Source organism: Selenomonas sp. KH1T6, assembly GCF_900108415.1.
Lineage (GTDB): Bacteria > Bacillota > Negativicutes > Selenomonadales > Selenomonadaceae > Selenomonas_B > Selenomonas_B ruminantium_A.
Genome location: NZ_FNWN01000008.1, coordinates 1 through 57671, shown reverse-complemented (window position 1 = coordinate 57671; position 57671 = coordinate 1). Strand labels below are relative to the sequence as shown.

The window sequence follows — 57671 nt, the reverse complement described above, 5'->3', positions numbered from 1 at the left end:
CTGACTCCATAGCGTAAATTTTAGCATAATTGCCATGGCACCAATTGACAAATCCTTCAATGGTATCGCCACGATAGGCACCGCAATCTACGTACACTCCATTTTGGGGTACTTGAAACAAATCGTTTATAAAATATTCAGGTTCATCCTTATAAACATCGATATTCCAAGCAATGTCGCCGCTAATTTTCAAATTTAAATAAGCAAGCATCGTTTTCTTGGAAACTTCATCTGCAAGACAGTCATAGGTTTCTTGAAATTTTTCTTGATTATTCCTTACAAATTCATAATCTATAGGCGCTATTTTTCCCACTATAGCTGGAAAAACAAATTTTTTCAAGCTTCGATCACTAAGAAATGATCTAACCACCGATTCTGCACCTATTGCAAGTACGACAGCAATCTTGTCCGAATACTTCCTCAACAGAGAAAAATCCCAAACTTGTGCACCATCAAATAATCTTGACGAACCATAGTATTCATGGTCAACAGCATATGCCGTTGGTTCGATGCCGTGTTGCCTTAACAATTTGGCTATCTGTATACCCATTGCACTTGCACCATAAATCACCACCGGCAAATTTGTAGCTTTTATGTCATCGTAAATATTGTCCTGAGCATTTCTCACATTCTTTATATTATCCAAAAACACTATACCCGCCTCTTTCCACATACTTCTCACGATAGTGTTGCTAATATTTTACCACGTATCGCACTTGCATCCATACCGCAAGTTGCTAACATATAGGTGTAGTCACCAGCCTTAGGAAATTCATCCATAATGCCGATTTTCAGCAAAGGCGCGTGTTTAGGCAAGGCTGCCAATTCTGCCGCCACAATATCGCCCAAGCCGCCGATACGGAAATGCTCCTCCAGTGTCACGACCAATTTACTGGACTGAAAGCCGTCCTGTAAGGACTCTAAAAATAGTGGCTTGAGTGTCGCCACATCATAGACAGCACAGGACAAGCCATCTGACTTCAAGGCTCGAGCTGTACGAAGCCCTTCAGATAATATAGCTCCTGTACCCAAAAGCAGAATATCTTCACCATCACGTAACATATATGGCCTGCCTATCTCCAAAGAAAATTCCTTGCGATAAACAGCAGGAGAACCATCAATGCCCGTCAGACGCAAAAAAGCTGGCCCGTCATATTTTAGCATATATTCCAGGCACTTACCCTCCTCCATACAGTCTGCTGGGGATAAAAGAAGCATCCCCGGTATCGTCCTAACCAGGGATAGATCCTCCAGACAGTAGTGAGTATTGCCCTGCACCCCCAGGGAAAAACCGCTGGCCAGGGACACTGCCTTGACATTCAGGTGCATATAGCCAACCAAAGTACGCAGCGCTTCATAGGCCCGCATGGTCACGAATGGAGCAAAAGAAACAATAAACACATTGCTCCCTTCCCTGGCCAGGCCGGCAGCTATACCTGCCATATTTTGCTCTGCAATGCCCACATTGAGGAACTTTTCAGGAAAACGCTGGGCAAACCCCTGCAGGCCGGCAGAACTGGCCACATCTGCGGCGATGACCATCAAATCATCGTGCTCCTCAGCCATTTCTTCCATCCACAGACCGAAGGCCTTGCGCATGCCAAAGCGATTTTTCTGCAGCATGGCTTTCGGAGAAAAATCTGCACTCATCTTGCACTCGCCTCCAATTCCTGCTTCAACGCCTGATATTGCTCTTCGTTTAGCCTGGCATGGTGCCAGCCTGACCTTCCGGCGACAGAGGGCAGCCCCTGCCCTTTGATAGTTTTCGCCAGTAGCACCAGGGGCTTATCGTTGGCGCATGCAGTCAGTTTTTCGGCCAGCTGCTCCAAATCATGCCCATCCGCAGTCTCTGTCTGCCAACCAAAGCCTGACCATACCCTTGCGAAATCATGAACCGGCATAATGTCCGCAGTAAAGCCATCCAGTGACTGTCCGTTGATATCCACTATGGCTGTCAAGTTATCCAGCTTGAGCCTGGCTGCCGCCATCACTGCCTCCCAGACAGAGCCTTCATTGCATTCCCCGTCACCAAGCAGCACATACACATGATAATCAAGACCATGGCGTTTTGCATATAAGGCAGAGCCTATGCCAATCGACAGGCCATAGCCCAGACTACCGCTGGAACTCTCTATGCCTTTGCCGGGATTGCACACTTCATGAGTAGGCAAATCCGAGCCTGACTGCTCAAAAGTCAGCAACTCATCCTTCGGCATAAAGCCGGCTTCAGCCAAAACAGCATAATGGGCCAAAGCAACATGTCCTTTGCTTAGGAAAAAGCGGTCACGTCCGGCTGCCTCAGCCTGCTCCGGACTGATGTGCATTATCTTGCCGTATAGTACAGCCAGAATATCCGCACAGGACAAGGCTCCCCCCAGATGCCCGCCGTTGGCCCCTGCCCGATAAGTCATCTCAAGCACATCACGGCGGATGGACAGCGCCAGTTCCTGCAAGCGTTGCAATTCTTCTTTCCCCATAAACTCACACCCTTCCGCCATCTATCACCAGCACTTGTTTGGTAATATAGCTGGCATAGTCACTGGCCAGGAAAGCCACGGCTTTTGCGACCTCATCAGGCTGTCCGGCCCTTCCCAGCACGGTCTGGGAAAGCTCCTGCATTCGTATTTCCTCTGCCATGGCCTGGCCCATCTCCGTCTCGATCACTCCGGGTGCCACCGCATTTACTCGGATACCGCTTGCCCCCAGTTCCAGCGCCAACTTCTTGGTAGCCGCTATAATGGCCCCCTTGCTGGCCGCATACTCAAGCTGCCCGGGCTGCCCACGCAGAGCGGCCACAGAGGCCAGATTTACGATGGAGCCATGCTTCTGCCTCACCATCAGTCTGGAAATAAGCTGGGTCAGTTGCATGGCCGCAAAGAAATTCGCCTCCATCACCTTCCGCATCTCAGAGAGTGGCGTCATCTGGAACAGATAGTTCTCACCAATGATACCTGCATTATTGACCAAGACATCTACCGAGACCTTATTCCCGCGAATTTGGCGCACTGCATCCTGTACGGCCTTTTCATCCGTAAGCTCTGCATAAACAGGCTGAATCCAGACACCATACTTATGCTCTAGTTCTTCCACAAAAGCCATAAAATCTGGTCTCTCCGTCCTTACTAAAGCCCAAACATTGGCGCCTTCGCTTGCAAATATCTCCAAGATAGCCTTGCCAATGCCCCTGTTGCAACCTGTAATAACAGCGTTCTTGCCTTCAAGCAGCATGGTAAGCCCTCCCTCATTTTATGAATTTGCTGTCCCTCATTCTGAACGATTCCCCATGACCAGGATAGATCAGCTTGTCCTTATGGATTGATTGCAAATATGGCAGCGCTTTTTGCCTATAGTCCCTGCGGCTGCCATAGGGACAGCGCGTGATTACAGGTGTATCCCGCAGAAGTGAATCTCCTGTAAAAACCATATCCCCCATTTCTATGCAGGCACTCCCCGGTGAATGCCCCGGCGTTTCCACCATGTTTACAGTCATACCATGAAAATTAAAGCTGTATGACCCTTGAAACACAATCTCTGCCGGTATCATTGCATAGCGTTCGTTGATTGGTTCCCACTCTGCTACTCCATGCAACTCCATCAGGGCATCGTAATATGCTGATAAATTATGTCTGGAATCACCTGCAGCCACCGAGCAGGCCTCTGAGGCTATGACTTTGCAGCCATACTGCTGACGCAGTTCCTCCACCGCACCAATGTGATCATAATGTTCATGAGTGAGCAGAATATAGGCACATCTTTTTCCATGTTCTGTCTGCCAGTCTGCAATTCTCGGATATCCGTAAGGGTCAATAGCCAGATAATCAAGCCAATCTTCCCGCCAGATAAGATACGTCACTTCATCGATAGGCGCATTATGCAGCGCAGTCACTTGCAAGTCCATTCTCTCTCCTACATTCTGCCGTCAGGATGGTTCTACTTCTCCCTCAGCGTAAAATTCGTCTGTTTCTAGCATCGGCAGCACATCAGCTGGGTTGACCTCGATAGTTGCCACACCCCAGGAGAGTCCTACGCCGAAGCCGCATAAAAATAATCTTTGCGGCTCTACTGAGTCAACACCGCCCAGCTGGTCGATGATTGTAACCGGTACAGTGCCGCAGTTTGTATTGCCGTAGTGAGTGAGACTGAGCGGTACCTTGTCCAAGGGCAGCTTGGCAAGCTTGGCTATGCGCTCCACAATCATCTTATTGGCCTGATGCAGATAGAATCCCGCATAATCCTCCGATGTCTCACCCCGCTCCTGCAAGAATTTCTTGATCAGTCTCGGTGCCACCGTGGTGGAAAAGGAAAATACCCCCATGCCGTCCATATACGAATCATAAAGGGAGCGATCCACACCATCGCTCCAGCGCGTCACCTCACGCGGAGCATCTGCACAGCGTGCTCCCCCCAAGGTATATAGCAGCTTGAAATCAGTACCGTCTGCATAAAGTTCTGTTCTGATGCCAGCTCCCTGGTCTGATTTTTCCAGCAAAGTAGCCGTGCCTGCGTCGCCAAACATCATCAGATAGCCATGATCCGGCTTTTCACGCCCAGTAAAATCGTTGTTCTTCGGCACATCGCCTACAACGAGCAAAACATATCTCTGCTGCGAAGCTTGCAACAGGCTGCAGGCAATATGCAGACCGTACACATACCCTGTACAGCCAAGATTTACATCAAAGGCTATGCAAGATTGGGGCAGCCTCAACCTTTTATGGAGTATAAAAGCTGTTGAAGGTGCCACATAGTCCGGGAACTCCGTCACGTTGACGATAGCACCTATTTCCTCTCGCTTGATTCCCTTCTCCGTAAGCAGCCGCTCTGCCGCCGCAAAGCCCAGGTCGCTGGCAGTCTGACGGCGCGGCGACCGCCGCACCTCCAGGATACCAGTCACCGTCTTTACCCGCTGTACAACCTTTGCACCTACCTGTGAGAGGAAGTCATCCGTATGCACGATATGACTTGGTACCGCCCCAGCAATGCCAGACACCTTGATATTAGCAAAATACGTTTCTGCCATATCAAACACTCAACCCTCTACCATGCGTTTAAGAATATCCTCTATCGTTTCAAAAGATTTGACTTCATCACTAGTAAGCTTGACACCAAACTCATCCTGCATCAATACGATCAGAGAAAGTTTAGACATAGAATCATATTCTTCAATATCGTCGAGGTTGGTTTCCGGTTTCAGCGTACCTTCATCTAATTCAAGCATATCCTCAAGCAGAGCCAGTTTTTCCTGTTCGTTCATAATAATAAACTCCTTTTCATCAATCTTCTATATCGTCCCTAAAGTATTCGTCTGTCTTCACAAGAGGAAGAATTTGTGCAGGTGACAAGCGCAAATCACAGACTGCCCACGACAGTCCTACACCAAACCCACAGGTAAGCAGACGCTTTATATCTGCGCTATCATCATCACCGTACTGCTTCACAAAAGTTGCCGGAATTGAAGCAGAACTTGTATTACCAAAAACATCAATTGATACAGCCAGTTGCTCCTTTGAAAATCCAGAACGTTTTGCAATCTGCTTCATAATAAAAAGATTAGCTTGGTGAAGTACCAACGAGTCATAATCATCAGGATGTGTGCCCTGCATGGCCATGTATTCCTTGATCATAGCAGGAGCTTCTTCTGTAGAAAAATTAAAAACTGTAACATCATCCATAATACTTAGCCGTTCAGTATCAGGATGCCGCCATCTTTTGTATGGATCAATAATAGCTTTATAACCTGCACCATCTGTACATGATGAAAAGCACAACTCACTATCTGAATTTGTGTTTTCCAACAAGGTAGCTGTCCCCATATCACCAAACAGGTACTTGCTGGAATGGCTTACTCTATCATCATAATGATGGTATGATCTTGCAAAGGTATCACCGCACAGCATCAGTGCCTTCTTTATATTGGAACTTGCCATTAAGCCAGCTATAATATTTAGCCCATAAACGAATCCTGAGCAGCCTAAGTTTACATCAAAGGCGATGCAGTTATTCAGCCCTTTGCCCCCTCCTAATCGATACTGCAAGACACAGGCAGTAGCAGGTGTAGTATAATCAGGGCACTGACTTACAAAAATAAGTGCACCTATTTCGCTTATGTCAGTTTGATATTCATTTAAAAGCTTTTTGCCTGCTTCATAACAAAGATCCGCGGTTGTTTGTTGTAACTTAGCCACATATCTGCCTTTTACTCCTGTCATTTTTTCAAATTTAGCCAAATTAAAATCATCAGGTTGTTCTGTTTCAACTAAATCTTTTAAGGATTGCCATTTCTTAGGAACGGCTGCTGCTATTCCTAAAATTTCAATTCCCTTATATTTGTTTATTATCATTCTATCTCCTTAATGACACGTGTAGCCACCATCAACTGAAAAGTGAGCGCCAGTTATAAATCTAGCACTTTCAGCTAAAAGAAAGGCCACCATATTAGCTATATCTTCCGTCTCGCCTATTCCCAAAAATTGCTTTTCCAGCAGTTGTTCCTGAAAACCACTCCCCATTTCCTGAATCCCCATCTGGTACATGGACGTATTGATTGAGCCGGGACGGATAGTATTGATGCGTATGGATTTATCTGCAAACTCCTGTGCCATCACCCGCACAGCAGCATCCATAGCTGCTTTGGATGCACTATACACACTCTGGCTCTTGCCTCCTGCTACAGAAGCACATGACGAAAGGCCAACTATAGACATTCCCGGGTTAAATCGTCCACGTTTTACCAAACTGCGCACCAATTCGTAAAATGCAAAGAAATTTATCCCCATCATTCTGGAGACAAAGTCAGGTTTAGCCATCTTAACAGGTCTAGCATCAGCAATACCACAACAATATACCAGTCCATCTAAGGGTCCTTCCTGACATGCTATATGCTTTATCAGTGGTTCAATAGCCTCTACCTGTGATAAATCTGCAGCATAAAAGCTATGTCCTGTTCCAACTAAAGAGTTAGTAACCTCTTTTAGCATCTCTTGGCGACGTGCTATCAGTATACACCTTGTCCCCATTTTTGCCAATACTTCTGCGGTCTTTCGGCCTATGCCGCTCGAAGCGCCTGCAATAATTACAGACTTATCTGCCAAATCGATTATATTAGTAGACATGATTTTCACCTCTACAAGTCTATTTTATGAGCCGGATTTCCCAATACATGTGTACCGGCTTTGACCTTTCCATAAACAGCACTTAATGGTGCCACAATAGCATTTTCTCCAATTTTAGAATTTTTTGCCAAAAATGAGCAACTACTTATTTGCGCTCCTTGCCCAACGACACATCCGCCGCTAATCTGTCCACGGGGATACACTGTTGAACATTTACATAGCAAGCAGTCGTGTCCTATGGTAACATCTGAGTTTAAGAACACTCCGTCCTCAAGGGTTGTATTGACTGAAATCATGCATCGGAATGTGACGATACACCCCTTTCCTATATGTACAGTATCATCAATGTAAACATCAGGCGCAATGAGAGTAGCAAAGGTTACACCCAAGCCATTTAATCTGTCAAAAACCTTTAATCTTTCCCTTGCATCGCCAACACACAGCACACATGATACACTGTGCCGATGATCAATAAGCCATTGTGTAGTTCCTATTACTTTTACTCCATTAATTACTTGTCCAGGCAAATAATACTCATCATCGACTACAAACCCTAAAAGGTTGAAAGTGGGATGTTTCTCGTTTATAGAATTAACAAGAAGAATCATCTCCTTCCCCATCCCTCCCGTACCAAACAGAACAACATCTTTCAATGATTCGTTCTCCATATTCAACCTCACTTTCCACATCTTAGTATTATGTCGCAAATTCTATCCACATCTGCCTGTTTTAAATCTGCATATAGAGGCAATGTCAACACTCGTTTTGCGACATGCAATGCTACTGGTGTATTCCCCGCATAAATACGATGACGATAACATTCAAAGTCGTTCGTAAGAGGGTAAAAGTATTTACGCGCATATATATTATCCTTGGCCAGTGCAGAAACAACTTCATTACGCGTAGCACCAAACTCATGTTCCTCAAATACTACAGGGAAATAAGCATAATTTGATATGACATCTTCTGGGATAGGATTCAATCGCAGCCCTGGCACATTATCTAGTCGTTTACGATAATGTGCCACTACCTTGCCACGTTTGGATATTTCATCATCGATATGACGTAAATTACAAAGCCCCATGGCTGCTGCAAATTCATTCATCTTTGCATTCGCACCAACCCCATCAACTACTTCTTCACTGCGAATGCCAAAGTTCTTCAGCCGATAAAGTTCCAAGCCAAAGTCTTTCAGTCTATCAGAGTAGCATGAGGCTCCCCCCTCAATGGTATGGAACACTTTGGTAGCATGGAAGCTAAAACAGCTGACATCACCAAAGTTTGCAACGCTTTGTCCTTTGTACTTCTCGCCAAAGGCATGAGCAGCATCATATATGACCTTTAAGCCATATTTATCAGCTATTCTTTGTATCTCCTCGACATTGCAAATATTGCCATAAACATGCACCGGCATGATAGCCGTGGTTTTATCTGTAATCAAATTTTCTAATTTATTTGTATCAATGGTAAAGTCGTCTGGACGGATATCGCAAAATACCGGTGTCAAGTTATTTCTGACTATTGCATGGGTTGTAGAAGCAAATGTAAAAGGAGTAGTGATAACCTCACCTGTAAGTTTCAGTGCTTGGAGCGACAATTCTAATGCCATGTGTCCATTAACTAATAGATGTAAATGTTCCACCTCAAGGTATTGCTGAAGCGCATGTATGAGGCACTCATGCTTTGACCCCATATTGGTCAGCCAGTGGCTGTCCCAGATATCACGAATTTCATCTATATACTCCTCCAGTGGAGGCAGTGATGAACGTGTTACTAATATCTTTTTCTCCATTCTTCGCCCCCCTTTTTCCTTAAGCATAAATATAGGCAACTCAATTTGCTGTAGCCTGCATCTATGCAACGCTCTATCGTAAAACAAAGTCCTCTATAAATGTCACCTTCAGACAATTTTATCACTCTTTTCTCTACACAATGATGCATGTAGTCGGAAATCAAACATCATGGAGCACCAACTTAGAACGTATTGCCTCTAGCAATAATACATCTACGGCTATGATTTCTTTAAATCCATATTTTTCCGCATTTTTCCTCATATCCCTTTGATGCTTATATGCTACAGAAAGAACTATTACATCACCAGATGCTGGAGAAACCTCGCTAATGGCATATATAGGGCAGCCAACACCTGTATGCATTCTTTTATCACTTTCTACAAAAATAACTTTATCAACAATCCCAGGTGTCAAGGATAAATATGAGAGCATCTCCCTGCCAATTTTTCCAGCGCCATACAGTATGATTCTGGTAGCATTAGCAATGCTAGCTTCAAAACCTCTCAGATACATATTTTTATCTATCTTTGCTTCTAAAATTCCTGCACTTTTAGCCCAAAAATGAGGAAATCCCTTCAATTGATCAAAAAGCAAGCGTTCATCATCAGAAAGTTTTTCTACTACTGCTTTCGCTGCAGCAAGCCATCTTTCTGCAAGAAATAACAGGCAATTTTCCACTTCTTCACTCAAGTTAGGGGTTTTATATGAAAGCTCTAAAATTGCACCATAATTCCACAGTCTGCTATAGGCATGCCTATAGTTATTAGTTTCTCCAGTTGTCGTAGAGCCTACCCTGTACCGCCTAACATAGACTCCGACATTCACATGTCGCATGCGATGACACGCTAGGTAGCATGCCAGGATATAAGGGCCATCTTCATAATACATACCATCCTGAAAGCGTATGCCAGTTCTCTTAAGCCATTTCTTGTCATAAAGCGCCAACACAACATTATTCAGGAACTCTCCATTACGACTCATTTCTACGAAATACTTTCGCCCATCAACAAGGCCGAGTTTACTATAGTCGTGTCGCATCTTATATACATCATTCGGAATTCCTTCAGGATGTATGTCAAAAATGACACTTTCTACCTCATATGTTAGCATTTCTAGATGCTCTTTCTCCAAATATGGTATCAATCTGCTTAAGGAATCTTTTGCTAACGTATCATCGCTATCCAAATAGCAAACATATTTCCCCTTTGCATTATCCAGACCAGTATTTCTTGCACGAGCCAGACCTCCATTGGAAGTCTGGCTCACTACTAATATACGGTCATCCAATTCTGCATATTTTTTCAACACTGCTAGGGAATTATCAGTAGAGCAATCCTCTACACATACAGCCTCCCAATCCTGAAAGTTCTGTTGCAATAGGCTATCTAAGCAAGCCGATAAGTAAGGTTCTACATTATAAACTGGTATAATGATTGATATAAATGGCCATCTACATTTTTCTTTATATCTTTCAGCCATAGTCATAACACCTCATCATTGATTATTCATCAGGATGTTCAAGCTGAGCCACTCGTTCTAAGTAATCTGATAGATCATATAAGCCAAGATTCCACAAGTGATCCTCAAACATAAGCTGTCGCTGTCTAATTGTATTCCTGCATCTATCCCCTGCATATGCAATAACACGTGAATACATAGCTATCTCTGCTTCATACCATATTTTCTTTCTCTGTTTGTCATCATCTTTCTTGTGCATTGCAGTCCATGAACCTGGTCGCATATATCTATACACAGCCATAACTTCCGGAAAATAATGTACTATTCCCTTCAAAGCCATCAAAATAACTAAAGGATAGTCACCCACTATTGCTTTACTCCTAAAATCTGGTAGTTCCAACAAGTATTTTGTACGGCAACATAAGGTAGCCGTTGCAAAGAAATCACCACCTCCACCTATAACCTCATCAGCCGTAAAATCTCTCTCTATCTCTGATTGCCTATCATCATATACTATAGCTTCATCGACCATTATATTTGCTGCAGAAGCTGTCATAGAACACTCGGGATGACTGCGCATATAGTCAATCTGCCTTTGCAATTTATCCTGGCAGCACCAGTAATCATCACCTTCACAAATAGCCGTGAATTCTCCACGAAGTTTAGGATAAACAAAAGTGCGAAAGCTCTGCTTGGATTTGCCAAGATTTTCTTTCTGTAAAATAGGCTGCACTTGTTTGGGGTACATGCGTTTATATTCGCTGATTATAGCCGCTGAATCGTCTGTAGACGCGTCGTCGTGGATAACTATTTCATAATCAAAATCCGTTTTTTGACACAATATACCATCAAATGCCTGTCTCAAATAAGGAGCATGATTATAAGAAAGACAAATGATGGATACTAAAGGCTCACCCATAAATCAAACACCTGCCACTTCGCCAAGACAAGATGAATAATAAAGAGACACTCCGTTACCTAAGGAGAGGCCACGATTAAAGTCATGTGATACAACATCCTGCACCATAAGCTTATGCGGAGTACAACAAATCAAAATCTGTGGCTTTATCTTAAATACGAGCGGTAGACACATCTCTGTTAATTTCTTTCCATGCAGGACTATCACATCACATTTTTCGTTACAGTCGATTATCTCACTTGCGGTTAACCCATCGAGACCTTTCATATTAACGATTTCATCCTTAGGTCTAAACACTTGTGCCTGATTTTGGCAAGCAGGATAATCATAAACAGCCAGCCTTCCCTTAGAGCCATTTCCATAAAGGACATATGTGACACTACCACCGACTATATGTTCAAGTCCAGCTTCGAAATAGCGCATATTATGCATATCTAGCTTAAAGTAATAGCAATATAGCAATAAGGCTAAATCCTCATGGAAGTTTCCATGTGAAATCAACTGCGGCAACAGCGGATTTCGATTGCCAAGCGATTTATTTTTTTCCTGACTGCTTAAAATCTGTATCTTCTCAGCTGGGATACCCATTTGTGTTAATTCCCTAACCACACGAATCCCAGATGCCAATGTTACAATTATTGAATCACATACTCGGCAATAATCTTTCAATTCCGACAGCGAGATTCCTTGCCGAAATCTCGCTGTCTTGCTTAAATCAGCATCACAATACCCAACAACATCATAAAGCTCATGTATTTCCGCATAACGTTTGGCAAAATTTCTTCCCAGACCGTAAATAATAACTTTATGCCGCACTGCCCTGCCCCCAATAATAATCAGTGAATATCCATAATATCTTGTATATCAAGCAACTCACCTGTGTAGCCATATTTCTTTAAAAAGCAAAGGACATCATCCATACTAATGACAGTAGTTACTATGACAGGTCTATCGCGCAATGCCACATCCAATTCGTCTGGGCGGACTATTCTTGCGCCATCATATTCCTGTACCTCGGAATAACGATCCAGCACATAACAGCGTTTCCCATGTTTATGTAAAACTTGTACCACTTTCTTGCCAATATCGCCTAAGCCATATACCAGTACTTCATGCTCAGCAAGATTACGTGCGTAATTATCAAGTTTATCCGAAAGTAACAAGGCACCCAAAACCTTTGTTTTCCTCTTCAAGTATCGAACTTCTTTTTTGAAAGGATATTCTCCTACTTCGCTATCCCTTCCTCCGCTTCCATCCGAAACCTTTGGGTGCTTAAATATCGGATCGCTCATCACAGTCTTCCACTCTTGATGATACGGATGCTCCGGCCCCCGTACATCCGTGAACCATTCCGTGACTGCATCCTTGCTATGCCATGGCTCATACGGACGAAGTGTCACCAAGTCTGCACCAAATTCTTCTAAACATCTACGTGTAAAAGTCGGCATTTCACGGAAATTACGCTCCTGTACAACCGTACGAAGTTCCAAAAAATTTATAATACCTTTTTCACGCAATCCTTTAATGAACTTCAGATTATCAACTATTTTTTCAATAGGAAGCTTGCTACCTGAAAGAATCTGATACGTTTTCTCATTAAAACTCATGATTGTAACACATGCAACGACGCGATACTGTCCAATGTTTTCTATTTGTGACCAATGCTCTGCGTCAAATAATGATCCATTTGTTTCAAGTATTACCTCGCATTCCTCTGGCTTTGCTAAAGGTCTCCAATCCGCCAAAAGTTTTAATGTATGTTTACTTACAAAAAGTTCACCACATCCGTTTGCCCCTATTCTTTTGAGATGCGGCATAATACTGCGAAGTCGTTTTTCTATCTTTTCTGCATTAGCTTCAGCCTTTATCCAGTCACACCTTTCCATACATCCATGTAAAGTGCAACTGGGGCAAGAATAGTTACAAATACGTTCAAACCCCAGTTGCAACTCCTCTGGATACTCCGGCAACTGTTCCATTTCTAACAGATGTTCATTTATAATGCCCCTAGCTAACCACGGACAAGCATCGACCTTACATCCAGAATAATCTTGTTTTGCCAACATATCTCGTATGTGGTTAAGCCGTTTACCGTGCCAAATGTCTTCCAAACTCTCTTCCAGTAAATTCCCAACATAACTATCACGCAACCATCCACATATCCTTACATCACCCTCGTAATTATAAAGCTGAAGATAGTTGACAGCCCTTGAACAAATTTTCATATCAATGAACCTCCCCCAATATACTATGTATGTAAATTAGAAAACTCAAAGCCGACTATTTGCCTGCCTCGAGACTTGGCACATTATTCAATGTGCCCCCACCATTTGTAGCAAAAGCTGTTGCGAATGAGTATCACCCATCTCAGTTTGATGTTTCACATGTACAATAGTACTTGAAAGAAGGTGAACATCATGCTGAGAGTGCCTGAAATCGGCTCCCACGCTGCTTTTAAGCAGCTCCTCTCCCAACGCATTCACAACAGCCGCCTCAAGCGCTTCGACAAGAAGAAACTCAAGCCTTTTTTCATTAAAACAGAGTTAGTATCAATGAGACCATAAAGCATATGAGTTTTTACCGTCTGGTCTCTATCTATTAGTATTTCTGCACTTTCACTAGGTTTTATTCTTTCAATCCCATCCACATGTGAAAAATTCACTCTTCCCCAAATGAAGTCTGAACCTGTCTTATTAATAAAATCTATCCTTTTTTGCAGACAATTTTCATACAGCATGCTATCAGAATCTAAAAAACAAATATAATCTCCTTTAGCTTCTTTTAATCCCACATTACGTGCGTGATTTGCGCCCTGGTTATTATCATACCTTATATATCTGATTCTATGGTCAGCATTCTTTTGTATAATCTCTTTTGTATTATCCTTCGATCCATCATCGACAATAATCAATTCCCATTTGGAATGAGTTTGTTCCAAAACACTGTTGACAGCATTTTGAATAAGATACCCACGATTGTACGTTGGCATTATAATAGAAACAAAAACATTCATATCCCACTCTCTCCTGCTTGTGTTACTTATCGTTTATTGCAAATCATGAGTACATCATCTTTAAGCAAACCGTTGCGTCTAACATCTGCTTCATTTAGCAGTTCACACGGCGTATATACCGAAACCTTGAACCCCAGAGACTCAATTCTTTGTACATAGTCCCTCCCAAACAGGCGAACATGATCCTCTTGCCCATAGTATTCCAAACGCTGTTTCTTTGTCAATGGTTCATTCATTTCAAAAGTATCCATATCGGCACAGATAGGGAAGGACAATATCAATTTACCATCTGGCTTTAGCACTCTTTTTACTTCTGACATTGCCTGTTTCATATTTTCTATATGTTCAAGCACATGATTCATAATAACATAATCAAAAACAGAATCTCTATACTGTATATCCAATATATCTGTTTGATGCATAGCACGCCCTAACTCTATATCTCCCGTATAATAGTCACAGCCAGGATTTGCTGCAATATATTCTGAAAGATGAGGTTCTGGTGCAAAATGAAGTACACGGCACTTGTCCCGGAATATTCCAGTATACTTAGTCAGCACTAAAAACTGCCAACGTTCTCTATCCACACTTCCGCAAACAGGACACTTATAATTATCTCGATAGCCTCCACCTATGATATGGTGCTCTTGAAAAAGCTTTATATCCTTTACATCGGCGCCACCGCCGCCAATGAAGTTTTTCACTTCCTTGCAGCAAAGCACACAATAACATTTCGACTTGCAATTATGTATGTTATTTTCGTCCAAAAATGGACCACATTCAACCACTAAAGCATTTTCCATGAAAACAGCCTTCAACCATAATTTAATCTTTCTGCTTGCTGTTTTATCGCGAATTGCAATAAAAATTCGCTTTTTCCCTTCCATTTTACATAAATTTGCAAAAGAAATAACTGACAGTCCATCAACAAGATTATCACTTGATAATTTTGTCTGACAAAAACAATCAACCTGTACTCCCAAACCAGAAAGAAAGTGTAAAAGACTTTGTCCATATACTCCGGCACCATATATGATATTCTTTTCTTCCATATCTATATCTCCATCAATGATTCTCCGCAATACTCTGTTTAGAAATTTAAGGAAACACTGATTTAATCTTCAATTTGCCCGAAAAAAACCGTATTGTGCAATGTCTTTTAGGATTGGACATTACTGTGGACTGGAACCCATTTTTATGGGCAGTATATCGCCATTGTTCCTTTTAATTGCAGACCTCACCCTACCCACAACAAAATTCTTCTTGCCGTCCTGCTCTAATGCACATCAAAAGATTTGCGGAAGCAAACAAGATGTGGCGTCGATGAAGATTTTTCTTGATTCCACGATAGACGGTTTTCATATAACCGAAATGTTTTTTCACAATAAGGAATGGATGTTCCACTTTGCAGCGTATGGATGACTTGCGACTGTCTTCCAGCCAGTCATAATCGATTCCTTGATATGCATCCGTTATCCTGTGACGGGAAGGACGATTCACGATGCGGTATTCCATGCTGGCAAGATGACTATCCTGTCGAATTTCTTCACGTTTCTCAATGCCAAGATATCCGGAAGCTGCATACAGCACATGGTCATCCGTGCGCAGAAGTTTGTGTTCTTCGCAAATATCATGGACATTTGCTGCTGTGGCCATGATCGTATGGATGTAGTCACTTCCAGCATCCACGCCAGAATGGATTTTCATGCCATGATACCATTGGTTCCCCTTCTTGGTTTGATGCATTTCAGGACCTCTTGTTTTGCTGGCGTTTTTGGTAGAGCTGGAAGCTTGGATGATGGTGGCATCCACGATGCTCCCGCCCTGCATCATGAGGCCAACGGCTTGCAGGCGTTCCCTGATATCATCAAATATTTGTCTGCCAATGTCATGCTCCTCCAGCAGATGCCTGAATTTCAACAACATAGTTACATCAGGAACCTGTTGCTTGCGAAAATCAATTCCAAGGAATTTCTTCATGGAATAGCTGTCATAAATGGCATCCTCAATCCCTTCATCGGACAGATTAAACCATGCCTGCATCAGATACATGCGAAGCATACACTCTATTTCTTTTGGCGGGCGTCCACGCTTTCCCTCCGGATAAAAGGGAGATATCATAGCTACCCATCGTTTCCATGGAATGATTTGATTCATTTGCTGCAGAAAATTTTCACGTTTCGGCACTCGTTTCCTATGACTGTACTTGAGTATTGTGGCGAGACAGGGCCGGTATATGCACTGTTCTTTTGGACTTTGGAAGGTCTCTTTAAATCCTGACTCCAACATATTGCCTATAATACCATTGGGCATCCAGCCACAAATACGAATATTTCCAAGTTCATCGATTACCTGTACAAAGTTTAACGCCCTAGGGCATATTTTCATAATGTATTCCCCTCCGTATTAAGCTTACTGTCTAAAAGTTATAACGGATATCAATCACGTAAATACACGTCTCGAGTGTACACCTTAGCCTTCACATCTTCAAGTTCAGATGCCCACCTATTAGCAATTATCAGATCACACTGCTCTTTAAAGATACTCAGGTCATGTGTAACCACATTGCCCAAATATGTATTATCTTCATATGATGGCTCATAGATCAACATTGACACGCCCTCAGCTCGAAGACGTTTCATCACTCCCAGCACCGCACTCTGACGGAAATTATCGCTATCTGTCTTCATAGTCAGACGATAAATGCCTACTAATTTGGGATGCTTTTTCATGATTTCATAAGCAATGTGATCTTTCCGCGTATGATTAGCTGCAACAATAGCCGAAATAAGATTTTGCGGTACATCCTGATAGTTGGCCAAGAGTTGTTTGGAATCCTTTGGCAGACAGTAACCACCATAGCCAAAGGAAGGGTTGTTGTAAAAATTACCTATCCTTGGGTCCAAAGACACCCCTGCAATTATATCTTTAGCCACAAGACCACGCATCTCAGCATAGGAATCTAGCTCGTTGAAGTAAGCCACTCTAAGCGCAAGATACGTATTGGAAAACAACTTCACCGCCTCAGCCTCCGTGCTGCCCATGATTATAACAGGTGCATCGACCTCAGCCATTTTCAGACAAAGATCTGTGAAACAACTCGCCACCTCTGCATTACCGCCTGCTATAATACGAGAGGGATACAAACAGTCATGGAGAGCATGACCTTCGCGCAGGAACTCTGGTGCAAAGACCAATCGCAGCATAGGAAATCGCTGCTGCATCCTGGCCGTAAACCCCACCGGCAAGGTTGATTTGATTACCACAGCCAATCCAGGCGACAATTTTGCCAACTCTGTAAGAACACTTTCCACCGAAGATGTGTCAAAGAAACGATCCTTATCGCTATAATTTGTAGGTGTTGCAACGACAGCAAGCTCTGCATCGGAAACAGCCTCAGCCAGAGAGAGAAAAGCCTTAAAGTATTGTGCCCTCACAAGTTCATTGCTAATGTCAGCTTCCAAGAGTGGAGATTCGCGACGATTCAGCATCTCAATACGTTCTGCATCTACATCAACACCTCGGACTTCGCAATGTCTGGCTAGCACCAAGGCATTGGCAAGCCCGACGTAACCTAGACCAATTACTGCTATTTTCATGAAGTCAGCCTCCACTCTTGAACTCGCTGTAAAGCGAAAAATCAATTAATTCTATATCCGCATCCACCTCATTAACAACAGCTTCGATTTCACTCTTGAACCGTGCGTTTGTATAAATAATAGCATTTACGCTATTGCATCTGGATTCAAACGATTTGACTGGTGGAACGCTACTGCTATTCCATTTATTAATATCTTGATCATATATTTCAACTAACGGGAATTTATACTCTTCAGCCATTTTTGCAAACCTTCTGCCCAGCTTTCCATATCCCCATAGAGCATATCTTCTACCCACATGTTTTTTTAATAACTGAAAAAAATCTCTATATACATACTTATGTATACTTGTATTTAAAACACCTTTATTATAAAAATCATGCCACACATAATACATGCGTAGTCCAAAAAAATCATCTCTTTTCAAATTATCCATTGAAAGTGCTTTAAAGCCACGTTCTCGCATATACCTTATAGCTATACGTTTTTCTCTCTCTTTAGCCAAAGAAATATTTGTTAATAAATGGTTCATAGCCCAATTGTTAAAACTTTGCCTATACTTATTATATGATCCAGTATCTATTAGATACTGATAGACCCTTTTTAAAGCAGCAAAAATATACAACGGACGCTTCCCGCGTGTAGCAGAAATTTGATGTGTTGTATTTATTCTGTAATGAACAAGTGGGCAATTAACATGAACAATTCGATTAGCGCTTAGTAAACCTACCCTACCAAAAAACACATCGTTAGAATGACGAATATCTTGAAAATGTATACCCTGTTTACGAATATATGATAATCTCCACATCTTTGAAAAAGGATTTTCTGAGAACATTTGAAAAAAATAACCACTTGATTGGTTAGTAAGCACATCACTCTCCATTTTAGACTTTATAAATGGATGCAATAACAATTCGTATTCCTCGTACTTTGCTTCATCTCGCACATAAAAATCACACGTGACAGCATCCACTTCCGGTCTTTCCATCGGTTTCAACATTCGTTCCAGGTATTCTGGTTCAAAATAATCGTCAGCATCTAAAACAGATAGATATTTGCCTTCAGCGAGTTGAATGCCTATATTTCTAGTTCTCGCCGCTCCAATACGATAAGGATTTCTAAGTGCCATCACCCTTGAGTCATTTCTTTGATATTCTTTTAACGTGTTAAAAGAGGAATCCGTTGACATGTCGTCTATCGCAATAATTTGAAAGTCCTTAATTGTTTGGGAGAGCAAGGAATCCAAACATGGACGCAAATAATCACCTGGGTTATACACAGGCATAACGATGGAAACAAGCTTTTTCATAATCTCACTTCTTCATATCCTTCTTATTTGCCTTAACCCACATAATCGAAGGTTTATCAGAATCCGGTCTTTCAATCAATTTCCCGTCAAAAAAATTCTGATACGTATTCTCATTGTCCTTATAAGCAATGCGTACTGAAATATTATCATAAGACTCTCTCAAATGATGCATCATTGTATCATACCGAAATGTTTGCGGCTCACAAACCGTTGCAGGCTCATTCAGATTAAAGCTCGCCAAAAATACTCCCCCATTCTTTAATATTCGCGTAATTTCTGAAAACATCTGTTGAAAATTATGAACATGGTCCATAGAATTAATCGCAGAAGCGATATCTACCGAGGAATCAGGAATTGGAATACAATTTTCTGTGGATTTAACGTACCACATGTCATGTGTACTGATATCCTCGTGAAAAATATCAACATATTTATCCGCAAGAACATCAATGCCTACGCGCATGGCCGCTCTGTCAGCCCACGCCAAGCTGCCTCTCGGTCCACACCCAAAATCGGCGATAATTTTATTCTCTATAAAGCAGTCATCATCTTCTTCCGCTATGCTCAAAAACAAGGATTTATAATGTAAATTATCAAAGGAAGTCTCAGCTATTTTTCTTCCCACCCAATATGTGAGCTCTCCTACGTACTTTTCGTCTAAACTGATTGGCAATCTTTGCACAAAATCATCTAAATCCAATATCTTTTTATCATCGCAATATTTTACAGCCTCTTTTCTGATTTCGCTCTTATATCTAGAACTCGCTCCGACAATCAAATAATCAAATTCCATATTGCCAAGTTTTTCTGGTTCTACAATCGTATAATTTAAAATACGCTTTCCTCGACGCTTATTTACATCTTTATCCACAAGTACGACAGCATACTCATCCCATGAGTATCTGAGAAGCCTGTCAATAGCCAGATTACCAATTCCCCATATCACTATTGTTACCATCATTACCATCCTCTCGATAAACTGTTATGTAAATTAGAAAAATCAAAACCATTTATTTACCTGTCTCTAGCCATGGCACATCACTCAATGTACCCCCACAATTTGTAGCAAAAGCTGATGCGAATGATTATTCCCCATCTCAGTTTGATTGAATATTCCGGGCCCTGATTCCCTGCCAATCCGGCATAAGTGGTTCTTCCGCACAAAACCGTTTATGGTGTGACTGTACTAGTTGACAAATTACGCGGCCCCAGCTACATAGTTATGATATTTACTTTAACTTAAAGCTGTTACGGCTTGTAGCGGAAGAGCCCTCCATAACACTCATGAGTTGTTGCTTAAATACCTCCATAGTGAAATACTTTTCATATATTTTTCTACCAACCTTACCATTGTCAGTTAATGCTTTTAAATGACTCATTGACCATTCTATTTTTTTCGTCAAGTCTTTCGCTGAATCACTTTCAAATAACAAATCTCCCTGTTGATTATCTAACAGTTCTACTTGACCTATACCACTTGCTGGCATAATCACCGGCTTGTAATGCATCATAGACTCAGTAATAACAATAGGCAGCGGATCCTCACGAGATGAACATATCAAAACATCGATTTCTTCATAGAATGATGTCATTTCTTCTCTCCCCAATATTCCTAATAAGCTCACCTGAGGAATTCGCATAAATTCTTCAATAATTTTTCGTTCCCATGGAGAAACATTTTTTTTATCTGTGTTGCCAACCAGCCAAAGTTCATACAACTCGTCAAAATCACTTGACATTCCTCGAAAAGCATCCAGCAGCAAATCACTCCCCTTACGCTCAGATATAGTTCCTACAACAGCAAAAATAATCTTATCATGCTGTCTGCCTTTAGATTTTGACTTAGACTTATCTGGTATTCCATAACGCAAACAACCAATATTCTTTCCGGGCCAAACCATCAAAAAATTTTTTCGTGCAATATTACTTACTGCATAGACTTCAACACCTGTAAAATCAACAGATATAGCCATTGTACGACTAATATCTGCATAAAATTCCTGTGCCTCATGTATCCACCATATTATTCGATGGCAGCGTCCATGTCTGCGTAGCAAATAATAAAAGGTCATGGTGTTTACGATTACCACATCATAAACATCTACATCCTGAATGTCATCCAACTGTTTCAAGCCTAGGTCTACGTCGACCAGCGTTTTAATCCCTGCCCCAACGTACTCTTGCTGTAACGGTCCCGCAGCATCAGACAAAGCTGTTACATCATATCCACACGCAGAAAAAACTGCGGCTGCATAAAAAGCAGCTATAGGTGCCCCTGTGAAACTAAAACCGTTGCTTACTACAAGTATTTTCCTCTTTGCGGATTCCGGTGCTAACGACGACGATGACACCTCATTAGCGTCCAATCTTAGCTCCCATAAATCGCTTACGCTAAAAATCACCTTTTCAGGTACACCGAGAGTATGCAGCTGTTCGAATAAAACATCAAAATATTTATTGGACATGATATATATACGCTGGTACTTCAGTGAACTTACCGCTTCCGCAGCCATAACAGGCTTACCATCCAAATACTGCCCGTGCTTGTGGACATCATTATCCAAAAATGCAACGATGCTATGTCTCTCAAAAGCATTCCTATAGCGACTGTATAATCTGCCTGTGCCAAATACAACGATGTCCATGCGATTTCCCCTTAATCAAATACACCTAGCCTGGACTGCAAATCACCATGCAGCAGTAGTTCCCACGAATCGTAAAATACATATTTCCCGCTTGCCATGCCAATTATTGCCTCCCAAAATTTTCGCCCGCGCATCGAGGGAGCCTTTATAAACGATACAAACATGGACGATGGTACATCCGTCGGAAATGAAGTAAAACATACTTTACGCTTAAAAGGCAATTCATCAAAAGCCCGTGCTGTTTCCGACTTTTCCGTATACATCATGATAAATAAATCGTGCCAGTCAATTCTTTCCTTACGTCTCTCCCAGGCACCTTCCGCCTCATACTGATCCTGATAATGATTCATGTCAAGTTGCACATCACCCAATTTGAATATTGGATACTCATGTCCATGAACAGTATTATAACCACGCCCTGATAGAACAAGCGGTTCATGCAAGTACTGTTGCAAGTTCCTGCACATACGCAAATATTCCCTATCATCTGCTACAAACATATTAATGAACGGTGAATAGAATTGCTCCTTAAAGTAGTGATACGTCACTCCGCCCCAACAGTTATTGGCAATGATACTAATATGCCTCCTGCTTAATTCCAGTTGCCTATGAAAGGTAAAGCCCGGAATCAGCAACTTTTCAAAATTCACAACCGCATGACGCAAACATAAAGCACATGTCTGCTCTCCTTCTAATAGCTCCTGACGAATAGACTGTGTCCCTTTCTCTCCAGCTACAATCAGCACAGCATCAACCTGGTCCCACCGCACTTCTGCCTTTGGAATATATTCCAACCCCAAAATGGAAGTATAATACGGACTATTGCCAGTAATCCCCAATACCTTTATATCATGTTGCCTTTCAAGCTCATGAAGGAGATTAACGGCCAACGATAGTTGACTTCCCCCTCCCCATATTATAATTTTCAGACTGAATTTCAAATCCGGCTCTATTCCAGCCTCCTGCAAATCTCTCCCCACCACATCAGCCATATTCTCTCTCCATCAAGTAAAACTCTAAAATCTCTACTGCGCTTTTTGTATTACCAAAGCGAATCCTGTTGTAATATATCCTTGACAATATAAACACAGCATATCATCCAGTCCCTTACTAAAAGGCGACATTTCAACATATCTATCAGCCGCTTCCCTCCCCCTTTCAAATGTGACCTCCATCTTGTGCCCATGCTCATGCATCCACTTCTGCAGTTCCTCTACATCGCGCCTGCGCCACAATACCGTCCCCCCTTGTTGGACAGTATTCTCATTAGAGGATAAATTAAACTCCGTCGTATGTACACCAATGCCTCCTTTTTTTTAAACCGAAAGCATATTTTTCACAAAATCCAGACTAAGTGCCAAATTTCCCACATGTTCTATCGCACAAGTTGACCAACAAAAATCATAATCATGTTCATCATTAGGAATATGATTCATATCAATGTCACGATAACGAACATGCTTTTTGAATAGTTCAAACGAACAAAGATCATGACGCCACAGTTTGTCTAATCTCCCTCCCGCATGCTGCCCCGATGAGGCCCATTCTAAGGCCCTCTCATCGTCCACAGGCAAATCTGAAGCTAAAACATCTATGCCCAATGAAGCAAAATAAGAGGGAAGCCTTTCCTCTCCTACCGCAAACCCCAGGCCCCTTTTACCGGCCCTTAATTCCCCTGCCTTAGCAATGGCTTCCACAATATAGGTCAATTCCCAAGTTTTGCGAATGTGATGATTGGTATCATACTTATGCAGATCCCTGGCGTACTTCACAAAATCAGGTCTTTCCCAGTCATCCCTTCGACAGCATCTAGATATCACACGCCTATCATCACCATATGGCATGAAATCACCAAAAAAGTTGCTAAAATCACGTCCATGGTCGTAAATAATATTCTCATAATGACAGTATTGAGCCTTGGGAAATTTTCTGTTAATAGCTTTAACAATATCAGGCAATACCTTATTTGACGCACAGATGACAATTAAATCTCCCTCACCAACAAATTCCCCTTCAGGCAACTTATCCGGATGATAAATATTCACCCCCTGCAAAACTTTGCCAGATTTAGATATATCATTGTCAAGAATTCCTAATACATGCTTGCTGTTTTCGATATGAAGAAATCTCAATTTGTTGAGAAAGTTTTCAGCATGTATTTTAGAGCCCCAAATCCAAAATTCACCTTGAAATATGTCCTTATCATATACGATCTTTTCCATATTTTACCTCTCATAAACTATTTCTTCCAAAGATATTATAGGGCAATTAATTTTTGTACACAGTTCCTTATAGATATGGCTAAAATCCGTAACTACTGTCACAACCACAGCATCTACAGGCGGCATATCCTCGTCCAAGCCATACACTGGTAAACTGCCTGTCACAGCACCAGCCTGCCTGTCAATTCCGTATAATATTTTTACACCAGTCCCCTTTAAGGCTGCCTGCAGATGTGCTTCTTTATATCCCATTCCATACACAGCAATTCTATTGTAGTTTCTCTTCAAAAAAAAGCTATCAAGGCTTTTCCCCTCCTCTATATTTCTAAGCCACTGATTAAAGAGTCTACACTCCCTCTTACTCTTAGACGCTCTGTCAGCCTCCCTTTTTGCATATTCCTCCCAGCTCAGTTGACCGCTTCCCCATTCTCCCCCCCCCTCTGTTTTCCAAGCCATTACCTCATTATTAGCCTGATACAACGCTTCCAAATAGTCATAGCCATGCAAAGTATCAGGTTCGAGATACATTCCCTCCCCCCACTCATTCCAAGCGTTAATAAAAATCAATCTATTTCCTTCTGCCAGACTCTGCTGCAACATTGCCTTGTAATATTTAGCGAATTTATCCGGCGAACCTCCCGTATAAATCAGCCCATCCTCACCACGCCGGGGAGTATCGTCATAATCTACAGTCATACAATAATATGTACGTTGGCCAGGCAATTTCTTCTCCGCCAGATATTCCTGCCAAAGCCTATCATAATCAACACGCCAAATTCTGCTACTGCCCTCGGTATAAGCCAGCCTATGCAAAGCACTACGCCCTCCATTTCTTAAGCGTAGATTGGCATCCAGATAAGGAACTGACATTTTCGTTTCAGTCGCTATAACATACAGCCCTGCCAGCCCTGCCTGTTTTATTTTTTCACACCAGCATTCCAGCATTTCATCCAAACAATATATGCTATCAGAACCATACAAAACAAAAACCGGCTTACTGTCAAGTTTTATATATCGACTATCCTTAAAAAAAGGGATTAGATACTCTATATGTTTTTCCCATTCATCTCTCCCTCCAAAAAACTGCTCTACAAGTATGCCATCCCGTTCACGCACCTCATCAGAGTCATCGACCATTTTCTTATCAAAAGCAGGAGACCATGACCAATTGCCACTATTGCTCCATGTCCTTGCCCATGTACCAATTGCCCAACAAAAGCAGAACGGCAACTGAATATCTTTCCAATGCAACAAGCTCTCTGCAGGGCGCTCCAGCAATTTCTTTCCATGACCGAACCAATAATGATAAAAGCATAGCGCATCAACTCCATACCTATGCATGAGCCCTGCCTGCCATTCCAAAGACTTTCTTTCTGTTAAATCGTAATAATTATCGTCCAAAGGTACACGTGGCTGTGCATGTCCTTTGAAAAGTGATTTAGCCGCCTTCACAGCCGTCCACTCGGTAAATCCTTCCCCCCACCACTTGTCATTTTCTTTTGTCCGATGAAACTGTGGCAGATACATCGCCACAGTCTTTACCTTGCCCATGCATATCCCCTCACAAATCATACAAAACATTTCTTGCAAACGATACCGATTAAAATTATTTTTCATTAATAGATGTCAGAAATTTCGTAGCTTTTTCTGCCACTTTTTCCGGATCTATTGATATCATACACTCAGGGTTGTCCATTCTTCGATAGCACTCTGCCATGCTTGTTGATAACCAATAGCAATTATGACATTTACCAGCTCTTATGTTAATATTATCCGGATAACCATAAAATTCCATAGGTGTTGGTCCAAATAGTACAATGCATTTTGTACCAAGTTGTGTAGCCAAGTGTACTAAGCCACCTTCAATATCGATATGTAGCGCAGATTCTGCCAACAACCATTTAACGAAACCTAGTGGTCGACCTAATACATATTTATCACATCCATTAATTTTCGGAACCCATTCTGCTCCTGTTTGTACGATAACATAATTTGATAATCTCTCATGTAGTAAAATAACTAGTTTACGCCAATAACTTAGTGGCCACACTTTTGCCTGAGGTCTGTCTAATCCACGTCCCTGGGGACGACCCCATCCATAATTCAAAGTAATATATTTAGATACTTTTTCAAATTCTTGTATCCACATTTCTTTGTAATTCACAGATAATGGCACTTCCGTATGATAATCATCAACTGAAAATCCTGGATAGCGATTATATGCTGTATAACGCCACAGTCCATCTTTTTCACATCGAGCATAATGAACAAAACTTAATATTCCAGTAAAATCTGCACCATATTGATCTTTGACAAATACTATATTCCTTAAAAGTTCTACCAACAAAGGTCTATCTCTTAGACGTTTAATATTAGTAGATAATAAATCCAAATCGATTCCAAAATCAAATGCTACCGCATAGTTTTCTTTAACAGAAAATAGTTGTACATCATTACCAATCACTCTGCCTAAATTCGATATATTCGATAATAATTCTTCGACAAACTCTTGTTGTGACATTTGAACAAACACGTCAATAATTATATGTTCATCCCATTTTGCCACCTCCTCAATCAGTCTCTTGTAAACCACCATATCACCCAATCCACCATTTAGACGCACAGCTATCGGGATAAATGTAGGCTCTTTATTAAATGCTAGTTTTTTCTCATCAATAAATGTTTCTGTTTCTCTTATTATATTTATTTTTTTTAGCGACAAATGCTTAAATATGATTTTATCAGCATTCACGCCTAAATTATTTAATCTACAAACAATATCTTCACCGTATTCCAAAGATTTTACCGCAACTACTACAAAATCAAATGTCCAATCAGAAATCTCATATGGAGCAATGACAGGAATATCCAATCCTTTATATTTTTCAGGATGCATATCAGCAAAACACACTACTTGCGCATACTCTGTCTCTTTTACCTGCCAAAAATATTCCTGACCAACCTTTCCTGCTCCATAAATTACAATACGACTATCACGTGGCACATATTTGAATGGAAACCAGAATTCCATCTTCACTACACCTCAATACAATTCGACAAGTCACGCCTTATACACATGATTTCTAAATTCATAATGCATACAGGACAGTATCACACCATCCTAAAAAATAATGCCGCAAATAAAACTTAAAATCATCGTGATAACTCAGCAATAAACTCGGGATCTCAAAAATATCCTCTGGTTTATGATAGATTGAAATGGCCAGCTGCGGACGCTCCTTACTAATGATATTCTCAGCCCCCTTAAGTGCTGCCAGCTCCATACCTTCTATATCCATGGAAATAAAAGTAACTCCTTTACCTGCTAATTCTTCATCCAATGTCGTAGTCGGCAACCATACATTCTCTTCTTGAGTATACAACGTACCAGCCATATTACCAGACATATTCATACATATCTTGCCTTTCGAATCACCGGCACATTTGTCAATCAATGTAAAAAGCCCTTCATTTTCATGTCGTGCAAACTTTTTCTTTATAACCGTTATATTTGACTGCACAGGTTCAAAACAATATATGTGTTTATATCTTCCATCTGACCACTTCAGAAACTCTTCAGATGTACGACCATCATAAGATCCAACATCTGCAAAAACTTCATTAATAGAATGACTAAGTTTGGGAAGATCAAAATACTGCCGAGAATGAATTTCCTCCCATATAGCTCCTACATCTACGATATCTTCCTGTAGCACGCCCATGTCTATCAGTTGATTTTTTATTTGCTGATGAAACTTCATTGGCGTTACAAAAAATATAGGATGAATCGAAAAATCAGCTGATTGAGGTGACAATATATTCAGCCCTTGAAAGGTCCCCCCCCATTTACTGCTGTCATTATCCAATACAGCTAGAACATTATCAGGCCACATTTGCAAAAACACACTACTATAGTATCCAGCTCCAAATAGATATCTTGGCCGCTGACTATCAACAAACTTCAGGAGAGTCTCCCCCCCAAGATACTTTTGTACACTTGTCTTTATCATTTTTTTTACATAATAATTATCTTGTGTAATTGAGTACATTATCCTGTACTCAAATATTTTTCTAGATTCTTCATCGCATAAATGTTTATATATCTGCCGACTCTGTTGAATATATGTTGCACAGTCCATTTTTCTTCCTCCAAAACATTCCCCATTACATGGCAATCAAGTCACTTCTTATGTGAATTACTCACATCCGCTTTATATCAGCGTGAAAAACGTAATATTTTTGCAGTATAGTCTCTAATGGCAAAAAAAGTTTTGCCAGTTCTCTATGATTTCCAGAAATATAATATCTATTAACTCCATACGTGAAAGCCAGCTTATACCCTACATCCAACACCAAATGCTCCCACACATCATAGCATGGAATATCTGTATCGGGATAAGTCGATTCAATGCATAACACCCATGGCATACATTTTTGCCAATCCATTCCATTAATAACCTGAAGTTCCCCTCCCTCAACATCGATCTTCATTAAATGTACTTCTTGTCCCTCTGGCACATGCTCATAGCAAATCTGAGCCAACGTCTTAACTTCCACTTCGCGGGTACCCCAAAAGCCTCCCTTTTCTGCAACATCTCTATTCATAGTGGATAGACCGGAGTTTAAGAAAACCTCCATTTTCCCTGGTGTCTCCCCTATGCCAAGACAGAGATTGACATCTCGCGGTCGTTCCCGCTTAGCCATATCTATATACTCAGAAATTGGATCAAGATTAATACCATGAGCCCCCATATCATAATACATTTTTGTTACAGAAAATGCACATGGATCATTACAGCCAACATCAATATAAAACATTTTTGATGCCACATCTTTAAGAACAGGATAAAGAATAATATCTTCAAAATCATTGGGATGAGCATAACTCACCAATCTCTCTCGGTTGTATAAAAGACTCCTATCAAAGACTTCATACTCTTCAATGCCATATGAATGAAGCATTTTCTCTATCTCTCGCTGATGTTTCATACTAACTGCAAGAACAAGTTTGCTACCATCTTCCAGTTGCATCCAATCTTGCAAAGAAATAACAGGGCACCCCAGCACAGTTCTTCCACGCTTTTTTTCATCTCCGTCCACCCAACAAGATACTTGATCACCTTTACTAGACAAAACATGAAATGCAGCACGACCATATTCCCCTGCACCATACAAAGCATATTTTTGCATAAAACATTTACCTCTCTTTATTCAATATATGTATATTAGAAAATACAAAGCCATCCTTGACGAAATCTTGCGCCCCTTTCTACTCAGAAATTCTCATTTAGATTGCTGCAGTTTTTAATTCACATCCAATTCACGTAATTTCAAAGCGTCATCTATCACCTTATCAGCCTTCTCCAAAACAATATCTGGGGTAATACTCAACATACACTCTGGCCTCTCTAACCCCCTTGCACATATCGAAAAATCCGAGAATAAAGGGTGGCAATTTTTACAGTTTGCGGAAACTATATTTACATTCTGTGGATATCCATACAGTTCTACTTGAGTCGGTCCATACAATACTATACACTTAACTCCTAATTGTGTACCTAAATGAACTAACCCTCCCTCTATATCAAGGTGAAATATCGCTCCCTTTAGTATATATTTTACAAGTTCTATATTTTCCCCTAATATTCTATTATCTGCATTTATAATTTCATCTGTGCTAGAATCACCTATCTGTATAACTTTTATATCAGGATACTTATTCTTAAAACGCGTTGCAAATTCTTCAAAATATTCTTTCGGCCACTGTTTTATTGATGATTTTTTATTTCCTTTTCCACTTGATCCGTTTCCAAAATTTAATGTAATATATCTCTTTATATTCATCCTATTATATTCCAACTCATATTCTTTACTTATAGGAATATAAACCTTTTGATCATTTATTTTAAATACACCTGTATAATTATATAATGTATAGCAATTTCTTCCCAAGAATAATGCACGACCAAAATGTATTCGATTCTGTGTTATTGGAAATAAATCTAATCCATACTCTTCATGGCGTTTCTTATGAAGCATCATATTATCTGCAAAACGCTTATTTATTTTGTATATTTTTTCATAATCTATATAATCAATTCTAATCATAAAAGATACTGACATAGCTATCCCATATCTTTTACAATTCTCTTCATACAATGCTCCTCCATCGTCTATAACTATATTCAACCCTAATTCACCTGCATAACATGAAGTTATATAGGTTGCCCCTCCAGGTGTATATATATCTATTTTTGCTTCTGGAGCCATCTTCTCTATTTCGCAAAATAATCTCTTTCGTACAATAGCATCTCCTAAATTTCCTCCAAGTTTTATAGCAATTGATAAAGGTGTTTCTTCGTAAGCAAATCTATACCTCACTTCTCCATTAATTTTTGAAAACTCCAAAAACAAAGATTCGATTTTACTCCTCACTCCTTGAAAAATAACTTTACTTTCTGATACACCTTGAGACTTAAGAAATTTTACCACATCCATTAGGTATACACTTGTTTTCATTGCAATAACAATATAATCGAACTTCGCTTCCTTAATTCTGTATGGGGAATATGTCGGTATTTTCATTTGCGAATACTTTTCATAATTCCTGTCAATAAAAAACAACACATTACAATAATGTGTTATCATCATTTGTTTCAAGTATTCCTGTCCCATATCACCTGCACCATATATAACTATATCTGAACCTTTTGGTATTTTTTCGTACGGAAATAAAAATACATATTTCTCCGACATATCTGCATCAACCTTCTGGCTACTCGCCTTTATATATTACACTAAACAATACGGCTTTGTTAAAACCACAGACCGCGCATTGCATCCAGCTTTTATTCCTATCATTATTGCCAATTAATTACAAAATTTAATTGCCAAGAGTAGGGATTAAAAGCAGCTTCCTTGCACAGGTACCACAATACATTGCACCAGTACCTAAACTTATACTTGTTAAACAAAAACTGTTCCTATAGCTGAAGCCTATCTGAGGAGTAGAGAGCACATAAACGTGAATGATTTTCCTTTAACCAATATAAATAACATTATCGGAATTTTATACCATATGCAGTACGATATTGACATATCTCATCTATCTTCACCTCGCAATCGGCAGTGCGCTTCGACCATTTTTTATAAAAGTAATGTTCTCATAATAATCTTCAAGCCTTACGTACTTTCCATATTTTTTTGCAAAATCTCTCAATTGTGAATGGCAAGCAGCATCCCATGAATAAATTTCCACCTCCCACCCTTTCTTCACCATGCGTAACGCATCTGCCAAGAATCCTTGCCCTTTGTTAATTCCAGCCCCATCTCCGGTGAGCAATGCGAATACACCAGGCTCATCCACATCCGATAGCAGTCTAAGCAAAGCTAACTGCAGTACGTGGTCAGTCGTGTTTACTTCTCCTTCTCCTACAACTCTAGGAAGCAAATCTGGTACTATACCTAGTTTTCGTACAGAATTCCATAAAGCATTATCGCTAGGAGGGACACTTCCAGCGAAGGATATGCTGTCAACAGCTCTACCTTGTGTGACAACATCAAATAGTCCTGAAAAATAGGTTCGATACAGCTCACGTTCAACATTCGGTTCTTTCAAAGGTAGAACCTGATCTAGCCCTGCATAATGTATATTAGAATTGTCCCAAAAGATATACATAATAGCATCCCCTTTGTAACGTACTTCTCATGACTCTTTCTCTACATCTACATTGTCGCTTTTAACATTCAACTGTAAGGATATATAGTTTCTTATTGCCTGTTCAACATCTGGTTCAAAAAAATCATATCCATAGGTTAAGTCTGGATATTCCGCAATTTCATTTCCATACTCATCCAATTCTATGACACGAGAAATCCTTTCTACCCCTAAATTCACCTGTGGTCTTTCAAGTTTCACTAAAACTTTACGCTTACTAATCATTTTACATTTCTCCTCCTATAAGTTCGCATATTAGTACGGAAATAATAATACCTTGCAAGAAATATAAAGACTTTCTTCTAAATATTACTTGATCATCCTTTCCATCAAATTATCAATATGCTCCACCGTATAAAAATTATTTATATCCATTTCCCAATCTGGGAAAGTAAAACCATACTCCTTCTCCAATCTCGAATGTGAATAAAAAAACTCTAAGTTCACTATTCACGTTCCTTAAAACTTGCACATTTTTCAATGTGCTTCCCAGATTTCCTGGAAAAAACTTATTACAAATGAGTATTACCTTTCTCAGCTAGATGTTTCACATGTACAATAGTACTTGTATGAAAGAAGGAAACATAATCCTGAGATTGCCTGAAATCGGCTCCCATGCTGCTTATCATAATCTCCTTTCCCAACTCATTTGCAACAAGCATCTAAAAAGAAGAAGTGCAACCTCGTAGCGAAGCTCTTGAACCTAGACCTTTCACAGGTTGACAAGATCATCCCCCCTTTTCTATTCAGAGGATGGCTGTCCTGCATGGCTGCCTTCCTCAATGCTTCTTTCTTATCTCATTGCCTAAGAAGCCCCGTGTCAAGAGGCACTTAATGGATTACCTTTTGAGTGACAATATTCTTTTGAAAGTAATCTCGGAAACTCAAGCCTTTTGAGACTTTTATAAAACGAACGTGTAAAAAAACCTTTTATTGTTGACAATATTAACACAGTGTGTTAATATAATATTGCTAATATTATTAATATCTATATTTAAGGAGGAATACAGATGTCTAATTTGACTACCATTGATTCTCAAATTCCACACCATAATCTTGCTCAACTGGCCATGGATGTATCCACTAGACTCGAATTGCAAAATCTCAAAACATCAACCGATGAAGCAAAAGGCATTGCAATTTTGTCAGGTGAAAAAGACAATAAAACATACTCCGTTACAATTCAAGCAAATCAATTTGGAGTAACACAAATCGCCACCGAGTACTCAAAGCCAGCTAAAAAAACAGACCTTATGCCCGAAGTAAAAAGGCTATACAAAGATGGATATAAACAAAAAGAAATCGCTACCATTTTAGGAATTTCACAAACAACTGTTTCAAACTTAATCAACAGCTAAACATCTCTTCCCCTTTCCTGCAAGCTCCTCTTCTCCCGCTTTGCGGGAGCTTTTTCTGTCTTAGCAAGCTGTTTAATTTCAAGTACAAAACATTCCTTCATAGAAATGAGAATTATCATATTATTTTAGTAATCCATGTGGCTATTATTTTTTAACTCTTCTCCACTGTATTATAAGCGAATGGAAGGCGTGTATTCAAAAATTATATGATAGTTATTCTTCTCCAATTCAAAATTCTTTGTTAAATTCATCGATGCCATTTTCATCACTTTTCTTTTATAACAAACTTTCCATCTAAATTATTATTTACATTCAGCCAGGTCCCCATCCTTAAATCAAACTCCTCCGGCTCATAATGCACCATTCCCGCATAAGGAGCAAAGCTAAATTCCGCTATCCGCAGCTTGCAATCGTGCTCATAGAAATCCACTCTAACAAAGGGAAAATCCTTTGATAGTGTCCTGCTTATCTCCAGCATCTCTTCCAGATGAGCCGGCCTCTTCACTTCCTCCAGAGTAGGATTTATGGCATACTTGACATTCATTCTCTCCCACTCAGTGGTATAAAAAGTATACGGATAATCCAACAGATTCTTACCGTTATCAAAATGATTGGTCTTGACGCAAATTACTTTTGGCTCTCCATGGAAACAAAGCACATCATAGTCATCTGCACTAGCAGCAAAGTCCGCCAGATATTCCTCCACATATACCTTTGGCTTCACTGCATAATAATAATTGGCAAAGGAGTTGGTATGCAGTGCCAGCCTGTCAAACCAGCTTTCCTTGATTTCTGCTTCCAATGCTTTCAAATCAACCTTGCTCTTATCTGGCACCAGCTTGATATTCCAGCCATCACTGGAGCAGTTTGACTTGATAACACACCTGTCCGGTATTTTGCTGAGGTCAACCTCCTCTGGAGACTCCCAAACCATATAGAGCTCTGCCGTGAGGTCATCTCGTCCCAGCTTTTCCTTAATATAATCCTTAAAGGTAACCTTATCTGCACACCTTGACATCTGCGGGTCACGATAAAAGAGCTTTATCCACTGGATTTTCTCCGAGAAAGTACGAGGATTCTCCAGATTAAGTTCATACCCCATCTTTTTCTTGAACGCCTGCTTCAGAAAGTCCACTCTCTTTTCCAACGGCCACTTGGAAATATCTTCACGTATTTTATTCATTTCCTTTTTATCCTCCACGCTGAGATTATCTCACGCAGTGACAAATCTCATATCGCATATAATACCGTCTCAGTATCAAACAAAGAATAGTGCCTTAAATAATATTTATAATCCTGTCTAAGATCCATTAAATAGCTTGGGATTGTATAAATATCCTCTGCAGAGTGATACAGAGAAATTGCAAGTTTTGGCTTTTGCTCTCTTATAATTTGCTTCGCCCCCATTAACGCTTTCAACTCTGCTCCTTCTACATCCATCTTAATAAAAGTAACTCGTTTACCTGCCAGTTCGCTATCCAAAGATGCAGTTTCAACTTGCATCTTCTCTCCTACACTGCGAATATGGTTTCCAATCTCTTGGAAAGATGTATAATCACGATTTTTATCCTGCTCGGCTACTATATTCGAATTTCCATTTTTGCACACCGAAAATTCTATAGTTCCCTCTACATCATAAACAGCTTTGGGAATAACAGTATACTTCCCCTGCATGGTTTGTAGTCTTTTTTTGCATATTTCAGCATTATATTTGTCTGGCTCAAAACAATAAATATGCTCGTAATTACCGCCACACCATTTCGCAAACTCGATTGCAGTATCACCATTCAAAGCTCCACAGTCTGCAAAACTTTCTCTACTTTCACACTGCAAATATGGCAAATCAAAATATTGTCTATTTGCTATATCTTGTAACATCTTTCCAATATTAATTATATTTTCCTTCGTTATGCCTACCCCTAGCAACTGTTCCATTATCTCTTTTTCATGATATTTAACACACAAAAAAACTCTTGCATTTTTAGGCAATTCCACAGGACTTATTACATCTAATCCAAACAGTCCATTTGGATATTTCAAATGATTATTATCCACAAAGCCACACCATTCGTTATCAAAATACTTATATGTTAAAAATCCATAAGTTCCACAGCCAAAAATATAATCTGCTTTCCCCTTAGGTAAGCCGTAAAGATATTCACCCTCTGATAATTCTTCTACAATCTTTTTAATCCATTTTTTATCATCACTTATGGAATACATAATACGAGAAGTATATATTCTCTTTGACATGTCATCTTGCAATAATGAGTAGAATTTATGAAAACCATTAATTATATTCAAGAACAACGCCTCCCAAGTACTTCCATATCATTCCTTCATGTGAAACGGAATCATATTCCCCACTATTTCATCGACGTTCCATTTGAACCCCAGCTGTAACCTCATGAGGATTATCCGCCCCAGCACCCCAACACACATTGCAAAGACTGATATACTTCTGGTCTACATCTCCCAAGCAGTATCTAAGCACTCGCAGCTTGTCCTGCTCCAAACTCCCCTCTGACTTTTGCAGATCTACATAATCACCTTCACGAACCTGCCAAAGACCGCATCTCTGGGCATTGCACAAAGCACCGCAGTAGTACAGCCTGCCGTCACCTACCATATGACACCCCTGTGAGCAGGCCAGCATATGCCTTTTCGCATCCTCAGGATTATTGGCAATGGACTTCTTCACCGCAGGGAACTCCAAGGAAAGCCAGGTATCATAGACCCCCATCGACCAATCCACACCAGACTTATCCAAAGTCTCTTTCACCTCTGCCAGTTTCTTGTCATATGGCACCTGGCGCGTGTAGTCACTAAGGCGAATTTTTACCTTACAAGCCTTGCAGGCCTCCAGCAATTCACTGCTAGGCATTACCGTACCATTGGTAATAATCTGCATATAGCCTATACGGTCATGATACTTATCGTAAATCTCCGTGAGCATTTCCGGCAGATTCTTATTCAGCAGTGGCTCCCCACCGAAAACAAAATAGCTGGTAAGATAATCCACCCGCTCAAACAACAGCTCCATATCCCGCATGATTTCCTCTACGGTAGTATCATAATGCTCCTTATAATAAGGCATAAATACATTGCAGTGCTGACAGTTCAAGGTGCATCTAGAGGTTATGGAAGATGACATCTGCGAGATAACCACCTCCCGGCGGTTTTTCCAATACCACTCAGGCATAAAGTCCTCCAGACGGCAATAATCCTCGAATTCCTTCAGGCCCAAGGACTGCAGATCCTTCTGTATGCTGGCATAGGCCAGGGAACTGGTACAGACTATGACCTTATGAGTTTTCAGATCTTCCTTTGCCCTCTGCATGTTTTGGATAGCTATCCCCTGATAACTCCCACCATCTACATACCTCGGATCATTATCCACTATGCACTTCACAGAAAAATCTCTGGCTATCTTGTCAATATTCCGCTGGGCTACCTTGCCAAACCCATAGACTACGATTTCACGCAAATCCTGCCAGGAATCCATCAGCCTGTTCAATATCTCATAGCTCATATCATACACAGCCCCCATATTTATGCCAGTTTAGCAGCCTGCCTTCATTTTTTTGATCGCAAAATGTACCACGTTGATTGACACCACATATAACACCACGTTATAATATCCTCATAAGGAGATGACACCATGTCCAAATTTGAAAAACTCCTGCAGAGGATCAAGCAGCTCGACAAAGATTTGCGCTTCGATGAAGTAAAGAAAGTCCTACAATCATTTGGCTATACATTCAAATTTCCAAGCGGAGGCAGCAGTCATGCTACCTTTCGCAAAAAAGGATACGATCCTATTACCATACCAACCCACGAGCCAATAAAGAAAGTCTACATTCTTTTGGTAAAGGAAGCTATAGAAAGGATTGAACAAGATGAAGCAGACAAAGACGATTGAATATTATCTCTCCCTGCCCTACCGTCTGGAAATCATTCCTGATGATGAGGAAGGCGGATACGGTGCCAGATACCCGGAACTTCCCGGATGCATTACCTGTGGGGAAACTTTGGATAGCGTTGCACGAAATGCCGAAGATGCAAAGAAAACCTGGCTCTTGGCGGCCATAGAGGACGGAGTTGAGATTCCAGAACCTGTCAATAATGAGGCCAGCAAGTACTCCGGACAATTTAAACTTCGCATTCCCAAAGCCCTGCATAAAGCACTTGCCGAACACGCAAAGCGTGAAGGCATCAGCATGAACCAGTACTGCATGTATCTGCTCTCTCGAAACGATACTCTGCACAACATGGCTTAAGAAGAATCCCTATCGCTCCCGCTGCGGCGGGGGCTTTTTATATGCTACCTCCATACTTCTTCCAGTTATTGGCAATAGTCACTGCCGCATAGATGGCATCCAGCATGCTCTCCTCGTTGGCCCTGCCTTCCCCTGCCTTGCCATAGGCAGTGCCATGATCTACAGAGGTGCGGATGACCGGCAGGCCGATGGTGCAATTGATGCCGCTCATGGAAGTGTACTGCTTGGTGACAGGGTTCATGGCAAAGCCACAAAGCTTTAGGGGGATATGCCCCTGGTCATGGTACATGGCCACCACTATATCCGACTCGCCTCCCATGCTCTTGACGAAAACCGTGTCAGGAGGCACAGGGCCGTACACATCAAAGCCCTGCTCCTTCGCTGCCTCGATAGCCGGTATGATCTCATCAGCCTCCTCATGCCCGAAAAGACCATCTTCCGAGCAGTGCGGGTTCAGCCCTGCCACGGCAATGCGGGGATTCTCGAAGCCCAAGAGCTTCATGCCCTTATCAGCCAGCTTGATGACCTCTACCACCCGCTCCTTCTTCACCCGATCACAAGCCTCCCGCAGAGAAACATGGGTAGAGACATGAATCACGCATAGCTTGCGGTCACTGCGAAGGCCGCTAGCCAGCAACATGGCATATTTCGGCGTATCGGTGTACTCGGCAAAAATCTCCGTATGGCCGCTGTACTTGTGCCCGCCCATGTGCAGGGACTCCTTGTTGATAGGTGCCGTAGCCACAGCATCCACCTGCTTGGCCTTGGCCAGTTCAATGCCCTTGATGACATATTGGAAAGAAGCATCGCCACAAAGGGCAGAGTTCTTCTTGTACTCCCAGCCATGGGGCTGTAGCAGCCCCAGATTAATGAAATCTATGGTCCCCAGCCGCCCTGCAGCCTCCTTGGGTTCCTTGATTTCGTTCAGCTTCAGCTTCAAATTGCAGAAATCCAGCGCATCCTCAAGGGCTGCCCGGTCTCCGATGACTATGGGTATGCACTGGCGATAAACATCCTCCCTTGCCAGCGCCTTCACAGTGATTTCCGCCCCAATGCCGGCAGGGTCACCCATGGTGATGGCGATTTTCTTGCGATCCCCCAGCATGATGCGCTCGCGAATCTCCGTGGTAGAGATGCCCTTGGTATATGGCACATAGACCACATCAACACCTATCTTGGCCAGTTCTTTCTCAAACCTGTTCCAACGCTCAGTGCCCTTCCAGTCATCCCCGATGAAGATCACATCAAAATGGTACAGCTCCCAAAGCTTCATCTTATCCCGGAAGCGGGTAATGACAGCCTCATCCACCTCGGCCACGGACTCGATGATGCGACGGCGCCCCTCCTCATTGATAATGGGACGGCGGTGCTTGTAGCCCTCCACCACATCATCGCCATGCACACCCACGATAAGATGCTCGCACTGGCTCTTGGCCGTCTCTATCATGTTCAGATGGCCGGTATGGAAAAGGTCATAAACTCCATCGGTGTAGCCGATTTTATACCTCTTTGCCATTTTCTGACGCTCCTTCCTGCTCTGGCAGCAATGTCAATTTTGAAACAGGATGCACCTTTCTCTTATCCTCCGGAGGAAGTTTCATATAATCTCTGTACTTCACCTTCAGATAACCGTCATAATCCCTGGCCCCTGGCAACCTCAGATGGGCAAAATCATATTCTGCCAAATCCTCGTACCAGACTCTTCTATAACCAAAGAAGCCCTCTCCTTTCGGGGTAGGGAAAGTTAGTATACGCACCAGCTCCGTGTTGGGATTCCTCTGGCAGCTTTTGATGAAGGAATCGAAACTCGCCACTACAGTCTGCCGCGGTATCAGGTTTGCAAGTTTGTAAAGGATTCTCTTGAAAGTATTTTTCTCAGTAAGCTTCCCAACCTCTGACCAGAGAATCTTGCGATAGGCAAAGCAGGTCAGGAAATGAAGCCAGCGTGCCAGGCTTCCATCCGGGACATTGTCAAAGGGCATCAGATCAATGGCAATGCCCTGCCCATAGGGCATGTGCTCCTGATTCAGCCTCAGGAAAGTGGTATCTTTCCTGCGCAGTTTCCCATAGCCCCAGCGGTAGCCTGGAGTATCCCGCAGGTCCTGCATGTAGTACTTCTCGTGATTCAGCTCCGTCTTGCAAGCCTCGCGGAATTTCTCATACTCTGAGCGCAGGAAGCCAATGTCCGCATCATCATCCCAGGGAATGTAGCCCTTATGCCGAATGGCCCCCAGCATGGTACCGCCTACCATGTTGTAGCGGATACCGCACTTCTTGCATATCCTGTCCACCTCAGCAATAAGCTCCATCTGAATCTCCTGAAGCCGCTTCAACTCCCGAGGTGTCATATGATACGCCTGCTGCTGCCCATTCCCCATCCCTTACAACCTCTTTCCATTATTATAATATGGATTATGAATCATATTAGTGTATCTATTCTCCCTTCTGTCGCTATTTCCTTCTTTTTTCTGCCAATTCTTCGTGAAACCACCGCGAACACCACTTCCCGCCCACTAAAAAACTCCCAGCACCTACTTGGCACCGGGAGGTCATCCCTCAGGCCATACCTCTTAACACTCTCCGGCTTGATAGCATCAGTCCTTCCCTACTCCTGCAAAGCGTCTTGACTTTAGATTGCTATTTGCTAAAATAATAGTAAGAAAATTCCTATCGAATCACCTTACCGGAGGAACCTCACAATGAGGAAAGATAAACCGTCATCCAAGACACCACAGGTCAGCGTTTCGGAAACGCCCATGACACCTGTGCTATCTTACGAACACAAAGAGTGGGAAGACCTGACCATTGCTGATGACTATATGTTCAAGCTGGTCATGAGTCACAAGCGTATTTGCAAGCACCTGTTGGAGATGATACTGGGCATCAAAATCCGCAAACTCATGGACCCCAAGACAGAACACGCCATGAAGAACAGCTACGAGAGCAATGGCATACGGCTGGATGTCTACGTGGAAGATGATGAAAACACGGTATATGATGTAGAAATGCAGATTCGGAAATACTCTGAGGCCTACTTTGGACGACGTACCCGCTACTACCAATCAGTCATCGACTTCGGTGCCCTGCAGGTAGGTGTCAAATACCACAAGCTCAAGAAGTCCATCATCATCTTCATTTGTCCCTTCGCCCTTTTCGACAAAAAACACCACCTTTTCACATTCAAGAATACGTGCCAAGAGGACACCAGTATTCTGTTGGACGACGGCACTTCCAAAGTGTTCCTCTGCACCCAGGGAACACTTGATGACGTATCCCCGGAAGTGAAGAACTTCCTTGCATTCGTCGAAGGTCTCCCTGTAAAGGACGTCTGGGTTGACAAGGTCAAGGATTTAATAGACAAACTTAAGCAAGATGAACGAAAGAAGGCGGATTATATGACTTACCAAATGAAAATTGAAGAAGAGCGAGAAGCAGTCCGCGAAGAAGAACGTCAGAATGCTATTCTTACGTTAATAAAAACGTTAAAAGATCTTTCTATTGAAAAATCTAAAGTTATTGAGCAGTTAATCAAACAATACTCCATGTCTGAACTTGAAGCTCAAGCTGCAGTTCAAGCCAACTGGTAATCTACTTTTAGCCCACCAGCCCCGGTGGGCTTTTTACATACTTTCGCCATACTTTACCAGTTGGTTGCAACGAAGTGCTACCAATTTCATGAAGACACTGCATGCACCGCTTACCGCCCACTAAAAACTCCCGGCACTACTGCTACCGGGAGCTTTCTGTTGACATCGCCATCTCATATGCTAGAATAACTGTAAGAATATTTCACTAAAGGAACAATACTCCATGAGACTATACCATGGCACCGATATTTTCAGTGCCGACAAAATCATCAAAGAGGGAATTTCTGTCAGTGCCGGCCGCCCCTTTATGGATTTCGGCAGAGGCTTTTATACTGAAGTAATACCCCAAGGAGCGGTATCCTGTGGTAACCCTTGTCCTGTACTTTGGGTATGAACATCATTGGAATAAGAACCGGCACTTGTTAGACAGTATCACCGTCCCAGAAGAACTAAAACCCTTTGTCAGTGACTACAAGATCAACATCTTTGAGATTGCCTGGCTGTCAGATGAACAGGTGTCCATGTTCAAAAGCGACTTCCGCATTGTGGCCGACTACTTCGTGCAAATGAGAAAGAATCAGAATTACCAGCCTTCCAAGGACACAATGGAGCATGTGCATGAAGTACTGCAGCTGATGAGCGTTGTGACCGATGATAACAGATTTGAAGAGGCTCAGAACTACGTTAAAAGGAGTGGAAGCAATATGTGTGAAGTATTAGACGCGATAGAGAACAGAGGTATTAAGAAAGGCAGCGAGAAAAGGCAATTAACAACTGTTGTCAAAACACTCTCCAGATACATCCGCCGAAGCCTTCCCATTGATGCCCAGGTACTGGAAGACATTGCAGAGGACAATGAGCTGACCGTTGAGAAGGTTCGCTCCATTGCCAAGGAAAACGGCATTTCCCTTTCCTGCTAAGGCTTTCTCCCACTCCCGCTTCGGCGGGAGTTTTTCTTTTAGGGAAACTCACCCACGCCACCAGCTCATGTCTCCGTCCACCACCCGCCTGCCGCTGTCGGGGCAGTCGGTGATGATGGCGTCTGCCCCAAGGTCACTCCAGCGCTTGATCTCGCTTTTCATGTCTACCGTCCAGAGATGGACTTTGAGGCCCTGGGCATGGCAAGCTTGGATTTCCCATTCCTGAAGGCTGGCTGCCGGGGGGTGGTAGGCATCGGCACCTAGGGCTTTCACATAGTCCGGAGCATGGCCGATGGGGACGCCTGTCAGGATGCCGAAGCAGCTATGGTAATGTTTTTCATGGCAATAAGCCATGGCTTTCTTCACAGAATAGTGGCTGAAGGAAGAATAGATGACCCTTTCATCGAAGCCCATCTTGTGTACCAGATCGGCGGTCTTCTCTTCCAGCCCCTCATAATAGAGCACACTGCTTTTGAGCTCAAGATTCAGTTCCAAATCAGTATCCTGCAGCAAGTAAAGCAGATCCTCCAAGGTGGGGATTTCCACCTTGCCGTATTCCGGATGAACTTTGCTAAAAGAAAAGCCTCTTAGCTCAGCGAGTGTATAATCCTTGATCCAGCCTGTGCCGTCGCTGACCCGGTCTATGCTCTCATCATGGCAGAGCACCAGCACTCCGTCCTTCGTCAGCTGTACATCTGTCTCGATGCCGTCCGCCCCCATCTGCACCGCTCGCTCAAAGGCAGGCATAGTGTTTTCGGGGGCGTATTGCTTGTCCCAGCCGGAAGCGCCCCGGTGGGCCCAAATCTTAGTCTTTTTCATCTTGCCTCCACCAGCCGTTTCCTGGCTGCCAGGAATTTCTCCATGATATCTGCCATGGCAATGCTTTCGGCAGCCGTCAACTTGAACTCGCTCTTGCCATAGCCGTTGATAGTCGAGATGAAGTCGCTGAGCTCATAACGCAGACCGCCTCCCAGGAAGCGGGTGGAAATCTTCTGGTTCTGCTCTCTGTCCTCATAGCATACCTCAAACTCATGGGTGAGCCACCAGGGGGAAGGCACCAGGATATAGCCCTTGGTCCCGGAGATCAAGAGCTGCCCCTCGGACTTCACCTTCAAGCCCGTCTTGGCAGTGGCAATAGCCTTTGGATAGGTGAAATACGCCTTGGCATAGACATCCAGGCCATTTTCTGCCAAAAACATCTTGAAGTCCACACTCTCGTAATTTAGCCCCAAGATCTTCAGGATGGGGAGCAAGGCATAGCTGCCAAACTCCGTGAAACTGCCGCCACATTCAACATCCGTAAGCTCTCTCAGCCCATCCGGGGTCAGGCGGGTGAAGCAAGCCTCTACATCGCGCACCTCACCGATGGTACCGCTCTTCACCGTGCTGAGCAGGCGGATAAAACCAGGGGCGTGGGCAGTCTTGATGGCCTCCATGAGCACCAGCTTCTTCGCTTTGGCCAGGGCATAAAGTTCCTCCGCCTGGGCCCTGGTGAGAGCCAGGGGCTTTTCGCAGAGGACATGGAGGCCATGCTCCAGGGCACTCTTGGCATAGACATAATGCCAGGCATGGGGAGCAGCGATATTTACCGCGTTGACCTTGCTGTAAAACTCCTCTATATCATCAGTGAAGAAATCCAGCTTGTGCGCCTCGGCGAAACGCTCAGCACTCTTGATGCGTGGATTGAATACCCCGTCTATGGACAGGCCGCTGACAAAGCGGGACTCGGGCACAAAGCGTCCGGCAATGCGGCCGCTGCCCATGATTCCCATATGCACCAGCTCATAAGCCCGCTCCCTGAGCATGGTGCTGGAAACACCTTCCGTGCGGGGCAGGTAGATGACATCGCAGTATTCCTTCAGATAGTCAAAATGCCCTGTCCAGTCGGAGCCCACGGTAAAGACATCAGCCTGGTATTTTTGGATATCCTCTACCTTCTGCCCCACATGGTCTTCCACGATGATCTCATCGGCAAAGCCTGTAGCCTTGACATTCTCTATGCGCTTCAGGATGGGGTCGATGAGATTCAGCTTGCCGCGCTCCTCATCAAAATGCTCTGTAGTCACCCCCACAATCAGGTAGTCCCCCAAAGCCTTGGCACGCTTCAGCAGGCGATAATGCCCTTTATGGAAAAGATCGAAGGAGCCATAGGTGATAACCTTCTTCATCTGTTGCCCTCCCTTGTACTCGTTCAGACACTTCGGTCATGGCCTGCACCAAACCGGATGAAATGCAGCTTGCCACTCTTCTTTATAAGCAGGATATCCCAAAGTTCCTGCGTGACCTCCCCCAAAACTCTGGCAGGGGTGAAACTTCCCTCCACCTTGCGCTCTGCCATATCCTCACACTTGGCACAGCCCAGAGCGATAATGGGGAATTCCTTCCTGCCCTTGTGGTGATAGACAAAGTCCGCATGGGCGTGGCCGTGGATGTAAGCCAGCAGCTGTGCCTTGCAGTCTTCCAGCGCCTGCATCATCAGGCGGCCATTGCGTATTTCCTCCGACCAGGGATCCAGTTCCGGCAGGGGGGCGTCATGGGCAAAGACCAGCACCCTCCAGCTTTCCGGCACAGCAGCCAGGGTCTCCCTCACCCAGGCAATCTGAGTAAGGTCAAAACCATAGCGGGGACGCGCCTCGTTGTCATAGGCGCTCAAATACAGGCAGCGCAGGCACTGCTGTGGGTAATCCACATAGTAATAAGTCCTGTCTGCCTCCTGCTTCCACCTGGCAGCCCCGACCTGATAAAGCCCCGCCTGCTCATGAAGCGGCATGACCTCCGGATTGCCGTGGAAATAGTTGGCATCATGATTCCCCAGCACAATATGCACAGGCACCGCCAGTTTCTGCATATCCTCCAGCATGGACGAAACATAGAAACTGGTCATTGCCCTGGAAACTGTGCCATCGGTCATGTCTCCCAAATGGACAATGCCCTCGAAATGGACTTTTTCCTGCAAGGCCTGCAGATTGGCTGCCGTATCCTGCCAGGTGCCATTCACCGTGGCATGGGTATCAGTCAACAGGGCCAGCACCAGATCATCGGACTGGCGCAGTCTCTGGACCTTGTCTGCCACCTGCCGGACTTCCTCTGCGAAGATCTTTGGCTCACGTCTCTGAGCCATTGCGCTGCAGGTCAGGATATATGCCAAGCTCTCTGCCTCTGCGCTGGTAATTGCCTCACCATCCACCCGCCGCAAGCAAAACCTGAAATAGCAGCGTCTGCCAAAGGTATAATCCCCCTCCTGAAAACCTGACTGCAAGGACTCACTTTCGTAGGTTCCCCAAAGCTGTTCGGGAGCATAATCGTAGGTGTGGATGTATTTTTCTGGCAGTTCCAGGCTGTAGCAGGCCACTGCGTAGCGATAGCAGCTGTCCTGCAATTGCAGCCTGCTTCCCTCGGCTGCCAGATAAAAGCCCTCTGTTGCCATAAGCTTCGGGTGGCCTCGTTCCAGACAGCCATTTGTCGGATTCAGACCAAATCCGGCAGTCGCTTCAAGCCTGGTCTTTTCCATCATCCCAGCCTCCCCAGAACTTCGGCCTTGATCTTCTCTCCACAGGTTCCATCGATATTCCTGGCCAGTTCCGACCAGGCTTCACGCTGTTTTTCCCTGTCATGTTTCCCCCTTGCCACGTAATCGATAAACTGGCTAACAGAGCGCAGGGCGCGGTGCTCGCTGGTGGCGTAGGGAATATCCTTTCCTACCCGGTCAAAGGAATCCGCCATGGCAGGAGTCCAGTCCTGCACCTGCTCCGCTGTGAGACGGCAGGGCTGCTCCTTATAGGTAAAGTTGTGGAAATCATACCAGAGCAGCCTGTTGTCAAAGGTCAGCTGGAGCGCGCGTTCCGGCAGATCCTCTTCCCAGGGACGGAAAAAGGTAGTCAATGAGCATCCTGCACTGGTAATAGGCGATTGCTGGCGGAAATAATTGGCCTTGCGCTCCTCCCACCTCACAGGCAGGTGCAGGTCAACTTCCTCAAGTTTCTTTTGAGCCATATCCAGCCGCATAGCCATATTGCCGTAGCAGGGCAAGAGATAGATAAAGCCATCCAGGCGCACTATACAGGAGAACTTGTACTGGTCTTCAAAATTCCACCAGTCCACCTGGCACTCATAACCTGCTGGATAATCTCCCTCATCCAGCACCTCCACCGCCCCCGTATGGGTGTCCCAACGGCGAATTTTCATTTTCCGCCAGGGGAACAGCCAGAAGATGCCTGAACCATAGCTTTCTTCCACTATGGCTGCGCAGTCAGTGTCCTCCGGGCCTACATGCTGCCAATGGTATTCACCCGTCGCCATATCAAAGGTCATGACCTTGTTGGACTGCAGTGCTGCAATATAAACCAGGTTCGGGTATTTCAGCCAGGCCACCCCGCCGGAAAGTTCCATATGCTCCCCCGTCACCGTGGGCAGGATTTCCTCCCAGCATTCACGGTAATATTCCAGCTCCCCAGTCTTTTCATCCAGCCTTATCATGGCAGGATAGCGGTTGGGCAGGAAATACAGGTAATGCTCGTATTTCAGGACGCCGCCGAAGTTGCCAGCCTCCAAAGGATTCTCATAGGGGATAAGTTTTTTCTCCCCCGTGCTTTCATCATAAATGCAGATGCTCTTGGCACTGCCAGGGGAGAAGTAGAATTTCCTGTCATCTTCATCCCGCAGGAAAGTGCAATAATTGCGGTCATCGGGCCTGGAACCAAAATCCAGCAGGCACTCAATCTCTCCCGTCTGCCAGTCCATGCGGCAGAACCTGTTGTAAAGGGGAGCCAGAAAATAACTTCGTTTCATATCTTCATCTATGATATGAGCGCCAATCTGGAGCGAAGTTTTTTCCTCCATAGTGGGCTCATACCACAGCAAGTAATCTCCTGCAAAGAAAACAGGCTTGCCCGCATAGCCAAAGAGGCTCACCACCGAGGAGGTAGCCTCCCCCAAATAGGCATCGGATACAGCCATGGTCATCTCCAGGTCCGGCGTGGTGTCCAGGATACCGATATCATATTCCAGATAAAGCTTTTTCAGCTCCATATATTCCTCATAAAGCTCCGGCCTGACAGAATGCAGGCTGGGCTCAATCAGCGGATGAGGACGCCAGATAAGGCATACTTCCCTGTGATTCTGAAAAGTGCCGAAAACATAGCGCATTTTCCTCAGGAACTTATCCCCATGCTGCAGGATGCCGGTGATGCTTGTATTGTAGAAAATAACCTTGCGCCCTCCGATATAATCCAGCCATTCCTGCGGTACCTCAGGATGTTTCTCGCAATAGTAAATCTTATCTATCTTCGGAGAGCCCAGGGCCAGTATTTTCTCTGCAGGCAGGAAGTCCTCCAGATACGGTTCCTCATTCTCCTTGATCTCAGAGAAGCGCATGGGCGCAATCTGCATATGCTCCTGCTGCACTACCATGAAATCCATGTACTTGTAAGCAGAAAGATCCGTATGCTGCTCCGGCCAGCGGCGTCCTACCACAAAATAAGGCACATAGACCAGCAGGTCTGTGTGCTCTCTCAAATTGAAGGAATAATATGCTGAGTCCACAGATGTGGCAGAATTACAATTATCATAAGGGTAATGGAAGAAGATTGCCTCCGGATGCATGGCCTTCAAGTCCACTTCCTGCCAAGCCAGCGTAGGAATATCTGCCGGAAAGAACTCCCTCTCACAAAGCCACTCTTTGGCAGTGCCATCCGGGTTCCTGTCAGCGTATGGAATCGGGATCACATAGGTTATGCAGTTGTCCTTATCCTCATAAGCAGCCCGCCACACGCTCTCCAGGCTGTCCCACATGGAATATTTGTAGGGCAGGAAAACCATTTCTTTCTTGAACTTCTCTTCCTTGCTGGTTTCCGACACGATGTGCTGAAGCAGATCCTTACAAAGAGATATTATCTCTTTTGCATCATCCCCAGCCTTCCCTGAGAGAATCTGCTTCATAGCCATGATAAGGCCATCATACACTTCCCCATACCTGGCATAGTTGCTCTCCGTCAGCCCCTGCTGGCAGAGGTCTCTGGCCTCCGTCAATTGGTGAAGGATAGGATGCATTTTCTGAGGGTGCGCATTCCCAGTCATGTTCAGAAATGCATATGCGGATTTCAACTTGGATAAGAGTCTGATTTTTATAGCCATAGTCTTCACCCTCTCAAACGGTATGAAATCACTGCACACCAACTGTGCCGCAGGAATTATCTCAAAAGGTACAGCTTTTGAAATAATATTCCACAACAAGAGCATTATTTCCTCCCTAAAAATAGAAAAGTTTCAAGTGGGGCAAAACAAAAGCTCAGAAACGGGATACCTTCCCAGCTTCTGAGCTTTGCTTTTATTTGTTTTTAGAGGGTCTTGAGTATCTCCCTGACTTTCTCCAGATACTCCTCCCTGCTGCAGGTGATGACCTCGCCGGTCTTGCGTATCTTCAGCTCAATCACGCCCTCTTCCACGGCCTTGGGGCCGATGGTGACACGCAGGGGGTAGCCGATGAGATCGCAGTCCTTGAACTTCACGCCTGCCCGCTCCTTGCGGTCATCCAGCAGGACGTCGATGCCCTCCTGCTTCAGCTCGGCGTAGATTTCCTCGCCGTACTGCAGCTGGTCATCCTTCTTGGCATTGACCACGGCCACCACTGCCTCGAAGGGAGCAATGGCACGGGGCCAGATGATGCCGTCCTCGTCGTTGTGCTGCTCGATGGCGGCGGCCATGGTGCGGCCTACGCCGATGCCGTAGCAGCCCATGACCAGGGGCTGCTCCTTGCCTGCTTCATCCAGGAAGGTGGCCCCCATGGCCTCGCTGTACTTGGTGCCCAGGGTGAAGACCTGGCCGGCCTCGATGCCGCGGCTCATGGTGAGGGGTGCACCGCACTTGGGGCAGGCATCTCCCTCTGCCACCATGCGGATATCTGCCACGGTGATAGCCTCCTTGTTGAAGTCACGCTCCGGAGTCACGTTCTTGTAGTGGGCATCCACCTCATTGGCGCCGGTGACAGCGTTGTACATGTGCATGACCGTATGGTCAACGATGACCTTGATGCCCTCCTTGATGCCGATGGGGCTCATGAAGCCCGGGCAGCCGCCTGCAGCGTTGATGGCCTCATCCTCGGCCATGTTGAGCTCCTGTGCATCCTCGATAAGGTTGATGAGCTTCACCTCATTGACCTCGTGGTCGCCGCGCACAAAGGCCAGCACCAGCTCGCCCTTGTCAGTCTGGTAGGCAATGGCCTTGATGGTCTTGGCCGTGGGCACATTCAGGAAATCAGCCAGCTTTTCGATGGTGTTGGTGCCAGGGGTGGCCACCTTCTCCAGGGGCAGCATCTCTTCCTGCTCAGCCACGATGGCCTTCAGCTCTGCCTTCTCGTCGCTGGCAGCGTATTCGCACTTGGTGCAGCAGGCAATGCTGGACTCACCGGCCTCAGCCAGCACGGTGAACTCGTGGGAATGGCCGCCGCCGATGGCGCCGTTGTCCGCCTCCACGGGACGGAACTCCAGGCCGCAACGGGTGAAGATGCGACTGTAGGCATCGTACATCTTCTGGTAGGACTCGTTCATGCCCTCCACATCCTTGTCAAAGGAATAGAGGTCCTTCATGATAAACTCACGGCTGCGCATGAGGCCGAAGCGGGGACGGCGCTCGTCCCGGAACTTGTCCTGAATCTGGTAGAGCATGACAGGCAGCTGCTTGTAGGAGCGCACCTCATCCCTCACCAGGGCGGTGATCATTTCCTCATGGGTGGGCCCCATGCAGAACTCACGGCCATGGCGGTCCTTCATGCGCATCATCTCAGCGCCATAGGCTGCCCAGCGACCGCTCTCTTCCCAGAGCTCAGAGGGCTGCAGGATGGGCATCATGATTTCCTGGCCGCCGGCAGCGTCCATTTCCTCACGGATGATCCCCTCGATCTTGCGGATGGTGCGCCAGCCCAAAGGCAGGAAGTTGTACATGCCGCCGGCAGACTTTCTCATGAGTCCAGCTCTGTACATAAGCTGGTGGCTGACAATCTCAGCCTCGGCAGGAGTGTTGCGCAGGGTGGGTGCGTATAAATTGCTTGCTCTCATTTCTTTTTCCGTTCCTCCAGTATTGCATCTATTTCCTTGAAAAGCTCAGTGACTAATTGTTCTTCGGGGACCTTCCTGACGATTTCCCCCTTGCGGAAGACCAAGCCTTCGCCCTTGCCTCCCGCAATGCCCACATCGGCGCCACGGGCCTCCCCGGGACCGTTCACCACGCAGCCCATGACGGCTACCTCGATGGGTTCTGCCATGCCCTCCAGCTTCTTTTCCACCTGCTCTGCAATGGCGGGCAGATCGATGCTGGTGCGGCCGCAGGTGGGGCAGGCCACCAAAGTAGGCCCGTATTCCTTCAGCCCCAGTGCCTTCAGAATCTCATTGGCCACCTTCACTTCCACCACCGGGTCCCCGGTGAGGGAAATGCGGAAGGTGTCGCCGATGCCCTCAGCCAAAAGGGCCCCGATGCCCACAGCAGACTTGATGATGCCCGTGTTGGGGGTGCCAGCCTCAGTGATGCCCAAATGCAGGGGATAATCCACCTTCTCGCTCATGAGCCGGTAAGCGGCCAGAGTCATGGGCACATCGTGGGCCTTCAGGGAGATCTTCATATCGTAGAAGCCCTGCTCCTCCAGGATGCGCACATGTTGCAGGGCGGACTCCACCAGGCCTTCAGGCGTGACCTTGTCTCCGTATTTGGCCAGGATTTTCTTGTCCAGGGAACCGGCATTGACCCCGATGCGGATGGGGATGCCGTGGGCCTTGGCCTCCTGCACCACGGCCCTGACCTTTTCCTCCCCGCCGATATTGCCGGGGTTCAGGCGCAGGCCGGAAATTCCCTGCCTGATGGCCTCCAAGGCCAGCTTGTAGTCAAAGTGGATATCCGCCACCAGGGGCACCTGCACTTCTTTGATGATATTGCCCAGATTAGCGGCGGCTTCCATATCCGGCACCGCCAGGCGCACGATATCGCAGCCGGCAGCCGTCAGGGCCTTGATTTGCTGCACAGTGCTTTCCGTGTCCGCCGTCTTGGTATTGGTCATGGACTGGACAGAGATGGGAGCGCCGCCGCCGATGGCCACGCTGCCTATATGTATCTGTCTGGTTTTCTTTCTTTCAAACACCATCTTAGCCTCCCACGAATACCCGCATGATGTCATTAGCCGTAGCAAAGAGCATCAGGAGGATCAAGAGCCCCACACCCACGCTCTGCATATAGTAGAGCGCCTTGGGAGAAAGGGGCTTGCCTCTCACTGCCTCAATGCAAAGGGTGATGAAGTGGCCGCCATCCAGAGCCGGAATGGGGAAAAGGTTCACCAATCCCAGGTTGATGCTCAAAAAGGCCGTGAAATTAAGCAGGGGCACAATGCCCATCTGGGCCACTTCTCCAGCCATCTGAGCCACGCCGATGGGACCTGCCAGGTCTTTGCCGGAAAGCTCCAACAGCAGCCTGTAGAGGGCATCCACCATCATGTACATGAGGTAGCCCGTCTTCTGCACTGCCATGGTCACGGAATCAACGAAACCTATGTCCTTGTGCTCAAGGGCGCTCATAACCCCCACTACATTCCGCTTGGAACTGGCATCATAGGTGGGTGCAACGGAAACCTGCAGTTCCTCGCCTCCCCGCTGCACAGTCAGGGAGAGAGGCGTTCCCTCCTCACTGGCCTGGACAGCCTCAGTGAACTCAGTCCAGGTAGAAATGGCCTCGCCATTTATGGAGAGCACCCTGTCCCCGTCCTTCAGCCCCGCCTCATAGGCAGGCTTGTCCGCCAGCACCGTGCCCAGGATGGGCTCGGGATTAGGCGTGGAAACGCCGGAGAAGAAGAAAATGCCGAAGAAAAGAAAGATGGGCAGCAGGAAGTTCATGAAGACACCTGCCAGAATGACTACCATCCTGTGGCCCACGGGACGCTCACAGTAGCCCCGCTCCCCCGCATCATTCTCCTCTGGGTTCATGCCAGCGATATCGTTGAAGCCTCCCAAAGGCACAACGCGGATAGAATATACCGTTTCTCCCCTCTTGAAAGAGCAGAGCTTGGGCCCAAAGCCGATGGCAAATTCGTCCACCCGCATGCCCGCCAGCTTGGCCGTAATGAAATGGCCCAGCTCATGCACCAGCACCAGCAGGCCTAAAACGAAGATAGTGGCCGCTATAGTAATTAACATTGTTTCACCGTCCTTTTATCAGCCTCCCCCGCTTGCGGGGGAGGTGGCAGCCGAAGGCTGACGGAAGGGGGACTAGTGGTCGAACAATACGGCTTCGAAGCCCCCCTTCCACCGGCTTCGCCGGTCCCCCTCCCCCGTAAACGGGGGAGGCTTTCTTATTACTTATTTCTTCAAAAGCCCCTTGGCAAACTCCCTGGCCCAGCGGTCTTCCTCGAAGAGCTCTTCCAGCTCCGGCTCCAGGATGGTTTCCCGCTTCAACATGGTTTCCTCGATGATGTCGTAGATATCCAGGAAGTAGATATCCCCGGCCAGGAAAGCCGCCACCGCCACTTCATTGGCAGCGTTGAAGACGCAGGGCATGGTACCGCCAATCTTGCCGGCTTCGTAGGCAAATTTCAGCCCCTTGAAGGTCTCCATATCAGGCTCGGCAAAGGTCAGGTCCTTCATCTGCCAGAAGTCCAAGCGGGGCCAGGAGGCTGGCTGCCTCTCGGGATAAGTCAGGGCGTACTGGATGGGCAGCCGCATATCCGTGCTGCCCAGCTGTGCCATCACCGCACCGTCCACGAACTGCACCATGGAGTGGATGATGCTCTGGGGGTGCACCACTACCTGGATCTTATCGTAATCCACATCGTAGAGCCACTTGGCCTCGATGACCTCCAGCCCCTTGTTCACCAGGCTGGCGGAGTCCACGGTGATCTTCCTGCCCATATTCCAGGTGGGATGGGCCAGCACCTGATCCACGGTGGCATTGCCAATTTCCTCCCGCTTCTTGCCGCGGAAAGGACCGCCGGAGCAGGTGAGCAAGAGCTTCTCAATCTTGGAACTCTGCTCCCCCTGCAGGCACTGGAAGAAAGCGCAGTGTTCGCTGTCCACAGGCAGGAGCCTTACTCCCTGCTCCTTCACCTTGCGGGTCACCAGCTCGCCGGCTACTACCAGAGTCTCCTTGTTGGCCAGAGCAATGTCCTTTTTCGCTTCCAAAGCCTTCATGGTGGGTTCCAGACCGGCAAAGCCCATCATGGAAGTGACCACCGTCTGCACATCATCGTAGGCTGCTGCGTCAACAAAGGCCTGACGACCGCCTGCCAGCTGGGTCCTGCCCGTGTATCTCTCCTTCAGCCTCTGATAGGCAGCTTCATCGGAAAGCACCGCCAGCTCAGGCTGGAATTCTTCTATCTGTTTTTCCAGCAATTCATCGCTGGCATTGGCTGCCAGCACGGACACATGGAAAAGCTCCGGATGCTCCCGCACCACATCCAGAGTCTGGGTGCCGATGGAACCGGTGGAGCCTAGTATGGCTATATTCTTCATGAAAGAACTCCTCCTTAGGGCGTGTTGATTAAATGAACTTGGCACAGATTTGCGGGGATTGGCTGTCCATTGCAAGGCGACAAACCGGAGGCATAGCGGGTGCTATGTCGAGGATTTGTCAACGCAGCAGGGACAGTCAAGCCCCGTGAAGATGGGCTGAGTGAATTAATCAACACGCCCTAGTGGCCGAGCAACTCGAAAAATTGGGCAAAGAAATACACCAGCGGCGCAGTGAAAAGCACGCTGTCAAAGCGGTCCCAAATGCCGCCGTGTCCCGGGATGATATTGCCGGAATCCTTGATGCCCGTATGGCGCTTGGCCACGGATTCCACCAAGTCCCCCAAAGTGCCGAAAATGGCAATCAGCACACCCAGGAGAGCCATGAGAGGCAGCGGCAGGCCGAAGAAGGCTCCCAAGGCCACAGTCATGGCGGTGGTACCAACTACTGCCCCCATAGCCCCCTCAATGGTCTTGTTGGGGCTGATGGCAGGGCAGAGCTTGTGTTTTCCGATGGCAGAGCCCACGAAATAGGCAAAGCTGTCGCTGGACCAGGTGCCGATGAACATGACCCAGACCAGAGCGCAGCCGGGCTCAAAGGCTCCCAGTGATGTCTCTATAGGCGGCAGACCTGCTCCCAGCCCCCGCAGGGAAACCAGATGGGCAAAGGGCAGCCCCAGATACATGATGCCCGCCGCCGACAGTCCCGCCGCCGGGAAGCTGACCTTGCCGTGCAGGAGAACAGTTTCCAAAAAGATAGCCAACACAGCCAGGGTTATGACGGCGCCCATAACCTCTGCCTTGCCAAGCCAGGCACAACCCCAAAGACCTACCAGGCCCAGGGTGCCCACCAGGAAGGAAAGGTGCTCCCCCTTCTGCCTGAAGGCTCTCACATACTCCACCCAGGCCAGGATGGCCAGCAGCAGCGCAAACAGGGCAAAGAGCTGCCCTCCCGTCTGTATGACCAAAGCCGCCAGGGCAATGCCGATGACGCCGGTGATGATTCTAACTAACAAATGAACAGCTCCTTATTTCTTATTAAGTCCCCCGAAGCGGCGGTCCCGATGGGCAAAATCCGTCATGGCCGCCACAAAATCCGCCGGGGTGAACTCAGGCCAGTTCTTGTCCGTAAAATAAAACTCCGCATAGGCAGACTGCCACAGCAGGAAGTTGCTGAGGCGCTGGTCGCCGCTGGTGCGGATCATGAGATCCACTGGCGGGTCCCCTGCCGTGTCCAGCAGGCTCTCCACCAGCTCAGCATCCACTTCCTCCGGCTTCAGGCTTCCGGCGGCTGCCTGGGCAGCCACCCTCTGCATGACCCGGAGCAGCTCGTCCTGGCCGCCGTAGTTGGCCGCCACATTGAAGTGAATGCCTGTATTGTTTGCCATGAGCCTTTCGGCATCGCTCATCTGACGCTGCAGGCTCTTGGGCATGCCTTCCTTTTTTCCCAGGAAACGGATGCGCACATTGTCATCATGCATTTCCTGCAGCTCTTTTTCCAGGTACTCGGCAAAGAGCTTCATGAGGAAGTCCACTTCCGTTGTGGGGCGCTTCCAGTTCTCTGTAGAGAAAGCATACACCGTCAAAGCATCCAGCCCCAGGCCGATGGCGGTGCTGAGAATGCCCTTGAGGGTCTTGACCCCGGCCTTGTGGCCGGCAGTGCGGATAAGCCCCTGGCCCTTGGCCCAGCGGCCGTTGCCGTCCATGATCACCGCCACATGGCGGGGCAGCTTCTCCCATTCAATGGGAGCAAAAAGTGGGTCATCCCGCTTGGGGATTTCCTTGTAGGCATCTGCGCTGCCAAATATTTTTTTCCACATATATGTGAACCTCTTGGATTTAATCTCTAAATAGCATAAAGGCAGGCCCCTCTGAATGAGAAGGGCCTGCCCTGCAGGATTTCGTCCAGCTTCTCCTTAATCTTGACGATTATTCCGGAGCAGAGATGGCCGATACAGGGCAGCCTGCTGCGCAGGCGCCACACTCGACGCACTTATCTGGATCGATCTCGTAATGAGCGCTGCCTTCGCTGATAGCCTCCACGGGGCAAGTAGCCGCGCAAGCGCCGCAGGAAATGCAGTCATCACCGATCTTGTATGCCATTATCTTACACCTCCTTATCTTGGTGTCCCTGGACACTAGGTATTACCTTGGCCCCCAGGGTCACTTTGATGCCCAGCCCGCGCTCTTGCACGCGCAGGACGTACAGACGCTGCTCGTCTGTCTTGAAAAAATCACGCACGGGGCGTGTAATTTCCCGTTCATAAGGTACACCCGACTCCTGCAGGAGAGCTTCTGCCTCCTCCCAAGGCAGGGCTACAAGCGATTGGCAGTCCATCAGACTTCCATGACCTCTTTTTCCTTGGCAGCCCGGGCAGAATCCACCAGCTTGATGTACTTGTCCACCAGCTTCTGGACATCTTCCTGCCCCTTCTTGGACTCGTCCTCGGTGATTTCCTTGGCCTTCTCCAGCTTCTTGATAGCCTCGTTGCCATCGCGGCGCACATTGCGCATAGCCACCTTGGCCTCCTCGGCCTTCTTGTTCACCGTCTTGACGATTTCCTTGCGGCGTTCCTGGGTGGGCTGGGGAATGGACAGGCGGATGGCAGTGCCGTCAGAGTTGGGAGACAGGCCCAGGTCAGACTTCATGATAGCCACTTCGATGTCGTGGAGGATGGTCTTCTCCCAAGGCTGGATGACAATCATGTGAGGCTCGGGCACTGAGACCTTGGCCACCTGGTTCACAGGGGTAGGCGTGCCATAATACTCCACCATGACCTTGTCCAGCAGGGACGGAGTAGCGCGGCCTGCACGGAGGGTGCCGAACTCACGCTTCACAGCCTCCAGGGATTTCTTCATGCGTTCTTCTTCATTTGCCAGGATTTCTTTTACGGTAGCCATTACTCTTTCCCTCCTACGGTGGTGCCAATCTCCTCGCCCAAAGCCGCACGGGCGATGTTTTCATGGTCGTCGATGTTGAAGACCACCAGCTGGATCTTGTTGTCCATGCACAGGCTGGTAGCCGTGGAGTCCATCACAGCCAGACCCTGGTTCAGGATGTCGATATAAGCCAGATGGTCGTACTTCTTGGCGTCAGGGTTCTTGTTGGGGTCAGAATCGTAGATGCCGTCAGTGCCCTTCTTGGCCATGAGGATCACGTCTGCCTCTACCTCAGCAGCCCGCAGGGCAGCAGTAGTATCGGTGGAGAAGTAAGGATTGCCCGTACCTGCACCAAAGATGACCACACGGCCCTTTTCCATGTGACGGATGGCCTTGCGGCGGATATAAGGCTCCGCCACCTGGCGCATCTCGATGGCAGTCTGGACACGAGTGTCCACATCGATTTTCTCCAGAGCATCCTGCAGGGCCAAAGAGTTCATGACAGTAGCCAGCATGCCCATATAGTCAGCAGAGGCACGGTCCATGCCCTTGGCGCTGCCGGAAAGGCCGCGCCAGATATTGCCGCCTCCTACCACGATAGCCACATCCACGCCATGGTCGCGGATGACCTTGATCTGCCTGGCAATATCCTCTACCACTTCAGGATTGATGCCAAAGCCCTGGTCACCAGCCAAGGACTCACCGGACAATTTCAGAACCACACGTTTATATTTAGCTGTTTCCAAAGCAAACCCTCCATCTATAAAATCTCACTATCTGCCATTATAACGCATTGTTCAAATTTTGTCGACTGACAAAATCTCCTATTGACGTTTCAACGATGTGAACACATCGTTATACCATAATATTGTCTTTTGCAATAGAGAAAATTTAGCCCTCTCTGCCCACTCTGCAAGTGAGGGACACAGGTATAGCATAAGCGGAACGTGTGAAATTTTTACGCAGGAAAAATTTCAAGTGAAACGCTCCCAGCCTGTTCCCCGAACGCCTTAGCAGGCAAACAATAAATATCCCCCGGCACAGCCGGGGGTTTTAGTTTTACGGCCTATAAGGCCTCACCGTTGCCAGCTGCGCTTTACAGCGCCTGTACGGTCCGTCCCTTGCATCTTACTGCCTGCTACCCGTAAACGGGTCCTCAAAGTTTAGCGTCAACTGTTCAGATAGCTCATCCTCCTTCAGCTGTTCCTGTATGTATGTTGCTATTTTCTTCTCATCCTTGCCTACCGTATCCACAAAATATCCCCTACACCAAAACTGACGATTTCTATACTTATATTTCATATTCCCCCATTTTTCGTATATCATTAAGCTGCTTTTCCCTTTCAGGAAGCCCATAAAGCTAGATACACTCATTTTAGGCG

57 protein-coding genes (1 of these 57 running past the window's edge) are annotated in these 57671 nt (G+C 45.4%); 6 read left to right on the top strand and 51 right to left on the bottom strand.

Annotation, left to right across the window (positions count from 1 at the left end):
- The 31 genes from BLW59_RS07210 to BLW59_RS07050 form a co-directional block, all read right to left on the bottom strand.
- Positions 1 to 652, bottom strand: the 5' portion of a protein-coding gene (locus BLW59_RS07210) for an FkbM family methyltransferase (protein WP_074697244.1). The gene continues 440 nt to the left of window position 1, outside the view; the window shows 652 of its 1092 coding nt (coding positions 1-652); its start codon is at positions 650 to 652; the stop codon falls past the left edge of the window.
- A gap of 26 nt (positions 653 to 678) precedes the next feature.
- Positions 679 to 1650, bottom strand: a complete 972-nt coding sequence (locus tag BLW59_RS07205; RefSeq protein WP_074697243.1) for a transketolase family protein — start codon at positions 1648 to 1650, stop codon at positions 679 to 681.
- A complete protein-coding gene (locus BLW59_RS07200; RefSeq protein ID WP_074697242.1) occupies positions 1647 to 2477 on the bottom strand; it encodes a transketolase in 831 nt (276 codons plus the stop codon). The genes BLW59_RS07205 and BLW59_RS07200 overlap by 4 nt, the downstream gene beginning before the upstream one ends.
- Before the next feature lie 4 nt (positions 2478 to 2481).
- Entirely contained in the window at positions 2482 to 3228 is a 747-nt protein-coding gene (locus BLW59_RS07195; RefSeq protein WP_074697241.1) for an SDR family NAD(P)-dependent oxidoreductase, read from the bottom strand.
- Between the two features lie 13 nt (positions 3229 to 3241).
- The gene (locus tag BLW59_RS07190) at positions 3242 to 3898 is read right to left on the bottom strand and encodes an MBL fold metallo-hydrolase (RefSeq protein WP_074697240.1); all 657 of its coding nucleotides are present in this window, start codon (positions 3896 to 3898) and stop codon (positions 3242 to 3244) included.
- A 21-nt stretch (positions 3899 to 3919) separates the two neighbouring features.
- Positions 3920 to 5017 carry a 3-oxoacyl-ACP synthase III family protein gene (locus BLW59_RS07185; RefSeq protein ID WP_139283587.1) on the bottom strand — a complete coding sequence of 366 codons (1098 nt, stop codon included), beginning with the start codon at positions 5015 to 5017 and terminating at the stop codon, positions 3920 to 3922.
- A 9-nt stretch (positions 5018 to 5026) separates the two neighbouring features.
- Complete coding sequence (locus tag BLW59_RS07180; protein WP_074697238.1) at positions 5027 to 5251, bottom strand: acyl carrier protein; 225 nt, start codon at positions 5249 to 5251, stop codon at positions 5027 to 5029.
- A 19-nt stretch (positions 5252 to 5270) separates the two neighbouring features.
- Positions 5271 to 6338 (bottom strand): ketoacyl-ACP synthase III, encoded by a 1068-nt coding sequence (locus tag BLW59_RS07175; protein ID WP_074697237.1) that lies wholly within the window; start codon positions 6336 to 6338, stop codon positions 5271 to 5273.
- Between the two features lie 9 nt (positions 6339 to 6347).
- A complete protein-coding gene (locus BLW59_RS07170; RefSeq protein ID WP_074697236.1) occupies positions 6348 to 7109 on the bottom strand; it encodes an SDR family NAD(P)-dependent oxidoreductase in 762 nt (253 codons plus the stop codon).
- Positions 7110 to 7120: 11 nt separating this feature from the next.
- Positions 7121 to 7777, bottom strand: a complete 657-nt coding sequence (locus BLW59_RS07165) for a hypothetical protein (protein ID WP_175463376.1) — start codon at positions 7775 to 7777, stop codon at positions 7121 to 7123.
- An 8-nt stretch (positions 7778 to 7785) separates the two neighbouring features.
- A complete protein-coding gene (locus BLW59_RS07160; protein ID WP_074697234.1) occupies positions 7786 to 8901 on the bottom strand; it encodes a DegT/DnrJ/EryC1/StrS family aminotransferase in 1116 nt (371 codons plus the stop codon).
- A gap of 160 nt (positions 8902 to 9061) precedes the next feature.
- Positions 9062 to 10381, bottom strand: coding sequence for a glycosyltransferase family 2 protein (locus BLW59_RS07155; RefSeq protein WP_074697233.1), 1320 nt, complete (start codon positions 10379 to 10381; stop codon positions 9062 to 9064).
- Positions 10382 to 10403: 22 nt separating this feature from the next.
- A complete protein-coding gene (locus BLW59_RS07150) occupies positions 10404 to 11279 on the bottom strand; it encodes a glycosyltransferase family 2 protein (RefSeq protein ID WP_074697232.1) in 876 nt (291 codons plus the stop codon).
- 3 nt (positions 11280 to 11282) lie between these two features.
- Positions 11283 to 12095 carry a nucleoside-diphosphate sugar epimerase/dehydratase gene (locus tag BLW59_RS07145; protein WP_074697231.1) on the bottom strand — a complete coding sequence of 271 codons (813 nt, stop codon included), beginning with the start codon at positions 12093 to 12095 and terminating at the stop codon, positions 11283 to 11285.
- 20 nt (positions 12096 to 12115) lie between these two features.
- Positions 12116 to 13504 (bottom strand): SPASM domain-containing protein, encoded by a 1389-nt coding sequence (locus BLW59_RS07140; RefSeq protein ID WP_074697230.1) that lies wholly within the window; start codon positions 13502 to 13504, stop codon positions 12116 to 12118.
- A 254-nt stretch (positions 13505 to 13758) separates the two neighbouring features.
- Positions 13759 to 14292, bottom strand: a complete 534-nt coding sequence (locus BLW59_RS07135; RefSeq protein ID WP_074697229.1) for a glycosyltransferase family 2 protein — start codon at positions 14290 to 14292, stop codon at positions 13759 to 13761.
- Between the two features lie 26 nt (positions 14293 to 14318).
- Complete coding sequence (locus BLW59_RS07130; protein ID WP_074697228.1) at positions 14319 to 15344, bottom strand: class I SAM-dependent methyltransferase; 1026 nt, start codon at positions 15342 to 15344, stop codon at positions 14319 to 14321.
- A 190-nt stretch (positions 15345 to 15534) separates the two neighbouring features.
- Entirely contained in the window at positions 15535 to 16680 is a 1146-nt protein-coding gene (locus BLW59_RS07125) for an IS5 family transposase (protein ID WP_318258412.1), read from the bottom strand.
- A gap of 50 nt (positions 16681 to 16730) precedes the next feature.
- On the bottom strand, positions 16731 to 17891 hold the full coding sequence (locus BLW59_RS07120; protein WP_074697227.1) for a nucleotide sugar dehydrogenase: 1161 nt from the start codon (positions 17889 to 17891) through the stop codon (positions 16731 to 16733).
- A 4-nt stretch (positions 17892 to 17895) separates the two neighbouring features.
- A complete protein-coding gene (locus tag BLW59_RS07115; protein ID WP_074697226.1) occupies positions 17896 to 19203 on the bottom strand; it encodes a glycosyltransferase family 2 protein in 1308 nt (435 codons plus the stop codon).
- A gap of 4 nt (positions 19204 to 19207) precedes the next feature.
- The gene (locus BLW59_RS07110; RefSeq protein WP_074697225.1) at positions 19208 to 20164 is read right to left on the bottom strand and encodes a class I SAM-dependent methyltransferase; all 957 of its coding nucleotides are present in this window, start codon (positions 20162 to 20164) and stop codon (positions 19208 to 19210) included.
- Positions 20165 to 20432: 268 nt separating this feature from the next.
- On the bottom strand, positions 20433 to 21848 hold the full coding sequence (locus BLW59_RS07105) for a glycosyltransferase family 4 protein (protein ID WP_074697224.1): 1416 nt from the start codon (positions 21846 to 21848) through the stop codon (positions 20433 to 20435).
- 11 nt (positions 21849 to 21859) lie between these two features.
- The gene (locus BLW59_RS07100) at positions 21860 to 22840 is read right to left on the bottom strand and encodes a DUF1919 domain-containing protein (protein ID WP_074697223.1); all 981 of its coding nucleotides are present in this window, start codon (positions 22838 to 22840) and stop codon (positions 21860 to 21862) included.
- 324 nt (positions 22841 to 23164) lie between these two features.
- Positions 23165 to 24070 (bottom strand): hypothetical protein, encoded by a 906-nt coding sequence (locus BLW59_RS07090; protein ID WP_074697221.1) that lies wholly within the window; start codon positions 24068 to 24070, stop codon positions 23165 to 23167.
- Between the two features lie 3 nt (positions 24071 to 24073).
- Positions 24074 to 25621, bottom strand: coding sequence for a glycoside hydrolase family 99-like domain-containing protein (locus tag BLW59_RS07085; protein WP_074697220.1), 1548 nt, complete (start codon positions 25619 to 25621; stop codon positions 24074 to 24076).
- A 55-nt stretch (positions 25622 to 25676) separates the two neighbouring features.
- Positions 25677 to 27101 (bottom strand): glycosyltransferase family 9 protein, encoded by a 1425-nt coding sequence (locus BLW59_RS07080; protein WP_074697219.1) that lies wholly within the window; start codon positions 27099 to 27101, stop codon positions 25677 to 25679.
- Positions 27102 to 27159: 58 nt separating this feature from the next.
- Positions 27160 to 28209 carry an FkbM family methyltransferase gene (locus BLW59_RS07075; RefSeq protein WP_074697218.1) on the bottom strand — a complete coding sequence of 350 codons (1050 nt, stop codon included), beginning with the start codon at positions 28207 to 28209 and terminating at the stop codon, positions 27160 to 27162.
- A gap of 61 nt (positions 28210 to 28270) precedes the next feature.
- A complete protein-coding gene (locus BLW59_RS07070; RefSeq protein WP_081348432.1) occupies positions 28271 to 29260 on the bottom strand; it encodes an FkbM family methyltransferase in 990 nt (329 codons plus the stop codon).
- 114 nt (positions 29261 to 29374) lie between these two features.
- Complete coding sequence (locus BLW59_RS07060; RefSeq protein WP_074697215.1) at positions 29375 to 30826, bottom strand: glycosyltransferase family 9 protein; 1452 nt, start codon at positions 30824 to 30826, stop codon at positions 29375 to 29377.
- 355 nt (positions 30827 to 31181) lie between these two features.
- Positions 31182 to 31748, bottom strand: coding sequence for an NYN domain-containing protein (locus tag BLW59_RS07055; RefSeq protein WP_074697214.1), 567 nt, complete (start codon positions 31746 to 31748; stop codon positions 31182 to 31184).
- A 27-nt stretch (positions 31749 to 31775) separates the two neighbouring features.
- Positions 31776 to 32012 carry a hypothetical protein gene (locus BLW59_RS07050; RefSeq protein ID WP_074697213.1) on the bottom strand — a complete coding sequence of 79 codons (237 nt, stop codon included), beginning with the start codon at positions 32010 to 32012 and terminating at the stop codon, positions 31776 to 31778.
- A gap of 785 nt (positions 32013 to 32797) precedes the next feature.
- Between BLW59_RS07050 and BLW59_RS07045 the strand changes: the two genes are divergently transcribed.
- On the top strand, positions 32798 to 33145 hold the full coding sequence (locus BLW59_RS07045; protein WP_074697212.1) for a helix-turn-helix domain-containing protein: 348 nt from the start codon (positions 32798 to 32800) through the stop codon (positions 33143 to 33145).
- A 265-nt stretch (positions 33146 to 33410) separates the two neighbouring features.
- Here BLW59_RS07045 and BLW59_RS07040 read toward each other — a convergent pair whose 3' ends face one another.
- From BLW59_RS07040 to BLW59_RS07030, 3 genes are all read right to left on the bottom strand, one after another.
- Positions 33411 to 34328, bottom strand: a complete 918-nt coding sequence (locus BLW59_RS07040) for an ATP-grasp fold amidoligase family protein (RefSeq protein WP_074697211.1) — start codon at positions 34326 to 34328, stop codon at positions 33411 to 33413.
- A 47-nt stretch (positions 34329 to 34375) separates the two neighbouring features.
- Complete coding sequence (locus tag BLW59_RS07035) at positions 34376 to 35449, bottom strand: FkbM family methyltransferase (RefSeq protein ID WP_074697210.1); 1074 nt, start codon at positions 35447 to 35449, stop codon at positions 34376 to 34378.
- A gap of 67 nt (positions 35450 to 35516) precedes the next feature.
- Positions 35517 to 36677 carry a radical SAM protein gene (locus tag BLW59_RS07030; RefSeq protein WP_175463375.1) on the bottom strand — a complete coding sequence of 387 codons (1161 nt, stop codon included), beginning with the start codon at positions 36675 to 36677 and terminating at the stop codon, positions 35517 to 35519.
- 129 nt (positions 36678 to 36806) lie between these two features.
- On the opposite strand from BLW59_RS07030, the gene BLW59_RS07025 reads away from it, so the two are divergent.
- Both BLW59_RS07025 and BLW59_RS07020 read left to right on the top strand, forming a co-directional pair.
- Complete coding sequence (locus tag BLW59_RS07025) at positions 36807 to 37067, top strand: type II toxin-antitoxin system HicA family toxin (RefSeq protein ID WP_074697208.1); 261 nt, start codon at positions 36807 to 36809, stop codon at positions 37065 to 37067.
- Positions 37045 to 37425 (top strand): toxin-antitoxin system HicB family antitoxin, encoded by a 381-nt coding sequence (locus BLW59_RS07020; protein WP_074697207.1) that lies wholly within the window; start codon positions 37045 to 37047, stop codon positions 37423 to 37425. Before BLW59_RS07025 ends, BLW59_RS07020 begins: the two co-directional genes overlap by 23 nt.
- Before the next feature lie 37 nt (positions 37426 to 37462).
- Here BLW59_RS07020 and pdxA read toward each other — a convergent pair whose 3' ends face one another.
- Both pdxA and BLW59_RS07005 read right to left on the bottom strand, forming a co-directional pair.
- A complete protein-coding gene (gene pdxA / locus BLW59_RS07015; RefSeq protein WP_081348431.1) occupies positions 37463 to 38941 on the bottom strand; it encodes a 4-hydroxythreonine-4-phosphate dehydrogenase PdxA in 1479 nt (492 codons plus the stop codon).
- A complete protein-coding gene (locus BLW59_RS07005) occupies positions 38925 to 39803 on the bottom strand; it encodes a LicD family protein (protein ID WP_081348430.1) in 879 nt (292 codons plus the stop codon). Before BLW59_RS07005 ends, pdxA begins: the two co-directional genes overlap by 17 nt.
- 321 nt (positions 39804 to 40124) lie before the next feature.
- Here BLW59_RS07005 and BLW59_RS07000 point away from each other — a divergent pair, with 321 nt between their 5' ends.
- Together BLW59_RS07000 and BLW59_RS06990 are read left to right on the top strand one after the other, a co-directional pair.
- Entirely contained in the window at positions 40125 to 41012 is an 888-nt protein-coding gene (locus BLW59_RS07000; protein ID WP_081348429.1) for an Rpn family recombination-promoting nuclease/putative transposase, read from the top strand.
- 362 nt (positions 41013 to 41374) lie between these two features.
- On the top strand, positions 41375 to 41932 hold the full coding sequence (locus BLW59_RS06990) for a hypothetical protein (protein ID WP_081348428.1): 558 nt from the start codon (positions 41375 to 41377) through the stop codon (positions 41930 to 41932).
- 48 nt (positions 41933 to 41980) lie between these two features.
- Here the strand turns inward: BLW59_RS06990 and BLW59_RS06985 are convergent, their stop codons facing one another.
- The 4 genes from BLW59_RS06985 to BLW59_RS06970 are packed head-to-tail and all read right to left on the bottom strand — an operon-like array spanning position 41981 to position 48007.
- Positions 41981 to 42751 carry a glycerophosphodiester phosphodiesterase gene (locus BLW59_RS06985; RefSeq protein WP_074697205.1) on the bottom strand — a complete coding sequence of 257 codons (771 nt, stop codon included), beginning with the start codon at positions 42749 to 42751 and terminating at the stop codon, positions 41981 to 41983.
- A complete protein-coding gene (locus tag BLW59_RS06980; RefSeq protein ID WP_074697204.1) occupies positions 42748 to 44100 on the bottom strand; it encodes a Gfo/Idh/MocA family oxidoreductase in 1353 nt (450 codons plus the stop codon). Before BLW59_RS06980 ends, BLW59_RS06985 begins: the two co-directional genes overlap by 4 nt.
- A 23-nt stretch (positions 44101 to 44123) precedes the next feature.
- Complete coding sequence (locus BLW59_RS06975; protein ID WP_074697203.1) at positions 44124 to 45443, bottom strand: metallophosphoesterase family protein; 1320 nt, start codon at positions 45441 to 45443, stop codon at positions 44124 to 44126.
- Entirely contained in the window at positions 45443 to 48007 is a 2565-nt protein-coding gene (locus BLW59_RS06970; RefSeq protein ID WP_175463374.1) for a hypothetical protein, read from the bottom strand. Before BLW59_RS06970 ends, BLW59_RS06975 begins: the two co-directional genes overlap by 1 nt.
- Between BLW59_RS06970 and BLW59_RS17330 the strand changes: the two genes are divergently transcribed.
- Positions 48006 to 48248: a hypothetical protein gene (locus tag BLW59_RS17330; protein WP_139283582.1), complete on the top strand. Its 243-nt coding sequence runs from the start codon at positions 48006 to 48008 to the stop codon at positions 48246 to 48248. The genes BLW59_RS06970 and BLW59_RS17330 overlap by 2 nt on opposite strands.
- Positions 48249 to 48267: 19 nt before the next feature.
- On the opposite strand, the gene BLW59_RS06965 is transcribed toward BLW59_RS17330, so the two are convergent.
- The 11 genes from BLW59_RS06965 to tnpA all read right to left on the bottom strand — a co-directional run.
- Positions 48268 to 49983, bottom strand: a complete 1716-nt coding sequence (locus tag BLW59_RS06965; RefSeq protein ID WP_074697201.1) for a proline--tRNA ligase — start codon at positions 49981 to 49983, stop codon at positions 48268 to 48270.
- Positions 49980 to 51059, bottom strand: coding sequence for a flavodoxin-dependent (E)-4-hydroxy-3-methylbut-2-enyl-diphosphate synthase (ispG, locus tag BLW59_RS06960; RefSeq protein ID WP_029544426.1), 1080 nt, complete (start codon positions 51057 to 51059; stop codon positions 49980 to 49982). The genes BLW59_RS06965 and ispG overlap by 4 nt, the downstream gene beginning before the upstream one ends.
- A gap of 1 nt (position 51060) precedes the next feature.
- Positions 51061 to 52101, bottom strand: a complete 1041-nt coding sequence (gene rseP, locus BLW59_RS06955; protein ID WP_074697200.1) for an RIP metalloprotease RseP — start codon at positions 52099 to 52101, stop codon at positions 51061 to 51063.
- Between the two features lie 162 nt (positions 52102 to 52263).
- Positions 52264 to 53412: a 1-deoxy-D-xylulose-5-phosphate reductoisomerase gene (locus tag BLW59_RS06950; RefSeq protein WP_074697199.1), complete on the bottom strand. Its 1149-nt coding sequence runs from the start codon at positions 53410 to 53412 to the stop codon at positions 52264 to 52266.
- A gap of 179 nt (positions 53413 to 53591) precedes the next feature.
- A complete protein-coding gene (locus tag BLW59_RS06945) occupies positions 53592 to 54425 on the bottom strand; it encodes a phosphatidate cytidylyltransferase (RefSeq protein WP_074697198.1) in 834 nt (277 codons plus the stop codon).
- Between the two features lie 12 nt (positions 54426 to 54437).
- Positions 54438 to 55229, bottom strand: a complete 792-nt coding sequence (locus BLW59_RS06940) for an isoprenyl transferase (RefSeq protein ID WP_074697197.1) — start codon at positions 55227 to 55229, stop codon at positions 54438 to 54440.
- A gap of 109 nt (positions 55230 to 55338) precedes the next feature.
- Positions 55339 to 55512 carry a DUF362 domain-containing protein gene (locus BLW59_RS06935; protein ID WP_029544434.1) on the bottom strand — a complete coding sequence of 58 codons (174 nt, stop codon included), beginning with the start codon at positions 55510 to 55512 and terminating at the stop codon, positions 55339 to 55341.
- A gap of 4 nt (positions 55513 to 55516) precedes the next feature.
- Positions 55517 to 55747 (bottom strand): hypothetical protein, encoded by a 231-nt coding sequence (locus BLW59_RS06930; RefSeq protein ID WP_074697196.1) that lies wholly within the window; start codon positions 55745 to 55747, stop codon positions 55517 to 55519.
- On the bottom strand, positions 55747 to 56310 hold the full coding sequence (frr, locus tag BLW59_RS06925; protein WP_029544437.1) for a ribosome recycling factor: 564 nt from the start codon (positions 56308 to 56310) through the stop codon (positions 55747 to 55749). Before frr ends, BLW59_RS06930 begins: the two co-directional genes overlap by 1 nt.
- Positions 56310 to 57035 (bottom strand): UMP kinase, encoded by a 726-nt coding sequence (gene pyrH, locus BLW59_RS06920; RefSeq protein WP_029544439.1) that lies wholly within the window; start codon positions 57033 to 57035, stop codon positions 56310 to 56312. The genes frr and pyrH overlap by 1 nt, the downstream gene beginning before the upstream one ends.
- A gap of 382 nt (positions 57036 to 57417) precedes the next feature.
- Positions 57418 to 57671, bottom strand: a 254-nt coding sequence (gene tnpA, locus BLW59_RS06915; RefSeq protein WP_139283581.1) for an IS200/IS605 family transposase, incomplete at its 5' end; no start/stop codon positions are given.

What these genes read in the sequence shown, in the direction of transcription:
- BLW59_RS06950 (WP_074697199.1), bottom strand. Translation starts at nt 53,412, where the DNA reads ATGAAGAATATAGCCATACTAGGCTCCACCGGTTCCATCGGCACCCAG.
- BLW59_RS07200 (WP_074697242.1), bottom strand. Translation starts at nt 2,477, where the DNA reads ATGGGGAAAGAAGAATTGCAACGCTTGCAGGAACTGGCGCTGTCCATC.
- BLW59_RS06970 (WP_175463374.1), bottom strand. Translation starts at nt 48,007, where the DNA reads ATGACTGGGAATGCGCACCCTCAGAAAATGCATCCTATCCTTCACCAA.
- BLW59_RS06965 (WP_074697201.1), bottom strand. Translation starts at nt 49,983, where the DNA reads ATGAGAGCAAGCAATTTATACGCACCCACCCTGCGCAACACTCCTGCC.
- BLW59_RS06930 (WP_074697196.1), bottom strand. Translation starts at nt 55,747, where the DNA reads ATGGACTGCCAATCGCTTGTAGCCCTGCCTTGGGAGGAGGCAGAAGCT.
- BLW59_RS07100 (WP_074697223.1), bottom strand. Translation starts at nt 22,840, where the DNA reads ATGGCTGATGTGGTGGGGAGAGATTTGCAGGAGGCTGGAATAGAGCCG.
- BLW59_RS07090 (WP_074697221.1), bottom strand. Translation starts at nt 24,070, where the DNA reads ATGGAAAAGATCGTATATGATAAGGACATATTTCAAGGTGAATTTTGG.
- rseP (WP_074697200.1), bottom strand. Translation starts at nt 52,101, where the DNA reads ATGTTAATTACTATAGCGGCCACTATCTTCGTTTTAGGCCTGCTGGTG.
- BLW59_RS07060 (WP_074697215.1), bottom strand. Translation starts at nt 30,826, where the DNA reads ATGTCGGAGAAATATGTATTTTTATTTCCGTACGAAAAAATACCAAAA.
- BLW59_RS07135 (WP_074697229.1), bottom strand. Translation starts at nt 14,292, where the DNA reads ATGAATGTTTTTGTTTCTATTATAATGCCAACGTACAATCGTGGGTAT.
- BLW59_RS06985 (WP_074697205.1), bottom strand. Translation starts at nt 42,751, where the DNA reads ATGAAAAAGACTAAGATTTGGGCCCACCGGGGCGCTTCCGGCTGGGAC.
- BLW59_RS07170 (WP_074697236.1), bottom strand. Translation starts at nt 7,109, where the DNA reads ATGTCTACTAATATAATCGATTTGGCAGATAAGTCTGTAATTATTGCA.
- BLW59_RS07115 (WP_074697226.1), bottom strand. Translation starts at nt 19,203, where the DNA reads ATGAAAAAGCTTGTTTCCATCGTTATGCCTGTGTATAACCCAGGTGAT.
- BLW59_RS07110 (WP_074697225.1), bottom strand. Translation starts at nt 20,164, where the DNA reads ATGATGGTAACAATAGTGATATGGGGAATTGGTAATCTGGCTATTGAC.
- BLW59_RS07155 (WP_074697233.1), bottom strand. Translation starts at nt 10,381, where the DNA reads ATGGCTGAAAGATATAAAGAAAAATGTAGATGGCCATTTATATCAATC.
- BLW59_RS07185 (WP_139283587.1), bottom strand. Translation starts at nt 5,017, where the DNA reads ATGGCAGAAACGTATTTTGCTAATATCAAGGTGTCTGGCATTGCTGGG.
- BLW59_RS07075 (WP_074697218.1), bottom strand. Translation starts at nt 28,209, where the DNA reads ATGGACTGTGCAACATATATTCAACAGAGTCGGCAGATATATAAACAT.
- BLW59_RS07140 (WP_074697230.1), bottom strand. Translation starts at nt 13,504, where the DNA reads ATGAAAATTTGTTCAAGGGCTGTCAACTATCTTCAGCTTTATAATTAC.
- ispG (WP_029544426.1), bottom strand. Translation starts at nt 51,059, where the DNA reads ATGGTGTTTGAAAGAAAGAAAACCAGACAGATACATATAGGCAGCGTG.
- BLW59_RS07205 (WP_074697243.1), bottom strand. Translation starts at nt 1,650, where the DNA reads ATGAGTGCAGATTTTTCTCCGAAAGCCATGCTGCAGAAAAATCGCTTT.
- BLW59_RS06940 (WP_074697197.1), bottom strand. Translation starts at nt 55,229, where the DNA reads ATGTGGAAAAAAATATTTGGCAGCGCAGATGCCTACAAGGAAATCCCC.
- frr (WP_029544437.1), bottom strand. Translation starts at nt 56,310, where the DNA reads ATGGCTACCGTAAAAGAAATCCTGGCAAATGAAGAAGAACGCATGAAG.
- BLW59_RS07045 (WP_074697212.1), top strand. Translation starts at nt 32,798, where the DNA reads ATGTCTAATTTGACTACCATTGATTCTCAAATTCCACACCATAATCTT.
- BLW59_RS06980 (WP_074697204.1), bottom strand. Translation starts at nt 44,100, where the DNA reads ATGAAGAAGGTTATCACCTATGGCTCCTTCGATCTTTTCCATAAAGGG.
- BLW59_RS07050 (WP_074697213.1), bottom strand. Translation starts at nt 32,012, where the DNA reads ATGATTAGTAAGCGTAAAGTTTTAGTGAAACTTGAAAGACCACAGGTG.
- BLW59_RS07005 (WP_081348430.1), bottom strand. Translation starts at nt 39,803, where the DNA reads ATGGGGAATGGGCAGCAGCAGGCGTATCATATGACACCTCGGGAGTTG.
- BLW59_RS07085 (WP_074697220.1), bottom strand. Translation starts at nt 25,621, where the DNA reads ATGGGCAAGGTAAAGACTGTGGCGATGTATCTGCCACAGTTTCATCGG.
- BLW59_RS07120 (WP_074697227.1), bottom strand. Translation starts at nt 17,891, where the DNA reads ATGAAAATAGCAGTAATTGGTCTAGGTTACGTCGGGCTTGCCAATGCC.
- BLW59_RS07040 (WP_074697211.1), bottom strand. Translation starts at nt 34,328, where the DNA reads ATGAATAAAATACGTGAAGATATTTCCAAGTGGCCGTTGGAAAAGAGA.
- BLW59_RS07160 (WP_074697234.1), bottom strand. Translation starts at nt 8,901, where the DNA reads ATGGAGAAAAAGATATTAGTAACACGTTCATCACTGCCTCCACTGGAG.
- BLW59_RS07105 (WP_074697224.1), bottom strand. Translation starts at nt 21,848, where the DNA reads ATGGACATCGTTGTATTTGGCACAGGCAGATTATACAGTCGCTATAGG.
- BLW59_RS07150 (WP_074697232.1), bottom strand. Translation starts at nt 11,279, where the DNA reads ATGGGTGAGCCTTTAGTATCCATCATTTGTCTTTCTTATAATCATGCT.
- BLW59_RS07125 (WP_318258412.1), bottom strand. Translation starts at nt 16,680, where the DNA reads ATGAAAATATGCCCTAGGGCGTTAAACTTTGTACAGGTAATCGATGAA.
- BLW59_RS07165 (WP_175463376.1), bottom strand. Translation starts at nt 7,777, where the DNA reads ATGGAGAACGAATCATTGAAAGATGTTGTTCTGTTTGGTACGGGAGGG.
- BLW59_RS07025 (WP_074697208.1), top strand. Translation starts at nt 36,807, where the DNA reads ATGTCCAAATTTGAAAAACTCCTGCAGAGGATCAAGCAGCTCGACAAA.
- BLW59_RS07055 (WP_074697214.1), bottom strand. Translation starts at nt 31,748, where the DNA reads ATGTATATCTTTTGGGACAATTCTAATATACATTATGCAGGGCTAGAT.
- BLW59_RS07020 (WP_074697207.1), top strand. Translation starts at nt 37,045, where the DNA reads ATGAAGCAGACAAAGACGATTGAATATTATCTCTCCCTGCCCTACCGT.
- BLW59_RS07195 (WP_074697241.1), bottom strand. Translation starts at nt 3,228, where the DNA reads ATGCTGCTTGAAGGCAAGAACGCTGTTATTACAGGTTGCAACAGGGGC.
- pdxA (WP_081348431.1), bottom strand. Translation starts at nt 38,941, where the DNA reads ATGGCAAAGAGGTATAAAATCGGCTACACCGATGGAGTTTATGACCTT.
- BLW59_RS07000 (WP_081348429.1), top strand. Translation starts at nt 40,125, where the DNA reads ATGAGGAAAGATAAACCGTCATCCAAGACACCACAGGTCAGCGTTTCG.
- BLW59_RS07130 (WP_074697228.1), bottom strand. Translation starts at nt 15,344, where the DNA reads ATGGAAGAAAAGAATATCATATATGGTGCCGGAGTATATGGACAAAGT.
- BLW59_RS07190 (WP_074697240.1), bottom strand. Translation starts at nt 3,898, where the DNA reads ATGGACTTGCAAGTGACTGCGCTGCATAATGCGCCTATCGATGAAGTG.
- BLW59_RS07080 (WP_074697219.1), bottom strand. Translation starts at nt 27,101, where the DNA reads ATGGAATTCTGGTTTCCATTCAAATATGTGCCACGTGATAGTCGTATT.
- BLW59_RS07070 (WP_081348432.1), bottom strand. Translation starts at nt 29,260, where the DNA reads ATGCAAAAATATGCTTTGTATGGTGCAGGGGAATATGGTCGTGCTGCA.
- BLW59_RS06935 (WP_029544434.1), bottom strand. Translation starts at nt 55,512, where the DNA reads ATGGCATACAAGATCGGTGATGACTGCATTTCCTGCGGCGCTTGCGCG.
- BLW59_RS07030 (WP_175463375.1), bottom strand. Translation starts at nt 36,677, where the DNA reads ATGAGCTATGAGATATTGAACAGGCTGATGGATTCCTGGCAGGATTTG.
- BLW59_RS17330 (WP_139283582.1), top strand. Translation starts at nt 48,006, where the DNA reads ATGTTCAGAAATGCATATGCGGATTTCAACTTGGATAAGAGTCTGATT.
- BLW59_RS07175 (WP_074697237.1), bottom strand. Translation starts at nt 6,338, where the DNA reads ATGATAATAAACAAATATAAGGGAATTGAAATTTTAGGAATAGCAGCA.
- BLW59_RS06975 (WP_074697203.1), bottom strand. Translation starts at nt 45,443, where the DNA reads ATGGAAAAGACCAGGCTTGAAGCGACTGCCGGATTTGGTCTGAATCCG.
- BLW59_RS07180 (WP_074697238.1), bottom strand. Translation starts at nt 5,251, where the DNA reads ATGAACGAACAGGAAAAACTGGCTCTGCTTGAGGATATGCTTGAATTA.